The following is a 56,804-nucleotide window of genomic DNA, read 5'->3' as shown; positions in this document are numbered from 1 at the left end:
GGCTACTGGCCGTTCTCGCTATGGACTTCAGGTGCTTATGGAATGGGACAGTTCTGAAAATGCAGACATCGCTTATACAGATAATTATAGAATTCACTGTAACGCCGCAAACTCGATAACCCAAAGCTTTCCTTCCCGATTTCTGCGGTCACAAAGCCTGACTGGTCTAACTGGACATGAAATCGGACATCTGCGTTACTCTGATTTTGCATCACTACAGCTTTATCTGACCAATATGGAAAATGGTTCCTTCTATCCAGAAGCACCAGACAATCTGCCTTCTGGATACAAGGCAAATCTGCAGGACATCTTAGATGCCATGGAAGAAAAAGATAACGCAACGTGTCTGACGCTATCCCGCTGTGCTGCACAGTATAATAATATACTGGAGGACATCTACATTGAAGCCCGGATGTGTGAAGAATATCCCGGAACTTTTAAGCAGGGAATACAGATCAATAATCTGCGGATGTCTGAATTGATTCCTTCTATACAGGAACAAATTGACTGTGGCTATCAGCCGTTTTCCATTATGAGCAATTTAATTTTGTCTTATTGCCGGACTGGTAATATAAATAACCGCACGAATTATTCTGGAGAATACACAGACACCCTTTCAGACTGCATGGATTATATTGACGATGCTTTAATTGCCACACAGGGGAAAGAACGCTTACGTGCTTCCAACTATCTTTTAGTACTTTGCTGGAACTATATTCAGCCTATGGTAGAGTTAACCAGAGAGTCTTTAAAAAAGCAGGATAGTACCCAAGTTGGCGATGCTCTGGAGGATCTGCTGCGGAAAGAATCAGGTAGCGGATCTCCTCTTCCAACTGGTAAAAACGGAGGAATCCCTAAAAACATTCCAGGTCCTACAGTAAAATCAAAAACTCCTATAACCTGTGACTTATCTGGTCTTGATCCAAATTACAGGCAAGATGCAATCAACCAGGCAGAAAAGGTACTGCAGGAAGAAGGAGGAAGAATTGAACTTGCTAAAACTACAGCAGTATTAGATGGAAATAATCCAGGAATCACATACGCATCACAGTATGCCGGTTCCGGTTATGAAAATGCAGCGAATGATCTTGCACGCATCCTAAATGATGTTGCTACGGAAAAAGCCCAAAATGATTATGAACAGGAATTAACAGAAGACTTGCAAAAATCGGCGGATGAAATACATTACGGAAATGCCCATGCAGGCATCCATGTAACAATCCACCGCATCAATCCAGTTTCCGACTTTTTTATCAAATCTTATCAAACAGTTGCTTCCCCTCTTTTGCGGACCTCCAAAAGGCTGCAAAGTTCCATTCTTCCTTTATTAAAAGAAGAGGCAGAAGGCGGGAAACAAAAAAACCTGTTATTTGGTAAAAGGCTGGATATGCGGGCTTTACACCGAAAGGACGGCGGTATCTTTACCAGAACCAGGCTTCCGGATGAAGAACAAAAACTTTCCGTGGGACTTTTGGTTGATGAAAGTGGTTCTATGGGCTGGGGAGATCGTATTACCCATGCCCGGAAAACTGCAATCGTGCTGTATGATTTCTGTATGAGCCTGGGAATTCCTATTACCATTTATGGGCATTCTACAGATTCTAAGGGGGTTGCTTTGTATTCCTATGCTGAATTTGATTCTCTGGATGCCTCTGACCGTTACCGGCTGATGGATATGTCTGCCCGTAATGGCAACCGGGATGGAGCTGCACTTCGTTATGTTGCGGAACACCTGGCAAAGCGTCCGGAATCACAAAAACTCCTCATCATAATCTCTGACGGACAGCCCGCAGATTGTGGGTACAGTGGTACGGAAGCAGAAGCAGATCTTCGTGGTATCAAGAATGAATATCGTAAACGTGGCATTGTGATCTTTGCTGCAGCAATTGGTGATGACAAAGAAAACATCCGCAGAATCTATCAGGATGGTTTTTTAGATATTACCAAATTAGAAGATTTGCCCAAAAATATGACACAGCTTGTAAAACAATATTTGAAATAGAAAGAAGGAAAACATACATGAGTGAAAATTATCAAAACTCAATTACAGATCAGATATGCAAAGTACAGACCAGTAAAAAATTAATTGCACTGTATGACCGTCTCCGCTACACAAGTTATAACAGCTATGCACAGCTTCATGCAAAAGGAGAATTTGAAGAAAATGGTCATAAAGTTCACTCCCTTATTGGAATCTCCATACAGGATTACTCTAGTGGTACCGGTGATAAAAATATTATCACCCGTTTTCATCTGGCACCCGAACAAATTCAATTTCTGCTGTCCAGAGTTACCGCTGGCTTTCCTGAATTTGAATGGTCGCAAAGCAAAATATTTGGTGTGCCGGATGGCAATGGCTATTCTACTGCACAACAGTTTTTTATTTCCCGCCACGTATATAACAACCAGCAGGAAATACTGACCAGCCCATGGAGAATTCAAATTAATAACGGAAAAGGTATCAAGAAAAAGAATCATAACGGCGGCACTTATATGCAGGCTCAAAGTTTTATCTCTGAAAAAAGTGCTTTTATCCAATTGACAGATATGGATTTTTATATGCTGTTAAAACGTGCTGATTCCTATATCGTAAATTGGGAAAACTACGTTGCATCCTTCCTGATTCAAAACGGCAAACAACAATTTAAAAAACAACAGGACGCACGAATGGCACAAAATATACAGCCGCATGAAATGTCTTCCTATATGCAAGAACAACCACAAGAACAATATCTGAATGGTATGTATGTCGCTTAAAGAATTTCAACAAAGAAGCAGCCGAAAAGACTGCTTCTTTTTATAAAGGAAAGGAGATTTCTATGGATTATGCCACAACACTAAATATTGACCAACAAGGGCGGATCATTATTCCTGCCAAAGTAAGAAAAGCCCTACAGCTTCATACAGGCGATGTATTGATGCTGGAAGCTGACACACGCAACATCTGTCTTCGTAAATGCGACTCCCATATCCCTATGGATATCCGGTTAGACAGTTTTCTGGATATTTTACATAGTAATGTCCCTTGCCGGATCCTGTTATGTAATGATTCCAAAATCATTGCTTCCAAGAATTATCATACAGCACTTAATATGCCTGTAACAGAAAGTATTCAAAGGCTTCTGCAACAGGGAAAGATGAAATTATTCTCTGAAAAGGAACGCATATACCCTACTATGACAGGAAAATATCCCATATCAGTCTTTTTCCCTATTTCTAAAAAAGACGAATTTGGTGAAACGTTGGGTCTTTTACTATGTGCAAAAAACCAACAGCCTTTCAGCGAAATGGATTTAGGCTGTGCCAAAATGACTGCGGCGGCGATTTCCCGCTACATCCAACAAAATTATGAAAGGAAGGTGACATAAAATGAATGACTTAATGCTGCATCGGGCAGCACAATTATTAGAAGCTGAATTTGGTCCCCAATGGCGTACTGTCGCTGACATGCTTGGAACGGAAGGATTGCGAAAACGTGTAGGAAAGGAACTGACTTCTTTCATGGCATACCCAGAACGTGGAGCAGGCGGTAACAGCCAGTGGCGTGGTAACTGCTCCCCCGAAGTGGTTGCAGCACTTCTACGCTATTGCCTGGACGATAAGCGATATTACGGAAAAGATACCAGCACCTTTACCCTCTTAGATCCTATGAGTGGCTCTGGGACTTCAAAGGCGGCTGCTGACCGTTATCAGGTACGCTCCCTGCTCTATGATCTAAATCCGGCACCTGCGTATGGAAAAGGTAACTGGAATGCTCTAAAAGATGAAGTAGAGGATTCCGCTGATCTCATCTTTTTCCATCCACCCTACCATAATATGATCCAGTATTCCGGAAATATCTGGGGAACCCCTCACCCGGACGACCTATCCCGCTGTGAAAACTATTCGGATTTTCTTGAAAAACTAAATCACTGTATCCGGAAATTTTTCCTGGCACTTCGGAAAGGTGGGAGGCTTGCCATACTGGTAGGCGATATGCGGCTCCATGGTAAGTTCTATAGTATGCAGAATGATTTAATGCGGATGGGTGATTTTGAATCCTTTCTGGTAAAGGGCCAGTTTAATTGTGTTTCTGACAATCGGACGTACAAAAAGCCTTTCATTCCCATTGTGACAGAATATGCTCTGTTGCTGAAAAAAACAGATTCTTTCATTATCCCCTTCAGCATCCGGCAAGAAGGTGTGTTTTATGTACAAAATACAGATATTCTTGCACTGACTTGGCATCATCTAATCCGGATGACAATGGAGAGTATTGGAGGAAGAGGGGCTTTAAAAGACCTGTACGATTTATTAAAGGAACACCCAAAAGCGAAAAAGAATCCGCATTATCAGGAACGTATCCGTGCCACCTTATATGAACACCCAGACGAATATATACCTGTATCGAAAGGATATTTTCGTTTGAGTTACCCTGTTACATAAAAACGAGCCATGAAAAACAGATTTTCTATGACGCTACAAAAGGAGTGTGAACACTATGACAAATCGAAAGCACCATGTGAAAAATAGACAAATAACGACACTCTCAGGATGGTTTCATTCTTCGCTACGGGTTGGGGAACGTGCTATTATTTCTGGAGTCAATGGTTTCTCTATTCTGACATCTCCTATCCTAACGATTTTGGAAGTATCAAATGACAGTATCGTTTTCGAAACAGAAAATACCATTTACCATTTGGTTCATACACCAGAGACCGTATCGGAAGTGATGTGTGCTTGAATAACATATATGAATTGGGAAGCAGGCTTTGTGAATTGCTTTCAACTTTGAAGAAAAACCGAGAATACGTTCCACTTGAAATTTTACAAACACAGTATCGGATTCCTTATGAAAGCCTAAAAAAGCAAATTGGTGATACAGCAACAGCTTTTGTAAAAGAAATTACATTATCAAAGCTTATGATAAATCCAGATGTATCTCTGGAAGAGCAGATTTCTGTTATCCAACAGGCAATTACAACATCCGGGATGCTCAAAGAAATGAGCTATACCTTATCAAAACTGTATGATGTGGAACTACTGCACAGGCAGGCATTAAAATTAAGGACATATATTGAAGATGCTCTATATCCATATATTGCCCTTCAGGATTGCCTTGTCGTTGATATGGAACGTATAGAGGATACGCCAATTATCTACAATACAATTACCCAAAAGGTTTATGAGAATGGGCAATGGAGTAAACAGAATTTGGATCTGCATGGGAAACTATTAATCTATGTAAAATCTAGTCCTCCTATGCCTGCAGCAACAGAACAAATAAACAATGGATTCTAAATTCAAAAATTTTTATGTCAAGAAGGGAAACTTTTATGGGTTTCCCTTCTTATGAAAATAATTTCAGTTGTTCATATTCTGCTGTCCGATTCAACAGTATGGGCTTCTTAGCAAGAATAAATTCTACCGCTGCATCCTCCATAATCCAATCTTCCAGTTCTTGTCGTTCCAAAAGCAATGGCATCCGTTCATGCACTGGTGCTACGGAAGCATTTGCCTGCGTAGTCAGAATTACAAAACGATTTTGACCATTATAGATTTGATAACACCCTGCCATAAATAATGTGGCATCCTGCTTTGGACTTTGAAAAGTATATTTTTCTTTGTTTTTACTCCATTCGTAAAAGTGATGGGCAGGAATCACACATCTTCGATGCAGCACACTGTCCCGAAAGGTCTTCTTGTCCAGTATCGCCTCTGCCCTTGCATTGATAAGCAGTCCCTTTCCCTGGAACCCCGGAAAGCCCCACTGCATCTGCCTCGCAGCCACTTCCTTACACTCCTTTGTAAGAATGACTGCAGATTCAGACGGGTGGATGTCCTGTCCATGCTCTATCTTTAAACGCTGGTCCAGTTTCCTTACAATCTTTTCAATTTCCCGTGAAGTTTCATCATCCACATAATATCTTCCGCACATTTTCTGTCCTCCTTTTTCCTATTTTACTTCATCCCTGGTATCTTATACAACCAGTTTCCATGCACAATCCTCCGGACAAAAGAGAAGCACAAAATTGATTTGTTTTCCCAAAAGTACCGCCTGACATCTATACTTCCAGTTCAAAATTCCCGCATACCACTGCTTTTCTACAGTCAGAACCTGGATATGATTGATTTGAATAATCTCTTCATCCTCCCCTTTTACCTTCAGCATCAATGGCAGAGATTTTCCGGTAGCTGTGAACCAGCACTGGACTGCCACCTCATGATAGGTTCCGGATAAAGGCTCCTGCTCTGTATGCTCTGTATTTATTCCGATTCCAAATGCCACCTTTCCTTCCCCCTTCCCGCTATTCTGTCTTTAATTTCTCATAGTCCACAGAACGTTTTTCCCGTGAAATGCCACCACTCATGTGATCAATACACCCACCTAAAAAAGCCGCACGTATTACCGAATCATTCCCATACCGTTTTCTGATCTGATCTATCGTTTCATCCATTTTTTCCAGTTTCTCATAATCATTCGTATCAAACAGATTTAGTTGTCTCATATTCACCTGATCCTTGATGCGGCTGGTATGGATTCCCAGATGCCGGATGGGTGTCCCATCCCAGAGCTGGTCAAATAACTGGCAAGCACACTGATGAATCTCTATCGTAATATTGGTTGCATTCTGAAGCGTCATCTGGTGACTGGCATAACTGAGATCATAATTCTTGATCCCTACTGCAATCACTTCTGCCCTGACTCCTGCTCCACGAAGTCTGCTTCCTACTGTCTCTGCCAAAGCCAACAGCACCAATTTTGCTGTAGATGCATCTGTCACATCAAAAGGAATCGTTGTAGAATTGCCGTATCCCTTATTAGCAGGCGGGGCCGACTGGACTACAGACACATCAATCCCATTTGCAAACCCCCAGACAACTTCCCCATGTTTCTTCAAATGTTGTTTTAAGTAACTCGGATCACTCTTTGCCAAATCTCCTATGGTCCGAATTCCCAACTTGAAAAGTGTCTTTGTTGTTGCCCGTCCTACAAAAAACAAGTCGCTTACCGGCAATGGCCACATCTTTTTCTGTAACTCAGACTTCCATAGTGTGTGCACTCTGTCGGGCTTCTGAAAATCACTTGCCATCTTAGCTAACAGTTTATTCTCTGAAATACCGATATTCACTGTAAATCCAAGCCGTTCCTTAATCTGTCTCCGCATCTTCTCCGCCGCTTCCACTGGTGTCCCCCAAAGCAATTCCGTTCCAGTCATATCTACAAACGCCTCATCTATCGAGTATTGTTCCACTGTGGGAGAATACTCTTGCAAAATTCCCATAAAAGCTTTGGAACACCTCTCATACAATCCATAATTCGGAGGCACTAAGATAAGATTTGGACATTTCTGTTTTGCTTCCAAGATTGATTCACCTGTCTGTATCCGATATTTCTTTGCTGGAATGGATTTTGCCAAAATGATTCCATGACGCATCGCCATATCCCCACCTACCGCTGACACCTGTTCTCTTAAATCGCCTTTCCATCCCAAATGATGCAGCCGATATACCGCTTCCCAGGACAAAAAGGCAGAATTTACATCTATATGAAAAATCACTTTTTCCAAACTCACGTTCCCCTCCTTTATATCTCATTATATAGAACATACGTTCTGAAATCAAGAGATAATATTTTCCATATCCATGCTTCCTCTATATATAGTAATTTTCTTCTCAGAATAAACAATATATAGTGCTTTTATATTGACACATACTACATATAGTGTTACACTTACTATGTAATTATTATTTGTGTCATCCGGAAAGGATATACGCACGCAGTTTAGGTTTGTAAAAGTGTCAGAAGTATACCACGCTACCAGCAGGGACTTCTGGCTTTTTTATTTTGCAGGAAACTGCACGCATTAGAGAATGAACATCCGTGTCATTCTCTTTTTTTATGCCTGAACGCAAAGAAAGGAGGAAGAAAAACCGGAACAAATAAGAATTACAACTATACCATAGAAAAGGAGACAAGAATAAAATGAACCACTCTAATGAATTATCAAACGTGGAAAAAATCAAACAACTGGTGGACCATCTGAATTTACAGCGTAACGCTTATTATAATGAGAACAGTCCGAATATCAGTGATGCGGAATATGACCGAATCTTCGATGAATTAGTGGAATTAGAAAAGCAGACAGGCTTTGTCTTATCCAATTCACCGACACAAACCGTAGGCTATACTCCCATCAGTGAACTTCCCAAAGTAAAGCATCCGGTCCCTTTGCTCTCTTTAGATAAGACAAAGCAGGTACAGGACTTGATAAGTTTTGCCGGTAAGCAGCCAGTTCTGTTTATGCTGAAGTTGGACGGATTAACGACTAAATTAGTCTACGAAAATGGAACACTTGTAGAGGCTTCCACGCGTGGCGACGGAGAAATTGGGGAACTTATCACCCATAACATCCCTGCATACGTTGATGTCCCTCTCTCAATTCCATATAAAGGCCGGCTGGTGATTGTTGGAGAATCCTTCATCCCAACCCATGACTTTGAGCGTTTAAAAGAAACCCTCCGAGATGGAAAAGGAGAACCTTACAAAAATGGGCGAAATCTGGCTTCTGGCTCTGTGCGAAGTCTTGATCCGGCAAATTGTGCAGGACGCTGTCTGCACTTTATGCCTTTTAATGTTCTGGAAGGTCTGGACTCTCCATTTCTCTTTCCAGACAGCAGAGCTATGAAAATTTCCAGCCTGTTTGACTATGGTTTTCAGCCTTGTCCTTATATTGCTGCAAACCATCCCTTAACCTCGGAACTTGTAAATCAGTATATTGAAAGGCTGACTGATCTGGCAGGCAAAAAACATCTGCCTATTGACGGAATTGTAATGATTTTCGACAGTCTGGACTATTCCAAAAACTGCGGGCGTACCGGACATCATTATAAAGATGGACTGGCTTTTAAGTTTGAAGACGAAACTTACGAAACCACTCTTCGCAATATAGAATGGACACCCACCCGTTTCGGAGAAATTGCACCTGTGGGAGTTTTTGACCCTGTGGAAATTGACGGATGCTCTGTTTCCAGAGCAACCCTTCACAATCTGACCTTTATCAAAGAATTAGAATTGGTGCCAGGTTGTAGAATTTCTGTATCAAAACGTAATATGATCATTCCTCATATTGAAGAAAATCTGGAACGTGGTCATTACGTAGATGCAGTTCCTCCTGTATGTCCATGCTGTGGTTCTCAGACTCGTATCTATCAAAGAAAAGGAAATGATGGGCGTCTCATTGAAACGGTGCATTGTGACAATCCCAACTGTGATAGCCAGATCCGAAAACGCTTTACACATTTCGTTGGAAAAAAAGCAATGAACATCGAGGGACTCTCCGAAACTACCTTGGAAAAATTCCTGACTTTGGGTTATCTCCAGACATTTCCGGATATTTACCATCTAAATGAACATCAGGAAGAAATCTTACAGTTGGAAGGTTTCGGTAAAAAATCCTTTGAAAGATTATGGAATTCCATTACTTCCAGCCGGAATACTACCTTTGTCCGGTTCCTGGTTTCCATGGATATTCCTATGGTCGGAAGGACCAAAAGCAGGATTTTGGATACAGTATTCCACGGCAGTCTACAGGAATTTTTTGATGCTGCCTCTGATGACTATGATTTCACCCAGTTAGATGACTTTGGTGATACTCTGAATCAGAATATCCATGACTGGTTTTCTGATGAAAACAATTTAATTCTCTGGCACGAACTCCAAAAAGAACTTATATTTGAAGAAAGAAAGGAAATGAATACTATGATGAAAGAAAATGTATTTACAGGATGTACTATCGTTGCAACAGGAAAACTTGCTCATTTTACAAGAGATGAAATCAACTCGAAGATTTTAGAGCTTGGAGCAAAAGCCGGCAGTTCTGTCACAAAAAAGACAGATTATCTAATTTGTGGGGAAAAAGCCGGCAGTAAATTAGCAAAAGCCCAGTCTCTCGGCATTAAGATTTTATCTGAAGATGAGTTTCTTGAAATGATTGCGTAAGGAGAAATCTATGAGTATCATTACATCCGTTTTTCATATCTATGGATTTCTTATTACAGAAGAGGCTGCTAATCTTATCCTTCGATATACAGAGGAAGTTTTTCCTGATTTATACAAAGAGTTCTCTGATCCAGAATCACTCTTAGCCTTTCAGGAATATCTTTGTGAGAAACTTGATGGCTGTCGTTATGGCACTGCTGAGTCTATGACGGTATGGAGGATCAAAGATCAGGAAGAACTGGACTTAAATCCAGGAGAAGAATTTTATATCATTGAACTTAAAAATTCTTCCCACTTATTTTCACAGGCGTATTCTTCTTATACGGAAGTTATCCAAGAAATTCAAGAAACGTTTGGTGAATTACTTCCTCCCGATTTTCCATTAGATGATTTTCTTGTGGAAATCATGGGCGAAGTTTGGGGATAGTGAAATGGGGTGACGCCCCATTTCAAACATCTTTTGCAACTTTACATTTATAGTTATTTTACCGTTGGAAAGCACCTTCTTTTTTGATATAATGAAAGCAAATGGAGGGATAACGTATATGAGTATTCAATCAGATATAGAGATGCTATCAATTGAAGCACTGGAATATTATGCTAAAAAGCACCAAATATCAGAAGACGATGCCTTTAATATTTTCTACAAACATCAAGTATTTGAAAAAATACTGGTACAACACGAAACGTTGCACCAATTAGATATTCATGATACTTTTCAATACGTAGAAGATATTATAGAAGAAGATACGCCCACGCTTGTTCTTTTCCATGGCTCCAATATTGCATTTGATAAAATCGATTTGAACAAATCACATAACCGTCGTGATTTTGGTCGTGGATTTTATTGCACAGTTCTCGAACAGCAGGCAAATGAATGGGCGAACCGCCTGTACTTGCGTACTCATACTGGCGGCAAATATGTGTATCGGTATATCTTCCAGCAATCCGAGGAACTAAAAATCAAACATTTTGCCACCTTGGACAAGGAATGGTTGGAGTTTGTCAAACTCAACCGTACTGTCGGCGATATCCAGCATCACTATGATGTTGTAATTGGGCCTGTTGCGGATGATAATACCATGGAAACTGTACAACTTTATTTGTCCGGTATCTTGAGCGTGGATGAAGCGGTTACAAGGCTTCGGTATAATAAGGTTAATAATCAGGTTTCCTTTCACACCCCACTTGCTCTTGAACATCTGGTATTGGAATCTCGAAAGGATGTGTAAAACATGGAAGGTAAATATTTTTTTAACGGAAAAGATATTTCAATGAATCTGTATATTCAGATCCGGGATGTTATCGATATTATTATGGAAAAGAGTAATCTTTCCTTTCCGGATGCCATGGGCAAATTTTATCATTCAAAAACTTACAAGGCCCTACAAAATACAGAAAATACTCTTTGGGCGGAATCTGCCGGCTATATTGCAGACCGCTATTACGAAGAACAAGAAGAAGCACAAATAAACAAATAACAAACAAAAAAATATGTTTAAGAAGGAACTGCTTACCATAAGCGGTTCCTTTTTTGTATAAGAAAGAAGGGATTACATGTATATTAATACCTATTCGAATCATTACCAGCAAACAATTGACCACTTTCATGGAGCATACGCTTTTCTTAGTAACTTCTATCCTTCCCGGATATATTACCGGGGCTACTGGTATGCAAATAATGAGGCTGCTTTCCAGGCACAAAAGACCATTTCCCCTAAAGAACAGCTTCAATTTACCAAATTAAGGAATCCAAAAGATGCAAAAAAACTGGGAAGAGAAGTGCAGCTCCGTTCAGACTGGGAAAGTGTAAAGCTTATGTACATGTATGAAATTTGTATGTGCAAATTCATGCAGAATCCTACCCTATGTAAAGCATTACTTGCTACTGGGAATTGTCACCTTGTTGAAGGAAACAACTGGGGAGATTACTTTTGGGGTTCTGTAAATGGTCATGGCGAAAATCATCTGGGCAAAATTCTTATGGATATACGTGCAAAGCTTCAATTTGAATGTTAAAACATAATTTATCCAATTTTGCACTGTATGAACTGCAAATATTTTGCTATAATGAAAGATAGATTTTAAAGAAAGGATTTGTGCTTATGTATCTGAAGCGTTTTGTCTATGACCGTCTTCTGGATTGGAAAAATGAAGGAGGTCATAGTACCCTGGAAGTCGGTGGAGCCCGTCAGGTTGGAAAAACCTACCTGATACAGAAATTCGCTGACGAAAACTACAAACACAAAATTTATATTAACCTGTTTGAATTAAGCGGCAAACAGTTTATGGAATGTTATAAACAGGCAACCGACTGGACACCTGGAACAAAACGGCGGGAGCATCCTCTCCACGATGCCTTCCAGTTATATGAACCGGACTTTATTGATTCTGAAGATACCGTCATCATTATTGACGAAATCCAGGAGTCTTCCGAAATTTATAACCGTATCCGGGAGTTTACACGTCACTTTAAAGCCCATTTCATCATCACAGGAAGCTACCTTGGACGGATTTATGATCCAGAATTCCGTTATTCCAGCGGCGATGTCACCAAACTCACCATCTATACGCTTTCTTTTGAGGAGTTTTTGATGGCCTATGATCAGAATCTGTATGGCGATTACAAAAAAATATCTCTTGTTTCCTCTGAAGCAGAAGTCTATAATCGCTTAAAGGAAACCTATGAGCTGTACTGCCAGATTGGTGGCTATCCCAAAGTGGTCGAAAACTATCTGGAAAACCGGAACATCGTAAAAGCTCAAGGCGAACTCGTAAAAATCATTGATACCTTTACCAATGAATCCATTCGCTATTTTACGGATATTTTGTATACCAAAGTGTTTACCCATATTTTCTTTTCCATCTGCCGTATTTTAAATCGTGAAAAGAAAGGATTTTCAGAAGACAGCATCAGTGAAGAATTGCAAAAACTGGTAACCAAAGACTACTCCAGCAATATTTCAAAGGCTACCTGCAACCGTGCCATTAGCTGGCTGTACTTTTCTGGAATCATTGGATTCTGTGCAAAAATAACAGAAATGGACATTCTGGATTTTAAGTCTGCAAGCCGCTGCTACTTCATGGATATGGGGCTGGCAAATTATTATCTGACACGTACCGGTACCGATTCCCGTGTACTTGCAGGCACATTAAATGAAAATTATGTCTATATCAACCTGAAGAAACGCCAGGATTTTCCACCGGAAATTTCCTTTGAAACCCCAGCTTTTGCTACTTACCGAGGCGGAGAAATTGATTTTTTGGCACAAAGCCTATCTTCTTCCACCCGATATTTAATAGAAGTAAAAGCCGGAAAAGGGACTGCTTCCACTGCCCAGAAAGCTCTGGCTCAGGGAAAAGCAGATAAGCTTCTTTATTTAAAAGGGGCAACCAAAGGAGGAATAGACGGAAAAACAGAAACACTGCCTATTTATTTATTGGAACAATACAAGTTTAATTAAATTTATGTTTACGAAGAGACTACTTGCGAGTGGTCTCTTTTTATTTAGAAGGATCACGAAAAACACAGCACTGAATTAGTGAAAATTTATGAATTTATGAGAATTGGCATAGATGTGATGTTACGGAAAAGGGGTATGGATTTATTCTATTCCCTCTTTTGTCAATGCCAATTCCCATCAAGAAAGGAAGAATTACATGAACAATACAACAACTGAATTACAATGGGGAGATGTCATCTTCAAACCTGGACAACGTGTGCGGACAACCGATGCCAGCGATTATGCAGGATTGGATGGTGTTATTTTGGAAATTCATACCGGCGAAGATAAAGAAACCGACAATCTGACTCCTGATATTCACTGTTGCTTTGATTTTCCTGAGTCTGAAGCAGACATTCGGAAACTAGAGGAACGCTTTTCTTCTCTTTACAATATGCCAAAAAAACTGGATGATCTTGCTTTGGATGAAGTGATTATGTCCCCGGATGAACTGATTTCTATTCCAGAAGAACCCTCTCGTCTTCTTCATTATATTGGTACAGACGAATGGGCTCGCCCGGTATACCAGGATCAATATGGGAAGTTGTGGAAAGATGTAGAACTTGGTGACTTTGAAATTCCTCATCTGCACTCTGCAGTCGGAAATGAATTTGATGGAGAACCGGATATGCCTATCCGGAAACCATTTAGAATTTTAACAGATAAACCGAAAAATCCTTATGAATTTCAGTACATGATGCTTAGTCGTTTACAAAGCGACTGTGAGTATTACTTGAATTACGGAAACCGTTGTACTGGACATCTGTACTATCACAATGAAAGCAAACAAATTGCCGCCATGAAAAAACTCTGGAATGAATTTCCGGATGATGGGAAACCAGAATGGTTGACATGGAAACAAATCCTAGAATACGAAAAAGCAATGTGTTCAGACACAAAATAATAGAACCGCCATAAAAATATTTTTTTTAAGGAGAATGATTATGAATTCAATAAAAGAACTAAAAGAACAATTAGGATATGAAGAAATCGGTCTCGATGATACATTTACATTTCACTGTACCCAATGCGGAAAGTGCTGCATTCACCGGGAGGATATTCTCTTATCCCCGAAAGATCTGTTTAACATAGCAAAAAAATTTCAAATTACACCAGCGGAAGCCTTGGAACAATATTGTGAAACTTATATTGGATGTAACTCCCGTTTCCCGATAGTCCGCCTGAGACCACAAGGAAGTGTCAAACGCTGCCCTTTATTAAAGGATCAGAAATGTTTGGTTCATGATGTAAAACCGACTGTCTGTGCCATGTTTCCGATTGGTCGGTATCTTACCCTTTCTGCGGATGATAGTTTTCCGAAAAATCCAGAAGAACTGTCTGTTGGATATATCTTTAATAATCCTGAGTGCGGAGACGGAATCGAAACACATACCGTCCGGGAATGGTTTCGTAGTTTTAACATTCCACTAAAAGATGACTATTTCTTTACATGGACAAGAACACAGGCAACACTCTGCAAACATCTACAATTTCTGGAAGAACACATATCAGAAAAGACCATGATTTCAATATGGAATGCTACTTTGATAACTCTGTATCTGAACTATGATATTACAGAAGATTTTCAAACGCAATTTCAGCAAAATTCAGATGCAATCCTATCCTTAATTGAAACACTAGGAACTGTTGACATTCCTAAGAAATCATAAACAACTATAAATACTTTGAGCCGACCAGTTTTGGACGGCTCTTTTTCATATCACTTTACATTCTGGCAGCTCTTTTGTTTCCTGTTCTTATCACACGCAATCCATTCATCCAAAGTAAGCGGCTGATAATTTGAATACATACAAAAACAGTTAATCATATTACATGGAATATGCTGTGTTTCCCCCTGTGTATTCAGAAATGTTGTTTCAGATGTGATTCCTTGAAATCTTTCCAGCAATCTCTGATCCTGCGTATCGTGTACATGTCCATACAACATATAGGTTTTTGGGTTTCCTTCTGCATTCAATTTATACTGTCCGTTATAACACATAATAGGATAATGACAAAGTATCACTTTTCTCTTATTATCGCTAAGTTCCTCATACATTTTAATCCACTCAAAGCGTGAACTGTCGAAGTTTGGATCCTTGACATAGTGGTCATGGTTTCCCTGTATCAGATATAGACGTCCGTTCAATTTCTGAAGCAACTGGTTTGTTTCTTCAGATTTCCCCCATGATAAATCCCCTAAGATAACAACTTCATCCCTATTACGCACTTTACTATTCCACTGTTTCAGCATATAATCATTCATTGCATTTACATTTGCAAATCCACGTTTATCCATTTTTGTATTCAAATTTTCATGAAAGAAATGTAAATCTGCAATATAATATCTCATTTTATATCATTCCCTCAATCTTGTTTAAATTATCAATATTTACAACTGCCCAGAACACTCTTTTTAAATCTTTCCCTTTCAAAGTTGATGCCGGGATTACCGAATCTTTACCAAATTCCTGAATAAACTGATTTCTGAGTTTACGAATTTTTTGTCCTTTTTCTGGTCCCGATAAATGCTCCATACCTAATTTTTTTTCAATCTCTAATGCCTGTTTTACCTTATCCCAACCCATGCCTGAAATCATCAGTTCATACATCAAGCGAACCAGGGATGCTCCGCAGGCAACCGTTTTGGGATCATACTGCACTTTCCTGTTTAAATATAACGAATGAAAATCATTAATAAACTTTTTCAATTCTGCATCTTCACCGCTATCGGCTTGTTGATAACGCAAAAGCTGTTTCTCAACATCTTTTACGATATATTTAGGTTCATAATCTCTTCCCTCCAGCGTGCTCCCCAGTGTAATCTTCCTTGTATTCCATTCTTGTTCTGCCCGTTTTAAATACTTTTCTTTCACAACAGAGCATTGCATCTCGGATATACAGTTTCTGGACAACATCATAATATCATAGAACTGCTTCACCTGTTCATCCAGCCTTTCATTTTGTACGCCAATCGTATTACAACCTAATGTGGTGAGCTTATCCGCAAATAAATAATTCAATGGAAGGATCTGATAGTTCCATGAACTGTTTACCGCAAATATGTTTTCTCCCGTTCTTCTTTCATATTCCCATTTTTCTGGCTGGAGAATAAATTCTATTTTTAATTCCTGATAGGGAATACTCTCTCTCCATATTACGTTCTGCATTGGATAGTACAGAAGGAACTTTCGTGTAATATGTATGTAATGGAAGATTTGTTTTCGGATTCTTAGGGCTATGTTTATGAAAGTAAAACAATTCGTCTTCTGTCCCCAAATATTCTTCGATTTTCCTCAATGTTTTCTTTATTTCCTCTTCTGTTCCAAAAAATAACATATCAATGTCTACACTTGTTCTTTGAGCATCCCTTGGCAGATAAAACTGCGTGGCTGCACCACCTTTCAATATTATTTTATCTCCTAGTATTTTCTGAATATGCAAGAATAATTCAAGATCCCATAAAAACAGTTCCATTCTCGCCATATTTTTAAACCCAAATTCTTCCATTCTCTTCTGAAAGGTTTCTCTCTGAAATGCTTCCTCTTTATGAAATAACTTTTTGTAATCCAAATTTTATTCTTCCCTTCTAAGTATTTTTCCAAACTCTATTGCCGAATCTGTAATAAACCGATTTTCAACGATAAAGCGAATATCATATTGTATATTCCTTCTTGATGCTACTGTTATCAGCTTCTTTTTATCTATATTTCCCAATCTGCTGAGATTCTGATAAATTCTTACCAATTCTTGCAATGATAGTGGATATCCGTTTCTCGTTATTGCAAAATAAAGATCTGCAAAAGCCTTCTCTATACTTGCCAGACCTTCACTACTGTACTGAAAATCCTCCGTTGTGTATAAAATCACCTGCATATTATGGCTACCTGAAAACATAGCATCTTCATACATTTTTTTCGTGTATTGTGGTTCTATCACCTCAAATCCTTCTGCTAATAAATTGTTATATATTTCCTCTTTTGCTGCTTTTTCAATAAATGCAATGACAGGATATTGTTCTGGTATGTGTAACATATATTTTGCCAAAATATCCAAACCGGATATATAATAATAAAATCCCAGCTCATCCATGTAATTTTTCAATTTTTGGGCTGTTTCACATAAAATAATTCCCTGTCTGCCTTTCAAATCATTGAAGGAAAATACACCGTTTCGCACTCTCTTAATGTAACCCGCCTCTACTAATTTAGAAAGATTCCAATATAAAGTAGACTTTTTTAACTCCGGGAAAAGGGGAATTACTTCATCTGTATAAAAGGTAGTTTGATTCCCAAGATTTTGTTTGATTATCTCGTATTTTTTTTCTAATGCTGTTTTGCTATTCATACTACACCTACTTTCTTTTCGTAGTATATCACATAGCACCTATAAAAACAATAAAATAAACGCAAAGTTTATATTTGCGTTTATTTTATTGTTTTTATTTATAATTCAATCTATTTGCAAATATATTTGTAATTTCAATAAAAAATACGCAAATACTATATTTGCGTATTTTTATTGAAACTCACTAGAACTGCAACAGCAGCTCATATAGCATCCTATAACGTTTTCCAATCCAGCCTATTCTTTATAATGGAATGATCCTTGGAACTTGTACTCCTGCTGTAATTCCCATTTCTATCTTTCTCCTATAATCCCGAAAACTATGGATACGAAACCCAGGCATTCCCCAAGCACAAGAAATTTTGCGAACATAGTACTCGTTTGATTTTGTGAATATTTTCCCTTGCTTCCTGTGCAATAACTTCATAATCCGTAACGACTGAGTTGAAATCTTAGGAAACGTTCCATTAACTTTTTTATACAAATCTCCTCTTTTGGTTTCTTCCAAAATAATAGTTTTTCCATGCATACAGGACCATTCTATACATGGAATATCTGCACTTCTTATCCCTGTTTCCATTGCAATTCTCAAAAATAAGGAAGTTTCAAAATCCTTTTTATATAGGAATTGATCTGCTATCATCTTGTAATGATCAACAAAATAAATTTCTCCTATCTTTCTTTGTAGTTCTGCCAAAGATATGCTATTCAGCCATTCCAGTTTTCCTCTGTATTTTTCAACAAATATCATCCCCTGCTCAGCTTCAAAAGATTGCCTCAAATCACGGATAGCCTCTGACCAACATTTTCTTTGTCCAGGTAACAATAAACATACCATTTTCTGTAAAAATTTTTCTTCACTATCCGGATTCCACTGTATTAAACGCTTTAGTTCTTCATAGGCTTGATTTACTTTATATTCCATTGTACTATTTCTCATCTTCAGATTCTCCTTCGTATGGCTCTAAAATCTTTGAAGCCCTCTCCACAAACATCCTGTCTGCCCCTGAAATCTCATATTCTTTCCAAAGTGTCTTATGTATCTGTTCCTCTGTTAAATCTCTACACTTTTCCTGCAGCATACGGACAAATGGATATATCATAGTCGCATGAATATTTTTCCCGGATCGTACCATATCTCCTTCCATTTGATATGCTTCCTGTAAGCATTCCAGTATAATGCGAACATCCGTAACACTTTCTCTCATTGTGCTTCCCCTCATCAGGCTTATCCTCCTATTTACATACGTACTCTCAATCCATCTAATCTCGACACGTTCAGTCCAACCAGATACCAGTCATCTCCCATTTCAATTCGGACCGGAACCCAAACATTTTTCACCTTTACATCAAAACATTCCCCGCAATGTAGTCCTCCATAAAAAGATTCCAAATCAAAACGTATATCATACCTCCCTGTTTCAGTATCATAAAACAATGTACCTTCTCTGTGTTCACTCATAATATCTGCCTCCTTAAATTTTTCTTTTACTTAGTAATTACCTCATCTCTATACAGATTGAAGAAATTCCGGAAAAATTTCATAAAAGTTTTTCCGATACCGATAATAGGTAGAAGAAGTTAACCCCAACTCCCGCTGCAGTTGTGTCGGTGTTACCTTCTTTTGTACCACCCTCATAAATTCCTGGTTAAACTTTTCCTGTTCTATAGCCCGTGGTCTTCCTACTTCATCCCATTCACCCCGAAGCCTTTTTGCCTCCATACCTTCCTTTTGTCGCTTCTCCTTTTTCTCCATCTCTGCCTGTGCCATGGATGCATAGAGTTCAATCATCATATTATTGATTGTTTCTATCATCATCTTTGCCAGATTATTTTCCATCTGAGACAGGTCAAACAACGTGGTAGGAAGTTCCAATACCATTACCCGAACCCCTTTTTCTTCTAAAAAACGTAGCTGCTTTAAAATCTCCTGCTTGTTCCTGCCAAGTCTGTCCAGCTCTGTAATAATCAGGGTATCCCCTACCCGTAAAACATCTTCCACAAGAACGGTATAACGTGGTCTGTCAAAATTTTTACCGGTTATCTTATCTGTAAAAATACTTTCCAGTTTAATTTTCTGATTTTCACAGAACCTCTTTATTTCTATAATACCTCGGTCCAAGTGTTGTTCCTTAGTACTGATTCTGTGATACCCATAATATGCCATACGTATCCCCCTTTATACATTCCCAAAAAGTCTTAAAATATTTTGGCATATCTCAAAACTTTCTTATATACTTTTTGGAAATAAAAAAATAGCCTATTACATCTCCCATCAAAAAGCATACTTTTTGGGAGGTGACTTTCACTACTTCTGTACGCAAGATGGCATAAAAAAGCAACAAAAAAAGACAGAGGTTTTTAAAAATTTCCTCTGTCTTCAGATCAACTATTCTGGAAAGATGTCCATCTTTTTTCCTTCAAACTTATATCCTACACCTCTCACTGTTTTAATATAGCGGCACTGCTTTAGCTCCGGTTCAATTTTCTTTCTCATACTGGATACCAGACAGTACACAATATTATCAATGCTTTCCGGCAATTCCTCGTTATAAAGAATCTCAAAAATTTTTTCTTTGGTAAATATCACACCTGGTCTCCCTGACAAAAGCATAAACAATTCATACTCTGCTTTCGTTAAGACGATCTCCGTCTGTCCTCTATAAATCTTATGATAATCCGGATAAATCCTAAAATCGGAATTTTCTTCATCCTCTCCCCGGATGTTTTTTATATTTTCCACTACATATTCTTTGTATCCCAATACAGTTGAAATAGTTACTTTCCCCAAGCTACACTTCCCTTCTGTTTTCTCTTATTTAGAAATCTCATCACACAGATTCCTTTTAAAAATGATTCTCTATTCTCCATTCATCGATAAGCTGGACAACCTGCGTTAAATTGGTATACCAGATATAATGTCCTCCATTTACAATATATAACTGGTGATTACCAGATTCTAAATCCAATTGATTTCTATGAGCAGTCTCCCATGCCGGAACATTTTGTACATTCTCTGAAGAAATCATGGTTAATACAGGAAGTGCCGATGGGAATTTTTTATTCTTTATAGAGAGTAATGATTGATCCATCCCGTTCACTTCATTTCTAATCGTATCGTTGCTGCTTAAAGAATATGCCTGAATGTATTCCTCCCTATCACTCTCCGTATAAGTGTACCCGGAAACCTGTGGTAATGCTGCCCCATATTTATCTGGATCTGTTTTCAGTGCCATCTGGAATTCTTCCAAAGAAGAAAAAGAATTCTTGATTTTCTGAAATTCATCAATTCCCTGCAGCATATATTTCTTTTCCATTTCCATAGCCTCTGCCAGTTCTTCATCATATACCGTATTATCAACAGCAATGAAACCTTTTACTTTTTCGGGATAATTCTGTACAAAGTTGAGTCCATATACTCCAGAAATCGAATGTACCAGCAATACACACTGCTTAATTCCCATGGTGTCCAGTGCAGCATTCAATTCACTATTGATATTATCTACAGTTCGATCCGTTGCTGCAACATCACTAAGCCCATATCCAAACGGCTCTACAATCACTATGTTAAAACTCTCATCTAAAGATTGTGCCAGAGGTTTGAAGTAGATATGCGGTGATGGAACTCCCAGAGCCGGCATCATCACCAATGTGGTTTTTCCTTCATCTGCAAATGTTTCTCCACTTGCATCCAATTTTCCATACAAAGCAAGATGCATATTATTCCCTTTCACCGTGATATATTTACTCGCATATCCAACTTGTGTTGCTCCCATAGCATATACCATATTAGAATTCCCTACCAAAAATGCAAACAGCATCGCAACCGTCACAATTCTTGAGATTTGCTTTTTGTATCTTCTCATACGCTCCCTCCTAAGTAAATTATTTCAAATATTTTTTCAGTTCTTCTACCTTGTCTAATCTTTCCCATGGAAGGTTGAGATCATTTCTTCCAAAATGTCCATAGGCTGCCGTCTGTTTATAGATTGGACGGCGGAGATTCAACGTCTGAATGATTCCTGCTGGTCGCAGATCAAATTCTTTTCTTATCATATCTACCAGACTCTCATCTGAAATTTTCCCGGTTCCAAAGGTGTCTACCATAATAGAGGTCGGATGAGCCACCCCAATTGCGTAAGACAACTGAATTTCACATTTTTTTGCTAGACCTGCAGCCACAATATTCTTCGCAACATAACGAGCAGCATAAGATGCAGAACGATCTACTTTCGTACAGTCTTTTCCAGAAAAAGCTCCGCCGCCATGCCGTGCCATACCACCATAGGTATCTACAATAATCTTGCGTCCTGTTACACCACTATCTCCGTGAGGACCACCGATGACAAAACGCCCTGTTGGATTGATGAAAAATTTTGTATTCTCATCTACCAGTTCTGTTGGAATAATCGGTTCCAATACATATTTTTTTATATCTTCGTGGATCTGCTCCTGTGTCACATCTGGATCATGCTGTGTTGACAGAACCACTGCATCCAACCGGTGCGGAATACCTGCTTCGTCATATTCTACAGTAACCTGACTCTTACCGTCCGGTCTTAAATAATTCAACAAACCATCTTTACGGACCTGCGTAAGCTGCCGAGTCAATTTGTGTGCCAGTGAAATTGGATATGGCATAAATTCATTCGTTTCGTCACATGCGTAACCAAACATCATACCCTGATCCCCAGCACCAATTGCATCAAGCTCTTCTTCTGACATTTTGTGTTCTTTTGCTTCCAATGCCTTATTCACACCCAAAGCAATATCTGCTGACTGCTCATCAATTGCCGTTAAGACGGCACAGGTATGTGCATCAAATCCATAATCTCCGTTGTCATAACCAATTTCTTTAATCGTTTCTCTTATCACCTGCTGCATATCTATATACGCATTGGTCGTGATTTCTCCTATCACTAATACCATACCCGTTGTAATTGCAGTCTCACAGGCCACTCTGCTCATCGGATCCTTCTCCATAAGAGCATCCAATATGGCGTCTGATATGGCATCACAAATTTTGTCCGGATGCCCTTCTGTTACTGATTCTGAGGTAAATATTCTTTTTTCCATAGTAAATTCTCCTTTGTATCAATATTTCATATTTGTCAATAACATAAAATATCTTTACTATTATTACTATATTTTTTGTCTACATTGTACTTTTTTCTGTCCGGTTGGTTTTATCTTTAAACCAAATAACTTTTCTATTCTTCTACGAAATAACATATCCGTCTGATTAATTCTGGAATATTAACAGGACTGGTTATATAGTCGCTTACACCCTCATGGCGATATTGATATTCTAAAGATAAATCTTTATTATCAGTGAATATAAAAAACGGCAACTCTCTGAATATTGGCTCCTTCGTGTTTTGATATATTCCAGCAAGCTTTTTCATAGAATGAAAAAAATCCATAGCAATTCCATCTTGTAAAAACAAATCACACAGAATCAATTCAATATCTTGACATTCTAATAGTTTATTCTCTGCTTCCCATATAGTTTCTACCATAATCATATATATCCCCTTTTTAAGAAGCTCTGTTTGTATAATAGACGTGATTTCCGAATTCTTTTTTACAAGAAGTATCTTATGAAAAGTAGCTCCCTCTCCATTGGATTCTTTATAAGCATATTCCAATAATGTTTCCTTCACTAAATCGAATTGTAATTTATTCATGCATATCTTAGCTCCCTTTTCCAATGCTTCTTTCTCATAATATTTTTTGTCATAGCATGTAAAGAAAAGGAATGGAATTTTGTATGTTTTCTCCCGCAAGTATTCTAGCAGCTCCATTCCACTCCCATCTGACAATTTCAAATCCGAGCCTATAATGAGTATTTGTTCCTTTTCTATAAGCTCTTTTCCTTGTGATACTGTAAATGCAACTAATACATGATATCCTTTTCGCTGTAGAAAGTTTTTTATATGCCAAATGTAATTACTATCGTCCTCTATTAACAATATCTTTTTCATTTCTTATCTCCATTAAAAAATAATAGCAATGAGAAGTTACCTCTATTTTATTTGTATCTAAGGCACCATACCAATTTCATCATAAACCACTTTAAGCAAGTCTGGTATATCTATTGTATATTTTGATTTTTTCTTTGCCTATTTTAATCTTATATATTTTTAGCATACATCATTCTCCCCATAAAAAAAGCAGTGTCGTCCACTGCCTTTTCTCCATCACTTAATCTGTTATTTCCACAAATGAGTATCTTTCCTCTTTCTTTTGCACAATTGCAGAACCCGTTTGTTCTTGTATCGTTTTTAACAATTCTTCTACATATATTTGAGCTTCATGCACTTCAATATTCATGGCGTATGCAATTTCTCTAATTGAAAAACTCAACTCTGAATCGCTCATCAACAGTTGTAAAATCTCCCATTGCATATCAGTAATTACAATTTCTGTACCATTATAAATCATCCTTTTCTTGTCAAATTCAATATCCCATTTTCCGAAATGAATTCTTTCTTCTTCTAATATATTTTGCATATCTAATCGCATAACTACAAAAGATACTTCCGGCCAACATTTCTTTAATAATTCCTCTGCTTTTTTTCTTTCCTCACAATTCTTAAAGTATAATAATTCTCCCATCCTCTATCTCCTCATATCATTTATCATTATACTTTAAGTTTACATCCGAATTATTGCAGAAATCTTATTAAATTATTCCTTTAGCCTTTTTTCTACGATACTATCTTCATTGTATTTGTGTAACTGACCGCCCAATAAACGCTTTCCTATAATAATCCAAGTATCTCTATTGTACTGATCCATATCCCTATACAATTCCATAATTTCTCTTTTATTATCCTGCTCTCTCTGCTGTTCCTCTTCATCTTTCCTCAATATATAATCAACAGGGACCTTAAAGAATTTGGATAATGCAAGCAACATATCACCAGAAATATTCTCGTCTACCTTTTCATACTTACTAATTGTCTGCTGACTGACTCCTATTTCTTCCCCTAATCTCGTCTGAGTCAGGCCTAATTTTTTTCTTAATTCAGATATTCGATTCACAAGCGTACACCTCCCGATACACTCATTTTACACTTAAATACGCCTGTATTTTACTTCGTTTAAGAGTATTACTACTATGTATCATAGTATATCGTAGTATTACTATCATCATTTCCACACATCTATACCGAAAAAAAGTCAATCTATACAAACAATATTACAATTTCTTTTCTTTTAAATATACTAGTGCTTATAGGGGAGGAGAAATGCTTATGAAAAAACTATTATTGATTAGCAACCCGTCCGTCTTGGGGAAAAATCTGGAGAATATCTTAAAGCAAAATTATCATACCGATTTTATTTCCACCGTACCAAAACAAATCGGCAGCATACCATTTAACTCTTATAATGCTTTGCTCTTGGATTTCACACTGTTACATGAATATAGTCTTATCATATGTAAGACTGCAAAAAAGCACTTCCCAAATATTATTGTTCTGTTTTTATGCGCTACCAATATTCCAGAACAAATTATTTTGGATTTCTATGAAGCAGGTGCCGATGACCATTTATATTCGACCCTCTCATCACCAGCACTTTTACAGAAAAAATTGGATATCTTATTTAGTAACCATCATCCAACCACAAAGTATGAAGACAGCCACATAACTTTAAATTTTGACTCCTTGACCGCAGTGATTGAAGGTACTGCTACTTCTTTTACTCCATTGGAATTTAAGCTACTCAAACTGCTTTCTTTAAATCCAAACACCGTTTTAACCAGACAACATCTTTTATATTCTCTATGGGATCGAAATGGGAATTATGTAGAAGAAACTTCTCTCAATAGTATGATCTGCCGCATACGGCAAAGAATTGATACCGAAAATCATCATTATATTAAGACAATATATGGAATTGGATATATGTGGAGTACCTATTAAAGGAGCAACGTAATCTATTACGAATAACGTTGCTCCTTTCTTATCTTATGATCTAGTAATCACAGGTAATGAAACAATTACCCATAAGGCAATCTGCTATACACTTATATCTTGTTTCTCCACAGGCTGGAGTGTATATATTGACTTCTTCTTCCTGTAATTCAACATTCTCTAATTTTACATCGTTCATAAAAATCCTCCTTGTTTCATTCCGTACTTTTAATTATGCACATATCTAAAACGTAGCTGACAATATTGGCATTTAGTTAATGTACAATCGTCTATATAGAATTTCTCCTACTCAATATTACTCCATAGGGGTTATAAGAGCACTTCCACCAATACAATCTGTTACACACGCTTTTCTTGTTGTGCCACAATCGTCTGTATATACATTCACTTCTTCTATCTCTATTTCATTATTTTTTACTATTCTCTCACTTTCCATGTCTTTTTTCCTTTCTGTATAAATTTATTCAGTTATTATTAGTATTCAATATTGAGCCAAGCACCTCCGCCCAAGCAATCATTTAAACAATGAAACTGAATCTCTCCACAATCATCCGTATAAATGCTTACTTCTGCCATAAGGAGTTCTCTTGCCTCTTGTTCATCTCTTCGCTCTTTCATCCGACTTTCCTCCTTCCTATTAATATTTTTGATAACATCAGTATACTATTTTAAAATTTCATCTCCATATTTTATGTACAGATTACATTTTTTTCTTTCTATTTGGATAACTATTCCATTCTTAGTTGATCAATAATTGATTTTTTCTTCTGTTCTCTTATTTGATAAATAGATAATATAACCTGTATTAACAGAAGCACCAATACGTATATACCCATATAAAAAAACGGAAATGAATATTCTACCACTTTCCCATAACAGCTTATACTCATTTGACGACAAATTAACATTGCAATAGGAGTTCCAATTAGCAAAGTCATACAAATGCTTAAGATAGAATAGCACATACCTTCACCGATAATAACTTTATAAAGCTGCTTTTCTGTCAATCCTATAGACCGTAAAACACTATATTCACGTCTTCTAAATAATTGATTTGACAATGTTGTGTTAATCAAATTTATCACACCAAAAAGAAAAATTAGGATTGAAATTACCTGCAAAACGAAATATATTGTATTGTCTTTCTCATATCCCTTCACTCTTTCGCTAAAGCTTTCGATTGCAATATCTTCGTTTTTTGAAATCGTATTTCGAAGATTTTCATCAACACTGCTCTGTTCCTTTGGATCAATGTTTATTCCCCATGTGAAATCAAAATTTTTTATTCCAGGCAATAATTCTTTAAAAGCATCTTCCGTCATACACATCATCGCAGCATTAAATCCCCCACGCCCACTTCCTAGTGCAGATGCAAATTTAGTTGATTGGAAAATTCCTGATACTGTTACTGGGATTTTCTCTTTCCCAAAGGATATCTCAAATTGCATTCCTACCTTTACTTCTTCCCCAAAATCTTCGTAACCAGTCTTTACTAATATTTCATGGGAATTTTCAGGCATTCGCCCTGCAACTAATGAATCTTCAATTTCTTTCTTATTTTGCGTGGTAATCATATCACACATTCCTCTTCCTCCATATCCCTTATATTCGAAGGTAAAGGTTGCTGATTTTCTTAATGTTTGCATCTCATTTATGCCTGGAATACTACCAATTTCTTCTTTCAAATTATCATTAAGGGGATTCCCGGAATATAATAGTTCCGTAGGTTCTTTATCTGACTTTATATATATTTTATAATCAGCATCACCAAAATAGTGTTGTGTCATCTTTACCGGAGACTGTAAAAGTAAAGCTGAAGATACCGTTAACAGAATAATTCCTCCGAGGCTTAATGATATAACAATGCTCCATACTTTTTTGGGTTCTCTCTTAAAATTCATTATTCCCAAAGATATTGGCGTAAGCTTTCTATTTTTTTCTTGTGCTGATATTTTTATATTACTAATTGCTGTCATCCTCACAGATTCCATCGGTGAGGCCTTCATTGCTATTTTAACTGGTTTATTTATAGAGATGCTGACAATAATGCTACAGATAGCTGCGGTTATCATTGCACATACGATATAATTCCTAATATTAATCCCTTTTGCTAGTATTATCGCTGAACAAAGAACTGCTAATGTAATACCTATCAGTATTCCTCTAACACCTAAATACCTTCCTTCCTTTTTTACAATCTTTTTTATCTGCTTTTGTGTCATTCCTATCGTCCTAAGTTGTCCGTAATTTTGTATTTTATTAATTATAGAAATTTGGAAAATGCTTTTTATAACAGTATAGCTTCCTATCAAAACGAGTCCAATTAATATTCCTAAGATACCTAATTGATCTGCAGAAATCATTTGATTAACGTACCGAAAATATCGATTATTAAATGCTACAGGTAGATTATTTATTTCACCAATTTCGCTGCAATATTTCTTTATTTCTTCAGCATTTTTTTCCTTCACATGCACATAAACCATGCTGGAGTCTTCATTATAGTCTTCATAATTTTTCAGTTTTTCCCAAGATATTAAAAATGGAAATGTTTCTCCACTAGTTGCCATATCAAGAATCCCTGAAATCGTGTATTTTCCTGATAGCTGTTCCGTGTTTAATGTAATCTTATCTCCTACCTTTTTATCTTTATCATATTTATCCAACCATTTTTTACATACGACAATTTGAGCTTCTTCCTCTGGAAGTTCTCCACTAAATAAACTCATCTGGTTTCTCATCATATAGAGCATTGGCTGATCCATGTAAAAAAAAGCAGCAGTATATGTTTTATCAGACGGTATATCCCCAACAATGTAGTATTGTCCTACTCTTTCAAATCCCGTTTCTTCTCTTAGCTTTAACAGTTTTTCTTCTGAAACATTCATGTATACTGCTTCGTATGTATCCTGAATCTGTTTTTTTTGTACTTCCAGCAGTGAAGTCGCAATTAGTCCTGAAAAGCATATCAAAAATGATGCTAGAGCTATAGAAATCACTAACATAATATTTCTTCGCTTTTCAGACCGAAGATTCCTCTGTACAATATTTTTTATTGCTTTTTTATCCCCTTGTTTTCTCATCTTCACCAACTCCAATTTTCAAAAATTTTCCGTCTTCAATCCTCACTATTCGTTCTGCTAAATCTGCAATGTGCTCGTTATGAGTAATCATCACAACACTTTGCTCAAATTTTCTACTCGTGCTTTGAATCAATTCCAGTACATCCTGGCTCGTCTTGCTGTCAAGATTTCCTGTAGGTTCATCTGCAAGTATAATTGCCGGCTTCGTAATCAAGGCTCTTGCAATGGCAACACGCTGCTGTTGTCCACCAGATAACATATTCGGCATACTTTTCAGTTTCTCCTTTAAACCGAGCATATTAATAATTTCGTTCAAAAATACCTGATCAACTTCCTGCCCATCTAATTCAATTGGCAAAACTATATTCTCATAAACATTTAACATGGGGAGTAAGTTATAGTTTTGAAAAATAAAGCCTATATTCCTTCTTCGAAAGATTGTAAGCTGCTCATCATTTAAGTCTGACAATTTTTTTCCTTGGATTTTAATTTCCCCAGAGGTAGGTATATCCAATCCTCCCAACATATTCAATAAGGTAGATTTACCACTTCCGGATGTACCAACAATAGCTACAAATTCTCCCTTTTCAACACTAAAATCTACTCCATCTAATGCCTTTGTTATATTAGGCTCCTTTCCATAATATTTTTTTATATTTCTTGCTTCCAATACTTTCATAATTTATTTCTCCTTTCAATTCATTCTTTAATTCGTATCTATATATCAATGAAAGGCTACTCGATTTTATTTTCTCGAATAGCCTTCCATGTTTTTGTATGTATTACTTAGTTGTATTTAAAAACGCTCCGCCACCGATGCAATCATTTTCACATTTCTTACGAACGATATCGCAGTCTGGCAATTCATAAATATCAACTTCTTCCTTTAATAACTCTTCGTTTTCAGTTACTTCTATTCTCTTTTCTTCCATGACACTGATCCTCCTCTTTAATAATCCGGATTCAGAAAAGATCCGCCACCAAAGCAGTCATTTTTACAATGATTCTGAATTTCTCCACAGCCTGCTGCATAAACATTGATTTCTTCTTTTGATAATTCCTGAGCTTCTTTTTCTTTTAATTCGTTCATAGTCTACTGTCTCCTTTCCGAATTTACTCCGCTGCTGTAACTAAAGCTAATACCCAAAAACAATCTGTTACACAATTATACCTTGTCACACCGCAGTCATCCGTATAAACATTTACTTCCTCTTTGTTAAGTTCTGAGGATTTTCTTTCTGTATTGAATTCTTCCATAGAACTCACCTCCTTATGCCTATATTTATACGCTTTCACATACCTTTTATCTATATTTCTTGTCTAAATTGCTCTTTTTTCTTCCTAGTTGGGTTCTTCCTCCCATCTTCTCTTTACCTCCTCCATATACTCAATATAAATTTCTAAATTTTTCCTTCTATTTGCTTTAGAATCATAGTAAAACAGCACATAATTTAATACTGCTTTTAAGAAAATACACCGATAATCATAAGGTTCTTCTGATGCTAGACAATGCCCACCGCATATATAGCGATAATCACATTCTTTACATATTTCTTTATATTCAGCACAGAACAACCTCTTAATTTCATCTTTTTTCAATAAATTTTCTAATTCCTGTAAAATTTTCTGTGGCTCATCGGACAGTATATTTCCCATTCGAACCTGGTTCTGCTCCATACACTGGCACATGTAAATATCGCCTTCCGGGAAAATTGCCATAACTTTTCCATAGCCCCCACAAGAATTTCTTACCTGAACTCTTTGATAAAAAGCTCCCCCAATTTTTTTATCCTCGTATCCCTGGTTCAATATATATTTTACTATCTTCAGGTTCATATCAAGATGCTCCATATCTGTTAAAATTTCAGAGTTTTCTTTCGCCCTACCCACGGATGAAACTATATTAAAAAGAACATCTATGTCATATTTCGCAGCTATATCAATCAATCGATACAAATCCATCTCATTGGTTTTCTCATAAATGAAAGTAAGGACTACCTTTATTCCGGCTTGCTGACACATCTCTATATGCTTAATTAGCTGCTGCTCCTTTTCAGGTGTTCCGAACATGTGCATGGTACTGAAATCAATTTCATCTATATATCCTTTGAGTTGTTCTGTTAATTCCTCGGTAATCGCAAGACCATTGCTCTGTAGTGTAATTGGGCAAGTCAAACCATTTCTTAATGCTTTTGCAATTTCCACAATTTGATCTTTAATCAGTGGCTCTCCACCTGTAAGAATCATTTTATGTGGTTTATTTTTCTGAAAGAACGGAATCACCTTATTCTGTATATCCTCCAGCTTAAATTCTTTTTCTGGACGAAGCTTGTCGTTTGCACTGATCGCACAAAAATCACAATTCATATTACATTTCCTGGTTACCATCAAATATACCGTATTGATTTTCTCATGATTCTTCTCTATTTCTTTTACAAATTCAGTTTGCTGCTCCCATACAGGGAATAACTTTTCCTGAAACTCTGGTTTATCTAAATTGTCTGCAAATCTTTTACTTACCCCCAGGCAGACTTTTCCTACCGGATCAATTAAAGCCACTTTTTCTCCCTCAGTTATCTTAATAAACTCATTCATCTTACTTTCCATGACGTAAATATCTCCTTTCATATTCTTGTTTCAGCTTTTCAAGCTGTTTTTCAGTTAAGTTTGTTTGAATCAGATGGTACATCCACTTCGTCACTTCACAATTCACTTTTATAGGTTGATATACATTTTGGTGAATTTCATAATTTGCCACCTGACAGCCTCTTGTTTTACAATGTCTAATGTATTGACATTTTTTACACATTGTATCCTCTTGATCCTCTAGGTAAATAATCTCTCGAATCCTCGGAACATCCAACCCGGCTTCTACAGAACCGATTTTAAATTCTGGAAGTTCCGCACAAGTATAAATCCCACCATCCGTTGTTACATAGCAAGTTGTCAAACCTGCCTTACATGCGTAAAATGGACATGGAATCAGGAAAGATTTCAGATATTGTTCCCAAAGATTCCAAAAGATTACTTCTTGATTTTTTTGTATATGTGCTTTATATAAACCAAATACCTTCTCTATCTGTTCTCGTAATCCCTGTATCTGCTCATCACTCCAGGAGCAATAATAATCAATTCCCGACTCTAATTTTTTAATTCCTAAATCAAGCAAAAACTGGAAACTTTCTGCATAATATTGATAGTTATTACTTGTCACAACACTGGCTACCGAAATCTGATTTCCTGTTTCCTGCTCATATTTTCTCAATAACGGAAGGTTCTTCATAATTTTTTCAAAGCTTCCGGTTCCTGCATAATCTCTCCTGTTCAAATTCTGAACATACTCAGGACCATCTAAACTCACCTTCACCTCAAATGTATTTTCCACAAAAAAATCAATTACTTCATCTGTAACTAACGTTCCATTTATCGTAGTACTGAACTTGCATATTAAGTTTGTTTCCTGGCATTTTTTCTTCGCATAATCTACCACATCTTTCATCAGATTAAATGCCATAAGGGGTTCCCCTCCAATAAAGTAAACCATAAGTGTCCGATCATGCTGTTTATTTGCTTCATGCACAGCAATATCGATTGCCTTTTGAGCCGTTTCTAAACTCATGTATGTATTTTTCTTCTCGCCCAGATAGCAGTAAGTACAATTCAAATTGCACTTATTTATGATCTCTAATGACAATGTATACATTTTCCTGCCTCCTAAACTGTAAATTGGTTCAAATTTCTATTTGTTTTCTTCTGGAAATCCAATCTTTCCACCATATTAAATAAGGGATATCGCAAAATAATTTCTGTCTTCGGATTTTCCATGGCATATACCCTGATTCTCTCTTTATACTCACATATTTCCTGATAATTGTTGTGATCAATAAATAGCACCGGATACTGTTCTGCTGTTTTTATATTTCTCAATTTTTCCATTCCACTTTCAAAAGTATCACATCTCTCTGTTCTCGTTACTTCCCGTATGAAACGCTGCTCTAAAGGTTCTTCTATACGGTTCGTTAGAAAATAACACTGTTTCTGCTTCAATGTTTGATATGGATAATAGTGATTCAAAGTGTTGAGAGTAAACTGTAAAATTGCCTGTTCATGTTCATCCTCATAATTGCTTAAATACCCTGTTATTACAGCACACCCAAAGCTATTGCCCTGATAAAACTTAGGAATGCCTAAATGATAAAGAGAAAAAAATTTAGAGGAAAAAATCACATCCTTTCCTATCCCATCATATTGGAAAACCTGTAAAGGATTCTCTATGTCCAGGCATCTTATTCCCATTACAAAAGGGAAGGAAGCCGGATAGGTTGCTTCTACTTGCTGATTAGAGTATGCTGCCACAATCAAAATCCCCTTTTCTGTAGCTGCTCTACATACCTCCTCTATTTCTTTGTGATATTTGTACTCATCTCCCATACTCATATTAATTATGTCTACCTGTTCCTCTATCAGTAATTCAATACCTTCTATCATATCCAGAACCGTACTCTTTTTGTTCTTCCTCACAATGGGTACCAGAACAATTTCAGCTTCTGGGTTTTCCTTTAAAATAAAAGAACAGACATATTCCGCATGGGTAAATCCAAAGGCATCTTTACTGTATTCCTGACCTTTCCACTTGCAGTCTATTTTTACAATTTTCTTATCCTGAAAAAAAGGATTATCAAAAGATCCATTGGAATCCAACACACCTATCCTCACTTTTCACTCACCTGCCTTATATGTAGCTTCTCCAAATCCACAATAATATCTGCTTCTCGCAATTCTTCCAGATTGTGCGTAGAAAAAATAATAATTTTCTCCCTTGATAACGCATGCAATAATTGATAAAAACGCCCTCTTCGTTTTTCATCAATATTTGCTGTCGCTTCATCAAAAATCAGAATTTGTGAATTTTTCAAAATATTCCTCATAATATCTAAACGCCGCATTTGTCCTTCTGAGAAATTGCATGGATCTATCTTTATCTCGGTATCCCATACCATTTCTAAAGTATGGATTTCATCATACAAATCCAAGCACTTTGCCACTGTATCCATTTCTTCTTCCGAAACAATATGTAGTAATCCCATATTCCGTCTTACCGTATCATTGAAGAACTGTGTACGCTGCATAACATATCCTGTATTTTCCCAATAGCTGTTAATATCTAATTCCTGCAAATCTGTGTTATTCACAACTACTTTTCCTTCTGTCGGTTGATACACACCTGTTATAATTTTGAACAGAGTGCTTTTGCCTTGTCCACTTTTTCCATGAACTCCGTAAAGAGTGCCTTTTTCGAACTTCAAATTGAGCCGGTCAAATACCTTCTTATTCGACTCTGTATAAGAAAAGCTCATCTCTTCTAAGGAAATGTTGTTAACTGTTGTTACTTTCTCTCCATCTCCTTGTTTCTGATCCGGATACTGAAGCAAACCATTGATATCCTTTAAGGAAACTACGGCTGTATGATACTCGTTAGCAAACTGTGCGATTCCAATAATAGGATTCATAATAATTGTCTGGTAATTCATCAAGGCCATAATGGTACCTATGGTCATATTTCCTTTAAATACTTCTTGTGCACCGACTACCCAAATTATGACTGTTCCTATAAACTGAATCACGAGTATCGTAGATGTATTCAATATGTACAACAAATTCTGGCGATTCGTCTCTTTTTTGTATTTCTGATTTTTCTCAAAGTACATATCATGCACATATTGCCCACATTGAAAGAGTCTTGTAATAAACCAATTATCATAGGTGTTTGTCAGAACATTGGTTATGCTGTTATATCCTTCCAAAACTTGACCACTGGTTTCCTGTATCAATTTCCCCAGGATTCTACTAATAAAAGGAACACTGACAAGTAAGATAATATTGGATACGGCAATCCCCTTATGGATAGAAAACATATATGGAGGAACAACCACCAGGATAACAATATTGGAAACCAATGTGATAATACTTGTGATTCCACATTGTTTCACTGCTGAAACATCTTTATCTACTTTCAGCAAAATGTCACTTAGCTTTATCTTCTCAAAAAAATTCACGCTTACTGTTGATAATTTATCTTCTACCTTTTGTCGCATATCTGCTGCTATCTCTTCCGAAATAACAGCCACGATATAACGCTGTACATAATTCATAAGGTAGTTCAGCAGTAACATGCCCAGGAACACCACCAGAAGGAGCATAAACGCAGATAAACTGGTACTATGTGGATTCCCCAAATCATCTATCACTTTTCCCTGCAGCTCCGGACGCACCAAAGAAACTCCCGCCGTTAACACAATCGTTGCTATTGTTAAAATATAGGAAGGTAGTAACTTTTTCTTAAAAGCATACTCTTTTAAAAATCCAAGATATGGACGGCTTTCTTTACTTTTCATCGCTTAACCTCTTGGCAATCTTCTCTCCGAACTCACTGAATTTTAAATCTTCCTCCTGGATATAGTCTATATACACTCCTAATTTTTCTCTAACTATTTCAATCGGCTGCTGTAAATAATATTCAAGAATCTGCACCATTGCCTTATAAAAGATATGTTCAAAAATACACTCTGCATCCGATGGTACATTAATCTTCCCTGTATTGATAAAATTCATATATCCGCATTTCATACCATGACAAAAATCTCGGATTGTGCATCCCTTGCACTTCGGATCGGTTTTATCAAAGTTCGACATTGCTATTAATTTTGCCTTTCTTATATCAACGCCTTCCTTGATATTACCTATACAATATTTTTCATTACTTGTAAGAAATCCACATGGATATATCTGACCATTCGGAAAGATCTTGAAATTTCCAATTCCGGCATCGCACATGCCAAAGCAGTTCCCAAAATCACACAACATATTAAACATTTTTCCATCAAATTGATCTATAGTAAAAACTCTGCCCGCTGCTGCCTCAGCCAAATAGTACCGCAAAATTTGTCCCACCTGCTTTTCAAATTCTGCCTTCAGCTCATCACATATTTTTAAATATACATCCATAATCATACAGATGTTATCCAATCCATGCTCATGCAGGTAACAGATATTTTCGAACATATACGGAATGGTATTTTCTGTGACCGTCATTCTTACAGAAAAATTCAATCCACTATCCTTTACCTTCATGATATTCTCAAAAATTTTTTCATAGCAAGAAACTCCATCTTTCGCAACTCTGTTCAAATCATGGGTTTCCTTATTCCCATCAAAACTAAGGCGTACTGTAAAATGATTTTCTTTCATAAATGCAATGAACCGATCATCCATCATGGAACAGTTGGTAGTAATATAATACTTTACTTCCCTTTCCGGATAATTATCTTTGATATAGGCTACTGCCTTGTAAATTAAATCTTTCTTCAGCAAAGGCTCACCGCCCAAAAAATCAATCAAGACTTTCCCTCTATCCCCATAATTCATCATAAACTCCAAAGAGTCCACAAGTGTTTTTTCATTCAACTGATAATGGTTATGGTAGTCTTCATAACAATACTGACATTTAAAATTACAATCTGTTGTCATATATAATGTGAAATTATACATATCTGTCTACTCCTTTCTTGAATATACTAAAAACAATTTTAATCAAATTCTCCTATCTCGCCATATATTTTGATTATTTTGCGTATTTTAGTGTCTAAATGGCATAAAAAACAGGCCTCGATATTCTTAATACCAAGACCTGAAAAACTCTTATTAATAGATTCCAACTTCTTTTCCAAATTTATACATATATTGAGTTACCGTCTGTATAGCATGCTGCACAGATTGTCTGCCTGCACTATCATAGGAACTTTCCTTTTGAGCATCCGCCGCAAGCCCTTTCGCATGTTTTGCTGCGGAATACATCAAATCTCCTGTTGATGTATTTAATGCGGTTGTATATACGGATGAGCCAAACGAATTTCCTGCTATTGTGTAAGATTTACGGTTTTTATCAACATATTTTTCAAAAGCGGAATGATTGCTGTTTACTGCTGTCAAGTTCGATGCATGATGCGGTTCATTTAAGTCTGATACATAATGGGTGCCTTTTCCTAAGTTTGACATAGCCAATTGTACATCTCCTGCACGATACGCATTTACTGCTGCCTGAAAATATGACTCTGCTCTTGTCCTAGCTGTCGGAGATTTTTGACCAAGCCAGTTTTTTCCAGTATCAGGATCATAAAAGTGTCCTGCAAAAGTTCCTGCATCTGTTTCATTTCCAAGTTTATCCGGCCAGTCGGTTGCCTCCATAAGAATAGATGAGTTCAGCTCACCATTGAATGCACTATTTCCTTTATCATTGCTCAGAATTTTAAGTGCGTTTGCAACAATATACTGATGTGTATGATCTACCCCACCAGACGAAAATCTTTCATCTGGATTTGTGCCATGCTCAATCGGAACTCCTTCCCCGTAAAGTTCATCAGAACCATTCGCAATATCCTGCACTTTCGTTGGAAGTTCTGGTTGTTCCGCTGCCATAACTGGCATCGTTCCCAATAAAGCCCCCACTGATACCATGGCAATAAATAGTTTCATTTTTTTCGCATACCCATGCCTCCTCTTCTTTTTTCTTTATTTTACATCCTGCTTCAAGAAAAAACATATAATTTGTTTAGTTTGCATTTTTTATGCCCTGCCTGGACCAATAAAAATGGCACTTATTTTCCATAAGCACCATCTTGTCACACTATATTTCTATCGGAATAATCACAGAAACAGAAAACATATCATCTAAAACACTAAATGATACTTCTCCTCCATAATCTTTCACCACACTTTTAATATTTTTGACACCAAACCCATGATTTTTCTTATCTTCCTTTGATGTTTCCAGTGTTGCATTTTCTCGCAGATAACGTACTTGTGAATCTCTTAGGCTATTTTCACATAAAATTGACAAGAACCCCTTTACTTTTTTAGCCTTTAACTGTACTAAACACTCTACCATAGGATTTTCTTCTTTCATTAACCGGCATTCTCTTAATGCGTTATCTATTGTATTCGAAATTATGACACATAAATCCTCATTTCTTATCTGTCGAAACTCTGTAAAATCGGCAAACACCTTAAATTCAATTCCCTTTTCGATAGCCTCCAATCGTTTCGTATGAAGCAAATTATCAATAAAAGTATTCCCTGATTTATAGTAACTTTGATACTTATTTAATTTACGTTCAATACCATTAATATACTCTATTTTTTGTTCTGGCTCTATATTTTCTTTCAATGCCTCCAAATGATTTTTTATATCATGGGAAAGCCTGCGGATATTTTCCATATCTTTCGATTGTTTCATATAATAATCATACTGCAAGCTCATCTCACTTATTTGAAGCTTTTTTTCATTTTCGATTTTTTTTACATTTAAGTAGTTCTCCAAAATCACTATGTTACAGACAGTTCCTAAAAACATAACAATAGGAACTATTGATATTGTAATAACTGACCATATGTTTCCAATAATTACCTTTTTATCATTATATAGGTTATCGGTACATACTGCCATAACTATAATATTAAGCAATAACGGGATGAAAATTGTCATCACATTAATGCTTGATAAATGCGGTGGAATTCTTTCTATAATTTTCTTTAATGTCAAACATCCGGCAATAATAACACTTTCTGCAATTACCATCATCACCACTTGGTATATTCCTGGTAATTCAGCTAATACTCTATTTCCACTATATGGATATAGGAAAATACTGCTTAGTAATTGCCCTAATAACGAAATAGATAAGAAAATACTGCCTATCAAAATACAATATTTCATATTCCGTTGAAATAAAAAATGTCCTATAAACATGACAATAATCACAATCGTAATATAATTATAAACGATATGTATGGATACCCCATTCTCCATTACCCGCACCAGAAAAATACTTCCAATGCACAAAACATAGGAATACCAATTTTTCTTTCGATACTCTTGATTGTTTTTTCTATCAATCAACAAATATGTAATCAGAAAAATATTAATTATTGAAAAAAGATTCTTTATAATACTCTGTGCATACACACTATACACTTCCTCCCCGTTCTGCCATTTTTTTCATTAGGTTTTGTTTTCTAGACCGTGTAATATAAATTTTAGCTCCGGAATAAAGTGTAGTGGTAAGATCATGTAATGATTCAATACAATCGACATTTACAATAATACCATTATGACAACGTACAAAATAGTATTTTTCCAAGCGTTCTTCTAAATCTCTCATTTTAAAATATCCATCTTCCTGATTTCCATTTCGTAGATGAAATAAAACCTTTCGTTTCACGGTTTCAATGTATTCTATATCGGAAAGAAATAGTTTAAAGTATCCTTTCTCATTCTTTACTGCTATGTATTTTTGCTCATATGACTCTAGTTTTCTTAATGCTCTATTCATTTCACAATTAATCTGTACTTGTGTAATTGGTTTTGTAATAAAATTTTGGACATCATACTTATATCCAACCCCTAAAAATTCATTATGAGATGATACATAAAGAATAATTGATTTTTCATCATGTCTGCGGATAATATCCACCAACTCCATGCCATCCATCGCAGGCATCTCTATATCCAAAAAGAAAATTTGGAATTCTTCTTTTAAAGATTCCATTAACTGCAACGGCTTTGTATATTTTTTTATACAAAAGTCCTTACCATTTTTCTCTGCATAAATTTTTAGCATTTTTTCAACTGTATCTACAAAATATTTTTCATCATCACATATCGCTATTTTTATCACTCATATCACCTATCTGCTTCTTCAGCATATTTTCCATCTGTGCTTCATTTAGCCTTCTTCCCATCAACAATAACGTAGCTTTATTTATCTCATCTAACTTTTGAAAAACATCCCATAATTCTTCAATTTGACTTTTACACAAATCACTATTATCTCCATATACCAAAACATCTATTGGTATGTCAAATATATTTGCCAGTTTCACCAATAAGCTACAGGGAATATTTTCAATATCTGCCTTTTCAATCCTGCTGATTGTCTGTTGACTCGTACCTAACTTTTCGCTTAATTCTTTTTGAGAAATCCCCAATTCCTTTCTCTTTCGCCTAATTATATTCATTTTCACCACCACATCAATATAATAAAACACTTACTACCAGTCACTTCATAAGTTGGTATTTATAATAAAAATAGCGTATTTTTACCCATATTTCAAGTTTTATTTTCAAAAAATTATAATTGAGGAGCATATATCTCCCATAGATTCCTCTTTTTCCTTTCAAAATAACACATATCAGGATTATGTTCACCTACTGTTCCACTATATGCCAAACTGTTCATGATGCAATTTTTGCTTTGGCACTTCACAGCAAAGCTGCATTTTGAACACATATTACCTTCTTTTCCTATTTTCCTCAATCTTTTGATACATTCCTTAGACAATCCATTTTCAACATCTCCAATGCACCCACTATCTTCTAAATTTGCCGCACAACCAAAGATTCTCCCATCCACCTTTATATATATTTGAATAAGACCTACACCACAAAATCCTGATTCTCCATTATTTTCTCCGTATTTCTTCAAATCTAAAATTGGTCCCCAAAGAAATGCTTTTCCTGCTTTTTTCCTTTTTAAATAGTAACGTAATACTTTTTCCCATTCATCAGCCAAACCATCCAACTGATCGGTTGTCCATCTATTCATAACATCAATAGAAGAATCCACTATGCTAAAATTTAGATTTTCAACTAAATGGCAAACAGATTCAAATGTTTCCCCATAATTATTCTGTGTAACAACATGTGCTGCCTGAATATATTGCTTGGTTCTCTTCTCGTATTCTTTGAAATACATACAGTTTTCAATAATATTAGAATAACTTCCAACACCATCAATCCTCTTTCTGTTTTTATTATGGGTTTCCTCATCTCCATCAATACTTACTTTTAAATGAATTCTATATTTAATCAGCCATGCTAAAATCTCATCATTTAAAATAGTTCCATTTGTCGTGATAGAATATGTCACTAAAATATTTCTTTTTAATGCCTGCCCCTCTATATAATCCACCAAATGCTTTAAAAATGAAAGACTTAAGAGTGCCTCTCCACCTACAAAATCCACCCATAATCTTCGATCTCTATGATTTTCCGCATTTAAAAATGCAATTTCCAATCCTTTGTATGCTATCTGTTCGGACATCTTTTGGTTTGTCTTTCTTCCAAGATAACAATATGTACAACGTAAATTACATATTTGGTTTACTTCTAAAGTAATTGTATACATATACTTTCCTCCAAAAAAGAAACCGCACAGACTATCATATCCGATAGGCTACACGGTTCTTTGTTTTAACTAGCTTCATTAATGTATGCCCCTGGAAATGGCCATGGGCAATCAGTTAAACATCTCTGCGTTCTTTCAGAACATCCGGTATAACTTTCTATTTCTTCCTCTGTTAAATCCAGTTCTTTTACGAACTCTTCTGTTGTTTCAGTATTAACCATGTTTTTTCTCCTTTCTGTTTAGTATATGAGGACTATAATCCATTTTTTTCCATACAACAATATTCTTTGTATAAATCAACATATTTTTGACATAGATTTTCAGTTTTCCCATTTTCCCACATATCTAGCTAATGCTCTCATGAACTCTTCTTTCTTATATTTACTTATTGGAATAGTCTTTAACTTCTGAACTTTATCTTTGATTAACACACTATCTTTCTTAACCCCTTCAACATAATCAAAATTGACCATATAACTATTATGACAGCGAAAAAATTGCTTTTTGCTTAAACGCTTCTCCAGTTCACTCATTCTTTGGCTACTTTGCACATCTCCATGAATTGTATGTAAGATCAACAGCTTGTTTTCTGTTTGTATATAGATTATATCGGAAAGTTGCAGCGTAATCAATCCATCGTGACATTTCAAAAATAATTTTTCCTCTGCATTCAACAATTTCTTTTTATATATTTTGTTTAAGATATTCTCAACTTTTCTATACAGTAAAGGTTTTGATAAAAAATCTTCTGCCGCAACTTCAAAGCCTTTCCCTGCATTAGTGATTGTATAATAAGAAGTACAAAAAACGATTGAAACATCAGTATCACTCTTCCGAATCTCCTCTGCTGTTTCAAATCCATCCATTTCAGGCATAGACACATCCAAAAATATAACATCAAACTTTCGTTTCTGATAATTCAATAATAACTGACTGCCACTTCCATACGAAGTAATTTTGACTTCTACATGATTTTCATTTCCATATTTTTCGATATAACTCTCCATTTTTTTATTATAGTCAATAATATCATCACATAATGCCACTTTAATCAACTTATTCCCTGCCTTTCTCGTGTGCTAATAATCGCTGGATCAAAATGTTGATGGTTAATTTATTTTCTTCACACAAATTTCTATATTGTTTTAATAATTTCCATTCTTCCTCTGTTACTTTTTCTATTTGCTCCGTACCATTTTCTTTGCACACTATTCCACATTCTTTTTGGTTCATCTCCATCGAAATTTCCTCCTACTATTTTTTACTATATTAGGGGATTTTAGTTTATCCCGTCTAGTATTCTTGTTTCAATTGCGTTTTTTATTGCCTAATTGGCAATTATAATTATGTAATCCATTTACTAAAAATGGCAGAATATGCTCTAGGGAGGTGTATGGATTATACCGCTACACCTCCTATAATTCTATTCTACATCCCTAAAATACCGTATGCACTTCAACAATTCTGCTGTCAATTCCTGGTACAGATCTTCATCAAAGATTCCATCTACCAAGGCATTTTTAATCAAGAGTGGTCGGTACATTTCAAATATTTCCAGAATAGCATCTTCATCCCCTTGTCTTGCCCGATATAACAATTCTTTAAAATTCATGATTTCTTTCCTCCCATTCTCTTTCGTATTTTGCGGATAGCCCAATAATACGCACCTTTACAGCGTTCTTCCGTCATCTGATTTAAGATGCTCATCTCCTTAAAAGTACGCTCCTCAAAGACATGCTGATAAATAAGCTTCCGTTCTTCTTCCTGCAAAGAAAACATGGCTTCTATAAGGCTTATATCCGTCATTTCGTTCCACTCTGGATATATCCCCTGTGCTTCTTCCATAAGCAGTTGTTCTTTCTGTTCCAATTCCAGCCTTTCCTCTGGAGAAATATCCGCATCTGTATATTCTTTATCTTCCAGATTTTCCTCTGCAAATAATATTTTCTGCTGCTTTTCCAGATACCGAAGTCTTTTTCCCCTTATAGATGCCAGCAAGTAAGCAGTGAAATAATTTCTTGTTTTAGATCCATTATATTTTTGTTCTTCTTTCATTTTCTACCTCCGAAATTTGAAATCAATAAGTTTCCAAATTTCAGAGGTGGAGATCTGCATCTGTGAAGGATATTTTTATTTTGGTAAAAGAAAACGCCGAACCACATTTCTTCTGGCTCGACATCTTTCTTATCCCATGCATCATCCTGCACGGTGACTTCATATATTAACGCATATACTGCATATAAATAACCCTTTTGGCACCCCTGCAAAAGCAAGATTTTTTTGACGAATCATTACACAAGTGCCTTGTCTTTCCTTGCAACATAGATGCTCCTCCCTTGTAGGTTCTCCTGCCCCGCAATTCACATTATATTGCGTATCTTCATGCACTATAATGCGTTTCTCTTACTATCAATCTACGATAAAATAAAACAATAAGTGAGGTGATGCGGATGCTGATGGATACCGTCAAGAAAAAATTAGGCTATATGGTAAGAAGTGAAAGAGAAAGGCGTGGTCTGTCACAATCAAGACTTGCAGAACAAGCCGGTGTGTCCACCCGGACCATTTCTGATATTGAAACCTGTAATGGCAATCCGGAACTTGCAACTTTAATCCCAATCGCTCAATTTCTGAATATTTCAATTGATGCAGCTGTTCAGGATGAACGAAAGGAACCGGACACTACTACTTATCAGATTATGAAAGAACTGCAAAACTGCTCTGAAGACGAGCGGCAAATTGCCCTACGCACCTTGCGTGGGCTTCTTTCTGCATTGAAAGAAAAGGATCCACTCAATTAAGCCTTTTTCTGACAATATCTGACTTTTGATTATACGGATGAAATCTGTGAGAAACCTGTGCGAAATCTGTGGGGTTCCTGTGAATTGGCATAAATGTGCAACAAAAAAGAAGCACTCAAAATCCGATGCTTCTTTTTTCTTTTCTATCTATTTCTAAATGCACTCATTGCATCTCTAACGCTTTTGGCAACTTCAGGTGCAAGGACAAATTCAGATATCTTCTGTTTCTCTATTACATCTTCCTCTGTTTCTTCTTCCACTTGAACATTCTCCTGTTTTGAAAAATAATTCTGCATTGCTTTTTCCACTTCTTGCTTTACCAATTCCAACATCATAATCTGCAAAGCTTCTTGGTTCAATACAGCCCCTTTTTCTGTACTGCCGCCATCTATATGAGCAACCACTGCTGATGCGATTAAGTCGGCTTTATCCCTTACGGAATTTAAAATCTCTGCCGCACATACATGTGTCGGCTTTGTTTTATCAAATCCAAGTGTGAATTTATAGGGATTCTTTTTCTCCACATTTATCACACTCCTCTACATAATCTGAAACAGTCTGTCATATCCTTTGGCATTGGCAGAAATATCCTCAATAAAGGTATATTTCCCCAGACGGTCCGATTGTTCCAGAAAATGGCTCAATAGCTTTGCCCCGCCTCCAATAAATACCGTATATGCTGCTTTGGTATCTATGCCTCTTTCTCGAATACTGTTCAGCAGATCCTTTACAAAATCCTGCACCATACCTTCTGTCATACGGACTACAGCCTCTTCATAAAACTCTGTGTTTCCCTGAAGGATACTGTCAATATCACTTTCCTCTAACAAAATATCATATTCACTGTTAATCCCGGAAATAATCTTGTTATACATGGTAATCACACCTTTTTCCATAGAATCACAGGCTTCCATATCCGGATTACCTTTCCGCATCAGCAGATAGTCTGTAGTAAATCCTCCTATATCAATTCCTACTACTTTGGGAATCTGCTGCAGCTTTTCAATCATAGTCATCATAGCCGCATAGTCCTGTGGAAATGCCATTACCTCTCCAATGGTGATATGATATGTCCTACCACAGTAATTGATATCATGGATTTTCCCTTGTCTTTTAAAATATGCTTCATACCGTTCACAAAGTTCTGCATAATGCTTGGGTGGCAGCCCAATCGGAAGATCCACCTGAATGACATCCTCCGGCTGAATTTGAGGGTTTTCCTCCAGCTCTTTTACGATTGCAAATAGAGTAAGGATAAAAAATCGATCATCCTGCGTTTTATCTCTTTGATAAGGAATCCTATTTTCACTCAGCACATAATACTTTCCCTCATAGAACAGGAACTTTTCCCCTCTGGCAGGCTTTTTATCCTGAATGGTAAGCCCTGTCGTAAATACCTGGGAACAGGTTTTCATATTTCTATTGCCATGGTCTACCGCAATCCGAACTTTTTTTATCATAAAATCATCTCTCCTTTTTTTCTTTATACTTCTCTTGTACGCAGAGCTTCCGTACAAAGCAACTTTTTTTCAAAAAAATATCCTGTCTGCAGCATTTTGCTACAGACAGATGCTTTCTTCCTATATAATAATTTTTAACATTTATCTTTAAACCACCATATATTTCCAGTCCTCATTCGAATTATTTCTCTTTATAAAAAATTAATCTGTTCTGCCTTTTGAGGCAAAATCTTTTTAAACAGTTCCATATAGCGTTCGTATCCGGCTGTAATCAATGGACCACGAAGTGATGTTTCTGACCAAAGTAGCAGTTCTTCTTCCTCTGAATAATACGGAATATTACTAACTGTAAATTTCCCGCCAAAATAATGGGGTGTACTGACTTTCAAAAAATCCTGCATATCCTGCTTTGTCGATACCAGTGGCAAACCTTTCATTTTTCGCACAAAAAAAGCCTCTACCACATCGGGTAAGAAGCCTTTCTTTAAATAAGCATTTGCTCTGCCAAATATTTGGGTTGAACACTCCAGCCGTACTTCTCTTTCTTTTTCGCTGCAAGTTGTATCCAGCACAACCTCTGCCAATGCCTTTGCATATTCAAAATCTAACATCTGTTATTCCTCCATTTTTATTTCCTGTTTCAGTTTTCCATGTACTAAATAGCGATAATCCTTTCGGGTATTTACACAAGTTGATAAGGTCACTACCTGATCCTCCTCGGTAACTGTCATCCCTGTGTTATACTCAGCACTTCTTTGTAGTGTTTCCAGAAAAACTTCATAGTCCTCAGAAGTAGGAAAATCATAAGTATATGCTGGATGATCCGTCGGTGCTGCATAACAGGAAAAAATCTGATACTCATAAATATATCCTGGCACATACATATAAAAACAGGGATAGTTTCGATAAAGTGCCTGTGACTGATACTGATCCAGGGTTCCAAACATGCTCCCATCCTTCATATTATGCCCATAGATAATGGAATTTCTGTCTGATAAATTCTCCTGGTTGTGAAAGTCCATAAAAATACTGCCACTTTTATGATTTTCTCCCGTAATCAGGTGATGCAGATAATAGTCATTATCCCTCCCCTGGACTACCGGATAACTAATTTCCAAACCAGGAATCTCAATCCATGCAATGACATCTGGATTGATTTCTTCCAGCTTGTTAAAATCCACCTGTAGGACTCCCTGCTCTGCGACCTCCTCTGGTGTTTCCCCTGGAACCGCTTCTGGTGACAGGTCTTGATCCTCTATCTTTTGTGTAAACCCTTCCATCTGCTCATAGACTTTTTGACTTTCCTGATAATTCAAATAAATTTGCAGTATCCTTCCTCCTGCAAATAAAAAAACAGCAATGGCTACAAGCATAAATATACCGTAAATTTTCTTTCGTTTCATCGAATCCTCCTCTTCCATAAGACCGGACAACTTGCCCGGTCCATATTCACCCTGTATTTTTCAATACATAGTAATAATCATCAATTCCTTTGATCTGTCCATTCCACTCACCATAAGGATCCATGTCCCAAACCATACGGCTCATGGAAATAGACAATCCACTACAGATTTCATACACCTTTCTACAAGCGTTCTGTAGAATCTGCCGTTTCTGCATCTTATGCGGACAATAAAAAGTGGCTGATTTACGTTGACAGGCATCACATTTTTCGGAATCCCCGTCACAATATACCTTCATTTTTTTATCCATATCATACGCTTCATATAGGTGCTGCAGATGCCTGCTTTTCAACATTTCCAAAACTGGCTTTAAATTTCTGTATTGATTCACACCTGCAACACAAATGAACGTATCCCCTGATAAATAGTGAGCTATCGTGCCTTTTAATGCGCCTTCTGTTAAATAGATCTGTTCTGCGTCCAGGTTTCCTATGACATGTACCGGACTTCCTGATGATACTCCATTTTTAAATTTCACACTGGAAAGCCAGATATACTTCCGTCCCTCCATTACCTGATCCAACCGAATCTGAAATCCTTGTATTTTTCCTTCCGGGGATTGAATTGGTATTAAAATCCCGGAATTTTTAGAACTAAAATTAATTGTCCATTTCCCATCTTGATCTTCATAAAATCCAGGCACACCTTTTACTGTCTGTCCGGATTCCAACAGTTTCTGTACCATATTTTTAATTCCAAACAACGGTACACTACGATACCTCTGTATCTCGATCTGTTCTTCCGTCAGCCCTCTTTTTTTAAGATCCTCCTGGTGTTTATCATTTAATGTCAATAAGGACAACATCTCCTGATATGTTCGGTCAATGACATCTGCATCTGCCAACTCGGCATTGAAAATTACTACAGGCTCTTTTTTAGGAGCTACCTGATAATTTGTTCTGTACTCTCCCTTTCCCAGAGCTTCCCGGATTTGCCGATTTGCCTCTGCGCTGGAAACACCATGCAGTCTTCCGTATAATTCCAGCATTCCGCCGGAAGCATCACACCGATTACACCGAAACACATTTTTCTGAAGATTAACATTCATTTTTCCTTTTGTTTCTCCACAAAATGGACAATTCACATCCATCGATGAAGAATTCTTATGCCGTACTCTAAGCTGCAGTAAATGTACAACATCTGTGATATCGTAGTTAAAGCCTGACATATCATACACTCTATGGCTCCTCCTTTCTTCCACAGCCAATAAAGGCTGTGGAAAGAATGATGATCACCGGCTATTTGTTATGCTTTTGCAAGAATTACTCTGGCTGCTGCCGGTATAAAATGGTTCTGTCCATGATACTGCTCTGCGAACCATTGCAAGCTGGAAGGACTTTCCATCGCAACCTGCCCCATAGTTTTTCCGCTAAATTTTCCTTTTCCTGTTATGGCAACTTGGATTGCCTGCTCATAACTCATCCATTTCACCAGTTCTTCCACCGGCATATTGGGAGCCAGAGATTGCGGCTTAGATGGCATCTGCTGCTGGTGAGGTATCTGCTGCATAGTTGGTGCAACACCACCACTTGCCGAACTCATTACCGGATTAGTCATCTGTCCACTCCCCGTTGCCCTGCTAATTGTATTTCCATTCGCTTGTGCTTCCTGGTAAAACTGCTCCATCATCTGCTGTCCTGGCATTGCTTGCGTCTGAAATGCTGGCATCGCCCCTGCCGGCTGATTCGGTGTCTGTTGCATTGCAGGTGCCGGATTTTGTGCCGGCATCGCAGCCTGCATCGAAGTTCCCTGGTTTACAGGAATTCCTGCATCTACCTGCATGGGATCATTACCTTCCCCTACATCAGCAAATTGCAGACCATATCCCGCATCTGCCAAAGCTCGCCCAATCGCTGCGGTTTCTGCCATTTCAAGAAATTTATCTCCAAACTGTGTATCTGTTGTACGAAATTTCTGCGAAAAGGAATTGGCAATATAATTATTCTCCTGATCACACTTATCCAGATAAATCCTGGCTTCTACAACTGCCATATTTTCTGTAAAATGAACAATCCGGCTGATAATCTTGCCTGTAGGATTTACCAGACGGAACCACAGCTTCCGATATTTCACATCCAGATACCGTTGTTCCTCCTGCCCTTCATTAGAAATAACTCTGGCAAGTTCCAGAGGATAAAATCCTTCCACTTTATTCAGTTCTTCTACTGCTTTTGACTTGTTATATAATAATTCGCTCATTGCCTGCTCCTTTCTTTGGAACCGGCAGGACATCCCTTTATAAAGTAATAACCTGCCAATTCTCAACATTGAACTATTTTGCTATTTTTTTACACAGCCCGGTTGCAAATTGTTGTCGGGATCTGTCTATTACTCTGTGGCTGATACCGTTCACAATACTGTTGTATTTTTGCCGCCAGCATCGTCTTTCTGGTACCTGTATCATCTGTATGAATTGCCTGACAAACAGCTTTCCATTCCCCAACAATATAAACGCGCAGCTTCGCCCTGGTAATCCCTGTATAAAAAATATTCCGCTTCAGCATGGGATAAAAAGCTTTTAGCCACGGAATGATAACCACGTGGCACTCACTTCCCTGGCTTTTGTGTATGGTTATGGCATTTGCATGTTCCATCATCTCCACCTGCTCTGCCTCATACTTCACCCTGCGTCCGTCTGTAAATACGATTTGAACTATTGGGTTGTTATCCTCATCCTCAGAAATCTGTACCAAAGTACCTAAATCTCCATTACTGGCAACTTCTGTATTTTTGTTTTGAAGGATTCGGTCACCTTCTCGGAATATCTCACCGCCAAGATGAAGCTCTTGTTTCCCGGATACAGGAGGATTTACATCATCCTGCAGACTGCGGTTCAGTTCCAAGACACCGGCTGCACTTCGCACTTTGTATGGAGAAAGTATCTGTACCTGCTCCATACCATACACCTGAATTTCCTTGAGATAAATATTCTTAACAATTTGTGCTGCTGCATCTGCTCCTGAACATTCAATCATCTGGAAATCATCTCCCCATTGCAGATTTGTTTTTCCTTCGTTGATAAGCTGGGCATTTATGGGGATATTGCTGTCCTTCCCCTGACGATAGACCAGATTTAAAACAGTAACCGGTATTTTCCCACACAAAATAAGCTGACGGAACACATCTCCTGCTCCTACAGAAGGAAGCTGGTGGACATCTCCGACCAAAAGCACTCTGGCTCCTGCTTTTACCTTGTAAAAAAATTCATAGGCAAGGTGCATATCTACCATAGATACCTCATCCACATTAATAAAATCTGCGGACAATTCATCTATAAGTGCTTCATAATCTCCGTCACCAAAAAGCCCCAGTGCCATGTGCATCGTAGTTGCATCCCCACTTCCGGTACTCTCTGCCATTCGCCTTGCGGCACGACCAGTTGGTGCCATCAGTTGGACTTTATTCCCGCATTTTTTCTGATAGATATACAAAATGACCTTTAAAACCGTTGTTTTACCGGTTCCAGGTCCTCCAGTAATAATGCTGATCGGGTTTGCAAAAACCATACGTACTGCTTCTTTCTGCTGTTCGGATAATGTTATGTTTAAATCTTTCTGTGCTTCCTCCAGTTCCTTTTCAATCGTAAGAACTGGAATTCGCTCATACAATTTTCTTGCAATCATAGAAGCAGTGTCATCTTCTTCCTGATACTGTTTGGTAATGTAAATCCTATTTTCTTCTACCACGATACTGTCTTGCATAACCAGACGATAGATCACTTTTAAAATTTCTGTTTCTGTCACCGGCTGAAGATCCGGTTCTTTATTTAGAACTTTCAAGGCATCTTTTACCAGAATTTCCTGCTCCAGATACAAATGTCCGTTTTGCTTCATGGCTTCCCGCAACACATAACTGACACAGCCGGAAATGCGCATAGGATCATTCGTTGCAGCACAACACTGCCTTGCAATGGCATCCACAGTGAGAAAACCAAACCCCTTAACAGCACAAAGGATATAAGGCTGCTTCCGAATGATTTCTACGGATTGATCCCGAAACTTCTGAAGAATCATATTTGCTTTTTTAGGAGTAACATGAAATGGTGATAAAAAGGTCATCAATTCCCGGAATACTTTATTTTTTCCAAAGGAATCCACAATACGGTCCAGTTTTTGCTGAGATATCCCCTGAATTTTTAATAATTCCTGTGGATATTTTTCCATCACCTCTAAGGTATCCAGACCAAAACGATTGACAATCCTTTCTGCCGTTTTGGGACCAATTCCTTTTAAAGAACCACAAGAAAGGTATCCTAAGATACCTTCCCTTGTTCTAGGTACAACCTCTAAAAAAGTTTCCACCTTGTATTGTGTCCCATAGGAACTTGTTTCCCACTCGCCTTCCATCTCAATTTCGATCTCATCCGTAAGCGGAAGGTCATATCCTTTGGCAGTAAACGCAATGATTTTTTTCTCTGCCCAAAACTTATCCCTGGCAGAAAGAGGAACTTCCTGATTCAGTGTGGAAAATAATGCAACCGTATATCCGTTTTCCTCATTTTGAAAAATCTTACGTATATATTTGCACCTCATCGTCTATGTCCCTCCAGTTCTCTACTTTCATCAATTCCCCTGGTTTCATCTTGGAGTCATACCAATAAATATCCTTTCCTTTTACAAATGCTGTCTGAATCTCGCTTCTCATTCCCTCGCTGATATGTGAACCACAAATGATCAATACTTCACATAAATCCAACATCAAAACTGCAATCTGCATTGCAGTTTCCCGTTCTTCCGGGATACGGTCATCTAACATTAATGGAAGATGAGCATGTGAAGCAAAAGTACGGCAATGATACAGCCTTTTCATCTGCATGAGATAGTATTTTGCCAGTTCCATATTATGCTGCACTCCCTCTGGATTCGGGGCAGACAGCGGAGAACAGATATATGCCTTTTTTCCTTGTAACATTATGCAACCTCCTTTTTAATCCGGAAAATCCTGCTTTCTGTAGTACTTGTGTATTCTTCGTAGATATCCGGATGCTGATTTTTCAGTTTCTCCATATTTTCTTTTCCAATCTGGGTGCGTATCGTAGGATTATAAGTAATCCGGTAACGGAAACTCCCATCCTCGATCACTGCCTTACACCCTTGTCCAAGAAGCTCGACAAACGGTACGCTCAATGCACGTTGTTCCGCTTCAATCTCCTTTTTTCTTTTTTCCAATTGGGATTTTTCTTCAGATAATTTAAGATATTTTTCAAGACTGCGTGATTCCAAGCTAGATATGCTGATTTCAGGAATTGATTTGTCTGCGTAACCCTTATATTTCCGGATACTAGCCAAAATGAGATCTGGCTTCCCGGAATACGGTGGTTCTATTTTCTTCTCCACATATTCTTCCCAGAAGTATTTCTCCTGTTCAATAAGTTCTTCTTCCTCCATTCTATCCCGTTCCAGACACCGATAAACAAATTCATTTTCATTGTTTCCATAAAGGCAGGCAATATATGCTTTATTCATATTCATGACTGCAAGATAATGACGAACCTGCAAAACATAGTTTTCAGGAATCCCATCATCTGCCCATTTGTCTTTTGCATTGTAATTGCAGGTCTTACATTCCAAAATTCCAATGCTTCCATCTGGGAAACGGATAAAGTAATCCACATCCGCCAACATAAACGGATATAGCGGATGCCGGAACATTTTTCGTACAGGGAAAACTTCAAGCCCCGTCTTCTTTGCAAAAATCATGGCAACCAAATCTTCCAGGCGGTGTCCCACTTCTTTCGCTACCCAGTTTTCTTCCTCTTCTTCGATTACTGGCGTAACACCAATTTTATCGAAATACAAATCCCTGATTGTCGCAAATGGGGATAAGCCCATGATTGCCGCTGCATCGCTTCCTCCAATGCCAAGGCGCCGGTAATCCAACCACTCTTCTCGGCTCAAATCTGCTGTATCAACAAGAACTTCCGGCTGATAATTTAATGCTGTATTCATCTCATTTCCTCCTTATAATTTAATCGTTCCATATACATCAAACCCTTTCCAGTCAAAGACCAGTGTTTTTGCAATGTCTTCTTCCAATTTTAAAATCCGTGGTGCAGAAAACCCTTCACAAGCAGCAAAGAAAGCAGCTTCGTGCATGGCAAAATAAAGGTCATGAGCGGTACATGGTTCTTCTCCATATTGTCCCACAAAAAGATCTACTACTTCATTTCGGATTTTCTGATTGATTTTAAGTTCCTTCATAATCAGATGCAGGCAGTTTACAGGGTTTTGGATATCTATATCCATCAAACCAACAATTCCTTTAACTGCTTCCTGATAACGGGAAAAAATTTTGTCCAGATTATTCCGGAAATCCTGTAAGGTCGCCCCTCTATCATGGGACAGTTTGATAGGACTTCCCAGGTTAATGACACGGTTACTGGTTTGCGAGAGCATCATGGGATACAGATTCACACCACTTACTGCTACATCAGAAGTAGTCAGGCGCAGTGCAGGAGCTAGGCTCTTATCCTCAATTCCATGATCTTCCAAAGCCTGGTGATAAGTATCCAAAAGTTCCTGATTTCCTCCTAAAGTCCACATAGCAGACACAATGGAATGGTCAAAACTTCCAGAACCCTCCAGATAAGTACTTCCCTTAAAATGTGCTTTCAGATAATCACTTGTCATATTGAAGATTGTCTGCATATCCAGTACACAGTAATCATGATCATCACCGCCATGTACTGCAGATACTTTTCCATCTGCCACCTTGATTAAGGCATCTCCTTTCGCTACCTGAAGACAGTAGTTTACTACCTTTGCATAAGTAGCTTTCTCCAGTTTCTTTAATCCTGTTCCATTAATGCCGGCTCTTTTCAGAATTGTATGGATAGCACAGTCACGAACCGGATAAAAATCCTTGTTCACTTTTAATACCAACTGGGTATTCTTTTCTGTATCCTCTACTATTCCTTCCAGTTCTTTTTCACAGGCTTCTTCAATGGTTTCTGCCTCCTTTTCCAATGGAACCAGTTTTAGCATCCTGGTAGGCTTACGAATCCACTTGGACTGCTTTGCCCTCTCAGCCAGAAATTCCAGCATCTCCGTTGTACTTGCAAATGTAGTGCAAAACTCATCTGCATAAATCTTTGTTTCTTTCATGTGTGTACCACCTTTCTTAAATTTATTTATCCATAAACAGCCAAAGCTGATTGTGGCAATCCTGCCTTTCATTAGGGCATAAAAAAAGAATGAAAAGTGAAGTATTCCTTCGCTATCCATTCTCATATCCCTGATAATATTACCGAAAAAACAAAAGTGCCGCTATTGCCCCATAAGGACAGATAGTGACACTTTATACAATCATAAACAACTTATGCGGAATAAGCAGCCTTACTGCTCTCCTTGAGTCTTCGGATTTATACAAATCCAAAACTCCCCCTATGGGTACGCATAAAATTAACTATAGCAGTATAGTAGCACATGATATAGTATATGTCAATCTTCATGCACAATATATTGTATGTTTTTAAATACTATGCTTTGCATATATGACTTCAATTAGAATATTGAAATATCACGTATCCCATCTCTCTTTTTTCAAGTTTATAGAAAAATTTTTAATAAAAAGTACATAATCTGTTCAATCTGAAAAAATCTCAGTTAATTACTTAATGAAATTGTTAAGACAAAACCAAGTCTTACGCTATTGTACCTTGATAATTTTATACCTTATCAGGAAATGTATATAGGTGCTGCAGATAGTGTCGCATAAATGCACGCCTGCAGCTTGATGATTACATAGTAACACCTCATACGTGCATGAAACATGGCATAGGAAACGGTTTCCTGATATGTCTACTCTTTCATTAATCTAATTTATAGAGGTGATTATATTGAGTGAAACAGACAATCTCTTTAAAGCATACTCCGTTCAGGAGATAGCATCCATGCTCGGCATTGGAAAAACAAAAACCAGGGAACTTCTTGACAGTGGAATTCTTCCCGTTACAAAAGTTGGGCGGCAATATTTTACTTCACCAGCTTCTATTCAGGAGTTTCTCAAGAAAAACATAGGAAAGCAAATATTCTTTTAGGCCCTTTAGAAAGTTATTGTCAATCAGGCTTGGCTATATTAAAATAGACCTTATACCTGATTTGGCATGAATATCTCATTAAAGAAAGGGAACTATTCATGGCGAGAACAACGAAAGGTACACAACAAAAAAGAAGATCCAAAGGGGATGGATCACTATTTCCAAATAAGAGAGGAGGATGGACTGCCCGATATAGAAAAAAAGGGCTACCGGACAAGGAGTTTAATGCTCCTACCAAAGGAGAAGCGAAAGCATTATTAGATGACTGGAAGATAAAAGTGGCAATACAAGACGCAATTACTTCAAACATCAAAGTACAGGACTATGCGAACAAATACTTATTCCGCAAAAGTCTCATGGTTGAAGCTGGCAAATTCAAACAAACCAGCCTAGATCGATTAGAAAAAACATACGAAAATCATTTAAAAGATACGGATGCTTTTAGCAAAACATTTTCTAATCTGACTGCTGATGATATTACAGCAACGATTAATGCCAAAAAGGAAATCCTGAGTTATTCATCATTAAAGAAAATTTACTTATTTTGGTCTGCAATGATTAAAACAGCAATTTCTCTCGGCGAACTGCCAAAAAACTTTTCTGATATTTTAAATCGGGTGATAATGCCGGAAGAATCCGTTCTTCCTGTAGAAACAAAGGAAATCTCAATCATCCCACCAGAACATGAGCAGATCATAAAAGAAATTGCAATGGAACCCAGTCCAAATAAAAATGAACGCTATTTGTATAGATATGGTCCTGCCATTGTATTCCTTTTAAACACAGGTTTACGTGGTGGTGAATTGCTTGCATTAGGTCAATCTTCTATCGTGCCCTTTTTAGGACGGCGTGGCATTAAAATCACACATACGCTTAGCAGGGTTAAAAACAGAGAGGCCGGTTCCAAAAAAAAGACTAAAATGATTTTGACTCCTCCAAAATACCCAAATAGTTTACGGACTATTCCATTAAACAAGGAAGCTGAATTTTCACTATCATGTATGATGGAGCTATACGATAAAAATCGGGTTTTTCCAGATTTGATATTATCTACGCAAAATGGTGTCAGCCCTACAATCCAAAATTTAGCCAATACGCTAAAGAAAATTTGTAAGCGTGCTGAGATTCCAGAATATAATCTTCATGCACTACGGCACACTTTTGCAACAAATCTGATCCGGCAGACTCACAATATGGGAGAAATAAAGGAAGCTGCTGAAATCATTGGCGATAACTATGAGGTGATCATGCGTACTTATGTTCATACAGACAGTGAACGTAAGGTAAGTTTAATTGATGCTATGATTGCATAAATCATCCGCTTAACAGAGGTAATGGTTGTCTACAGTATGATGGCACAGGCTGTAACAACCAAAATTCTGCCACCTTATCGTCCACCTTACGAAACGATTTTACTTGATTTTATAAGGTTTTTAACGGTTTTTGGCGGACATATCTATAAATATTAAAGCATGAAAACTTATATTTTAGAATTAATTTTTTAAAAAAGGGAATTGGATTATGGAAAAATGGACTTGTAGAAAAAATTGTGAACTTTTTCTTTCCTATAATTTTGCCACCTTATTTTTTTAGACAGAATTATAGGATTTTGAAAAAAGAAAAAGCCTCGAAAACCTTGATTTTCTGGGCTTTTTAAGAGGCGCAGACCGGATTTGAACCGGTGAATACTGGTGTTGCAGACCATTGCCTTACCACTTGGCTACTGCGCCGTATTTAGTTATTTTGCACAATTATTGGGTTTGTAGCTCCCCCTGTTGGACTCGAACCAACGACACTGCGGTTAACAGCCGCATGCTCTACCGACTGAGCTAAGGAGGAATATTTAATTTAAGGATTATACCTTAAAAACTACATACATGCTTGTTGATCGTTAATCAAACTCTTTGAATCAATTCTTAACCTGCGTTTCTTGGTCAAGCCC

Annotated in this window: 67 protein-coding genes and 2 tRNA genes (1 of these 69 running past the window's edge); 17 read left to right on the top strand and 52 right to left on the bottom strand. The window is 37.2% G+C overall.

The annotated features are described in order from the left end of the window. From LKD46_RS00340 to LKD46_RS00320, 5 genes are all read left to right on the top strand, one after another. Positions 1–2,002: the 3' portion of a vWA domain-containing protein gene (locus LKD46_RS00340; RefSeq protein ID WP_117843966.1), read on the top strand. Its footprint begins 128 nt before the window's first position; 2,002 of the gene's 2,130 nt are visible here — the last part of the coding sequence; its start codon lies off the left edge, out of view; it ends in the stop codon at positions 2,000–2,002. A 17-nt stretch (positions 2,003–2,019) separates the two neighbouring features. Next, complete coding sequence (locus LKD46_RS00335) at positions 2,020–2,757, top strand: hypothetical protein (RefSeq protein WP_054337547.1); 738 nt, start codon at positions 2,020–2,022, stop codon at positions 2,755–2,757. A 62-nt stretch (positions 2,758–2,819) separates the two neighbouring features. Further along, the gene (locus LKD46_RS00330; protein ID WP_055151554.1) at positions 2,820–3,368 is read left to right on the top strand and encodes an AbrB/MazE/SpoVT family DNA-binding domain-containing protein; all 549 of its coding nucleotides are present in this window, start codon (positions 2,820–2,822) and stop codon (positions 3,366–3,368) included. A 1-nt stretch (position 3,369) separates the two neighbouring features. Then, complete coding sequence (locus LKD46_RS00325; protein ID WP_117843965.1) at positions 3,370–4,425, top strand: TRM11 family methyltransferase; 1,056 nt, start codon at positions 3,370–3,372, stop codon at positions 4,423–4,425. Positions 4,426–4,719: 294 nt separating this feature from the next. Next, on the top strand, positions 4,720–5,280 hold the full coding sequence (locus LKD46_RS00320) for a hypothetical protein (RefSeq protein ID WP_117843963.1): 561 nt from the start codon (positions 4,720–4,722) through the stop codon (positions 5,278–5,280). Between the two features lie 49 nt (positions 5,281–5,329). Here LKD46_RS00320 and LKD46_RS00315 read toward each other — a convergent pair whose 3' ends face one another. From LKD46_RS00315 to LKD46_RS00305, 3 genes are read right to left on the bottom strand one after another with little or no spacing between them, the layout of a single operon-like run. Then, entirely contained in the window at positions 5,330–5,917 is a 588-nt protein-coding gene (locus LKD46_RS00315; RefSeq protein ID WP_054337544.1) for an SOS response-associated peptidase, read from the bottom strand. A gap of 42 nt (positions 5,918–5,959) precedes the next feature. Further along, positions 5,960–6,268 (bottom strand): hypothetical protein, encoded by a 309-nt coding sequence (locus LKD46_RS00310; RefSeq protein WP_054337543.1) that lies wholly within the window; start codon positions 6,266–6,268, stop codon positions 5,960–5,962. Positions 6,269–6,287: 19 nt separating this feature from the next. Continuing rightward, positions 6,288–7,556, bottom strand: coding sequence for a Y-family DNA polymerase (locus tag LKD46_RS00305; protein ID WP_054337542.1), 1,269 nt, complete (start codon positions 7,554–7,556; stop codon positions 6,288–6,290). Positions 7,557–7,966: 410 nt separating this feature from the next. Here LKD46_RS00305 and ligA point away from each other — a divergent pair, with 410 nt between their 5' ends. The 8 genes from ligA (at position 7,967) to LKD46_RS00265 (ending at position 15,155) form a co-directional block, all read left to right on the top strand. Further along, a complete protein-coding gene (gene ligA / locus LKD46_RS00300; protein ID WP_117843962.1) occupies positions 7,967–9,982 on the top strand; it encodes an NAD-dependent DNA ligase LigA in 2,016 nt (671 codons plus the stop codon). Positions 9,983–9,992: 10 nt separating this feature from the next. Continuing rightward, positions 9,993–10,409 carry a hypothetical protein gene (locus tag LKD46_RS00295; protein WP_004223763.1) on the top strand — a complete coding sequence of 139 codons (417 nt, stop codon included), beginning with the start codon at positions 9,993–9,995 and terminating at the stop codon, positions 10,407–10,409. 118 nt (positions 10,410–10,527) lie between these two features. Beyond that, entirely contained in the window at positions 10,528–11,214 is a 687-nt protein-coding gene (locus tag LKD46_RS00290) for a DUF3990 domain-containing protein (RefSeq protein WP_015526830.1), read from the top strand. Between the two features lie 3 nt (positions 11,215–11,217). After that, positions 11,218–11,463 carry a hypothetical protein gene (locus tag LKD46_RS00285; RefSeq protein WP_004223767.1) on the top strand — a complete coding sequence of 82 codons (246 nt, stop codon included), beginning with the start codon at positions 11,218–11,220 and terminating at the stop codon, positions 11,461–11,463. A 76-nt stretch (positions 11,464–11,539) separates the two neighbouring features. After that, complete coding sequence (locus tag LKD46_RS00280) at positions 11,540–12,001, top strand: riboflavin biosynthesis intermediates N-glycosidase (protein ID WP_004223769.1); 462 nt, start codon at positions 11,540–11,542, stop codon at positions 11,999–12,001. Between the two features lie 86 nt (positions 12,002–12,087). Beyond that, positions 12,088–13,446 carry an ATP-binding protein gene (locus LKD46_RS00275; RefSeq protein ID WP_015526829.1) on the top strand — a complete coding sequence of 453 codons (1,359 nt, stop codon included), beginning with the start codon at positions 12,088–12,090 and terminating at the stop codon, positions 13,444–13,446. A gap of 196 nt (positions 13,447–13,642) precedes the next feature. Then, the gene (locus LKD46_RS00270; RefSeq protein WP_015526828.1) at positions 13,643–14,389 is read left to right on the top strand and encodes an LPD11 domain-containing protein; all 747 of its coding nucleotides are present in this window, start codon (positions 13,643–13,645) and stop codon (positions 14,387–14,389) included. Between the two features lie 40 nt (positions 14,390–14,429). Then, positions 14,430–15,155 (top strand): YkgJ family cysteine cluster protein, encoded by a 726-nt coding sequence (locus tag LKD46_RS00265; protein WP_015526827.1) that lies wholly within the window; start codon positions 14,430–14,432, stop codon positions 15,153–15,155. A gap of 50 nt (positions 15,156–15,205) precedes the next feature. Here the strand turns inward: LKD46_RS00265 and LKD46_RS00260 are convergent, their stop codons facing one another. The 14 genes from LKD46_RS00260 to LKD46_RS00200 all read right to left on the bottom strand — a co-directional run bounded on the left by LKD46_RS00260 (position 15,206) and on the right by LKD46_RS00200 (position 24,879). Further along, positions 15,206–15,838: a metallophosphoesterase gene (locus LKD46_RS00260; protein WP_015526826.1), complete on the bottom strand. Its 633-nt coding sequence runs from the start codon at positions 15,836–15,838 to the stop codon at positions 15,206–15,208. Position 15,839: 1 nt separating this feature from the next. Then, on the bottom strand, positions 15,840–16,655 hold the full coding sequence (locus tag LKD46_RS00255; protein ID WP_255620619.1) for a nucleotidyl transferase AbiEii/AbiGii toxin family protein: 816 nt from the start codon (positions 16,653–16,655) through the stop codon (positions 15,840–15,842). After that, on the bottom strand, positions 16,570–17,058 hold the full coding sequence (locus LKD46_RS16500) for a nucleotidyl transferase AbiEii/AbiGii toxin family protein (RefSeq protein WP_255620618.1): 489 nt from the start codon (positions 17,056–17,058) through the stop codon (positions 16,570–16,572). The genes LKD46_RS00255 and LKD46_RS16500 overlap by 86 nt, the downstream gene beginning before the upstream one ends. Positions 17,059–17,061: 3 nt before the next feature. Then, positions 17,062–17,832 (bottom strand): DUF6577 family protein, encoded by a 771-nt coding sequence (locus tag LKD46_RS00250; RefSeq protein ID WP_117457421.1) that lies wholly within the window; start codon positions 17,830–17,832, stop codon positions 17,062–17,064. A 244-nt stretch (positions 17,833–18,076) separates the two neighbouring features. Further along, the gene (locus LKD46_RS00245; protein WP_015526825.1) at positions 18,077–18,772 is read right to left on the bottom strand and encodes a hypothetical protein; all 696 of its coding nucleotides are present in this window, start codon (positions 18,770–18,772) and stop codon (positions 18,077–18,079) included. Beyond that, positions 18,762–19,055, bottom strand: a complete 294-nt coding sequence (locus tag LKD46_RS00240) for a hypothetical protein (protein WP_015526824.1) — start codon at positions 19,053–19,055, stop codon at positions 18,762–18,764. Before LKD46_RS00240 ends, LKD46_RS00245 begins: the two co-directional genes overlap by 11 nt. A gap of 17 nt (positions 19,056–19,072) precedes the next feature. Continuing rightward, positions 19,073–19,294, bottom strand: a complete 222-nt coding sequence (locus LKD46_RS00235) for a DUF5348 domain-containing protein (RefSeq protein ID WP_015526823.1) — start codon at positions 19,292–19,294, stop codon at positions 19,073–19,075. Positions 19,295–19,342: 48 nt separating this feature from the next. Further along, positions 19,343–19,999 carry a recombinase family protein gene (locus LKD46_RS00230; protein ID WP_005340281.1) on the bottom strand — a complete coding sequence of 219 codons (657 nt, stop codon included), beginning with the start codon at positions 19,997–19,999 and terminating at the stop codon, positions 19,343–19,345. 222 nt (positions 20,000–20,221) lie between these two features. Next, positions 20,222–20,623, bottom strand: coding sequence for a winged helix-turn-helix domain-containing protein (locus LKD46_RS00225; RefSeq protein ID WP_025579072.1), 402 nt, complete (start codon positions 20,621–20,623; stop codon positions 20,222–20,224). 55 nt (positions 20,624–20,678) lie between these two features. After that, entirely contained in the window at positions 20,679–21,698 is a 1,020-nt protein-coding gene (locus tag LKD46_RS00220) for an alpha/beta fold hydrolase (protein ID WP_015526822.1), read from the bottom strand. 19 nt (positions 21,699–21,717) lie between these two features. Continuing rightward, positions 21,718–22,908, bottom strand: a complete 1,191-nt coding sequence (metK, locus tag LKD46_RS00215; RefSeq protein WP_015526821.1) for a methionine adenosyltransferase — start codon at positions 22,906–22,908, stop codon at positions 21,718–21,720. Positions 22,909–23,042: 134 nt separating this feature from the next. Next, positions 23,043–23,816: a response regulator gene (locus tag LKD46_RS00210; RefSeq protein ID WP_117843961.1), complete on the bottom strand. Its 774-nt coding sequence runs from the start codon at positions 23,814–23,816 to the stop codon at positions 23,043–23,045. Between the two features lie 220 nt (positions 23,817–24,036). Beyond that, positions 24,037–24,450, bottom strand: a complete 414-nt coding sequence (locus LKD46_RS00205; protein WP_054337531.1) for a hypothetical protein — start codon at positions 24,448–24,450, stop codon at positions 24,037–24,039. Positions 24,451–24,522: 72 nt separating this feature from the next. Beyond that, positions 24,523–24,879, bottom strand: a complete 357-nt coding sequence (locus LKD46_RS00200) for a helix-turn-helix domain-containing protein (RefSeq protein ID WP_054337530.1) — start codon at positions 24,877–24,879, stop codon at positions 24,523–24,525. 212 nt (positions 24,880–25,091) lie between these two features. Here LKD46_RS00200 and LKD46_RS00195 point away from each other — a divergent pair, with 212 nt between their 5' ends. After that, complete coding sequence (locus LKD46_RS00195) at positions 25,092–25,763, top strand: winged helix-turn-helix transcriptional regulator (protein WP_054337529.1); 672 nt, start codon at positions 25,092–25,094, stop codon at positions 25,761–25,763. 52 nt (positions 25,764–25,815) lie between these two features. Here LKD46_RS00195 and LKD46_RS00190 read toward each other — a convergent pair whose 3' ends face one another. From LKD46_RS00190 to LKD46_RS00080, 23 genes are all read right to left on the bottom strand, one after another. Beyond that, positions 25,816–25,953: a hypothetical protein gene (locus LKD46_RS00190; RefSeq protein ID WP_173684409.1), complete on the bottom strand. Its 138-nt coding sequence runs from the start codon at positions 25,951–25,953 to the stop codon at positions 25,816–25,818. A gap of 117 nt (positions 25,954–26,070) precedes the next feature. After that, on the bottom strand, positions 26,071–26,211 hold the full coding sequence (locus tag LKD46_RS00185; RefSeq protein WP_173684408.1) for a hypothetical protein: 141 nt from the start codon (positions 26,209–26,211) through the stop codon (positions 26,071–26,073). Between the two features lie 38 nt (positions 26,212–26,249). Next, positions 26,250–26,393 carry a hypothetical protein gene (locus LKD46_RS00180; RefSeq protein ID WP_173684404.1) on the bottom strand — a complete coding sequence of 48 codons (144 nt, stop codon included), beginning with the start codon at positions 26,391–26,393 and terminating at the stop codon, positions 26,250–26,252. Between the two features lie 110 nt (positions 26,394–26,503). Next, positions 26,504–28,858, bottom strand: a complete 2,355-nt coding sequence (locus LKD46_RS00175) for an ABC transporter permease (protein ID WP_118045835.1) — start codon at positions 28,856–28,858, stop codon at positions 26,504–26,506. Then, positions 28,839–29,537, bottom strand: a complete 699-nt coding sequence (locus LKD46_RS00170; protein WP_117843958.1) for an ABC transporter ATP-binding protein — start codon at positions 29,535–29,537, stop codon at positions 28,839–28,841. The genes LKD46_RS00175 and LKD46_RS00170 overlap by 20 nt, the downstream gene beginning before the upstream one ends. Before the next feature lie 103 nt (positions 29,538–29,640). Beyond that, a complete protein-coding gene (locus LKD46_RS00165) occupies positions 29,641–29,790 on the bottom strand; it encodes a hypothetical protein (protein WP_172538635.1) in 150 nt (49 codons plus the stop codon). A gap of 17 nt (positions 29,791–29,807) precedes the next feature. Next, a complete protein-coding gene (locus LKD46_RS00160; protein WP_165852526.1) occupies positions 29,808–29,948 on the bottom strand; it encodes a hypothetical protein in 141 nt (46 codons plus the stop codon). Between the two features lie 23 nt (positions 29,949–29,971). Continuing rightward, complete coding sequence (locus LKD46_RS00155; protein ID WP_173684407.1) at positions 29,972–30,115, bottom strand: hypothetical protein; 144 nt, start codon at positions 30,113–30,115, stop codon at positions 29,972–29,974. A gap of 84 nt (positions 30,116–30,199) precedes the next feature. Beyond that, a complete protein-coding gene (locus tag LKD46_RS00150) occupies positions 30,200–31,465 on the bottom strand; it encodes a radical SAM/SPASM domain-containing protein (protein WP_225084405.1) in 1,266 nt (421 codons plus the stop codon). After that, complete coding sequence (locus LKD46_RS00145) at positions 31,455–32,561, bottom strand: radical SAM/SPASM domain-containing protein (protein WP_117843956.1); 1,107 nt, start codon at positions 32,559–32,561, stop codon at positions 31,455–31,457. Before LKD46_RS00145 ends, LKD46_RS00150 begins: the two co-directional genes overlap by 11 nt. An 11-nt stretch (positions 32,562–32,572) precedes the next feature. After that, entirely contained in the window at positions 32,573–33,562 is a 990-nt protein-coding gene (locus LKD46_RS00140; protein ID WP_227573727.1) for a S8 family serine peptidase, read from the bottom strand. A gap of 8 nt (positions 33,563–33,570) precedes the next feature. Then, positions 33,571–35,253, bottom strand: coding sequence for an ABC transporter ATP-binding protein (locus LKD46_RS00135; protein WP_117843954.1), 1,683 nt, complete (start codon positions 35,251–35,253; stop codon positions 33,571–33,573). Continuing rightward, positions 35,243–36,406 (bottom strand): radical SAM/SPASM domain-containing protein, encoded by a 1,164-nt coding sequence (locus LKD46_RS00130; protein ID WP_054350812.1) that lies wholly within the window; start codon positions 36,404–36,406, stop codon positions 35,243–35,245. Before LKD46_RS00130 ends, LKD46_RS00135 begins: the two co-directional genes overlap by 11 nt. A gap of 153 nt (positions 36,407–36,559) precedes the next feature. Beyond that, the gene (locus LKD46_RS00125) at positions 36,560–37,390 is read right to left on the bottom strand and encodes a zinc dependent phospholipase C family protein (protein ID WP_152331245.1); all 831 of its coding nucleotides are present in this window, start codon (positions 37,388–37,390) and stop codon (positions 36,560–36,562) included. Positions 37,391–37,541: 151 nt separating this feature from the next. Beyond that, a complete protein-coding gene (locus tag LKD46_RS00120) occupies positions 37,542–38,879 on the bottom strand; it encodes a sensor histidine kinase (protein ID WP_114002298.1) in 1,338 nt (445 codons plus the stop codon). A 1-nt stretch (position 38,880) separates the two neighbouring features. Beyond that, positions 38,881–39,591: a LytR/AlgR family response regulator transcription factor gene (locus LKD46_RS00115; RefSeq protein WP_054337522.1), complete on the bottom strand. Its 711-nt coding sequence runs from the start codon at positions 39,589–39,591 to the stop codon at positions 38,881–38,883. Continuing rightward, positions 39,569–39,931: a helix-turn-helix domain-containing protein gene (locus LKD46_RS00110; protein WP_054337521.1), complete on the bottom strand. Its 363-nt coding sequence runs from the start codon at positions 39,929–39,931 to the stop codon at positions 39,569–39,571. Before LKD46_RS00110 ends, LKD46_RS00115 begins: the two co-directional genes overlap by 23 nt. Positions 39,932–40,044: 113 nt before the next feature. Further along, positions 40,045–41,100 carry a radical SAM protein gene (locus LKD46_RS00105; RefSeq protein ID WP_054337520.1) on the bottom strand — a complete coding sequence of 352 codons (1,056 nt, stop codon included), beginning with the start codon at positions 41,098–41,100 and terminating at the stop codon, positions 40,045–40,047. 65 nt (positions 41,101–41,165) lie between these two features. Continuing rightward, complete coding sequence (locus tag LKD46_RS00100; RefSeq protein ID WP_054337519.1) at positions 41,166–41,321, bottom strand: hypothetical protein; 156 nt, start codon at positions 41,319–41,321, stop codon at positions 41,166–41,168. Between the two features lie 99 nt (positions 41,322–41,420). After that, the gene (locus tag LKD46_RS00095; RefSeq protein WP_226824573.1) at positions 41,421–42,146 is read right to left on the bottom strand and encodes a LytR/AlgR family response regulator transcription factor; all 726 of its coding nucleotides are present in this window, start codon (positions 42,144–42,146) and stop codon (positions 41,421–41,423) included. A 10-nt stretch (positions 42,147–42,156) separates the two neighbouring features. Beyond that, positions 42,157–42,339 (bottom strand): hypothetical protein, encoded by a 183-nt coding sequence (locus LKD46_RS00090; protein WP_005342250.1) that lies wholly within the window; start codon positions 42,337–42,339, stop codon positions 42,157–42,159. A 184-nt stretch (positions 42,340–42,523) separates the two neighbouring features. Then, positions 42,524–42,712 (bottom strand): helix-turn-helix domain-containing protein, encoded by a 189-nt coding sequence (locus tag LKD46_RS00085; RefSeq protein ID WP_054337518.1) that lies wholly within the window; start codon positions 42,710–42,712, stop codon positions 42,524–42,526. Beyond that, the gene (locus tag LKD46_RS00080; RefSeq protein WP_117843953.1) at positions 42,709–43,155 is read right to left on the bottom strand and encodes a sigma-70 RNA polymerase sigma factor region 4 domain-containing protein; all 447 of its coding nucleotides are present in this window, start codon (positions 43,153–43,155) and stop codon (positions 42,709–42,711) included. Before LKD46_RS00080 ends, LKD46_RS00085 begins: the two co-directional genes overlap by 4 nt. 395 nt (positions 43,156–43,550) lie before the next feature. Here LKD46_RS00080 and LKD46_RS00075 point away from each other — a divergent pair, with 395 nt between their 5' ends. Next, on the top strand, positions 43,551–43,901 hold the full coding sequence (locus tag LKD46_RS00075; protein ID WP_004223831.1) for a helix-turn-helix domain-containing protein: 351 nt from the start codon (positions 43,551–43,553) through the stop codon (positions 43,899–43,901). A gap of 143 nt (positions 43,902–44,044) precedes the next feature. Here the strand turns inward: LKD46_RS00075 and LKD46_RS00070 are convergent, their stop codons facing one another. From LKD46_RS00070 to LKD46_RS00025, 10 genes are all read right to left on the bottom strand, one after another. Further along, positions 44,045–44,425 carry a stage III sporulation protein AF gene (locus LKD46_RS00070; protein WP_226824567.1) on the bottom strand — a complete coding sequence of 127 codons (381 nt, stop codon included), beginning with the start codon at positions 44,423–44,425 and terminating at the stop codon, positions 44,045–44,047. 15 nt (positions 44,426–44,440) lie between these two features. Beyond that, positions 44,441–45,361 (bottom strand): ParM/StbA family protein, encoded by a 921-nt coding sequence (locus LKD46_RS00065; protein ID WP_117843951.1) that lies wholly within the window; start codon positions 45,359–45,361, stop codon positions 44,441–44,443. Between the two features lie 191 nt (positions 45,362–45,552). Then, positions 45,553–45,972 (bottom strand): hypothetical protein, encoded by a 420-nt coding sequence (locus LKD46_RS00060; RefSeq protein ID WP_117843950.1) that lies wholly within the window; start codon positions 45,970–45,972, stop codon positions 45,553–45,555. A 3-nt stretch (positions 45,973–45,975) separates the two neighbouring features. Then, positions 45,976–46,764, bottom strand: coding sequence for a class B sortase (gene srtB / locus LKD46_RS00055; protein ID WP_227573662.1), 789 nt, complete (start codon positions 46,762–46,764; stop codon positions 45,976–45,978). Between the two features lie 46 nt (positions 46,765–46,810). Continuing rightward, positions 46,811–47,992, bottom strand: coding sequence for a CHC2 zinc finger domain-containing protein (locus tag LKD46_RS00050; protein WP_179976651.1), 1,182 nt, complete (start codon positions 47,990–47,992; stop codon positions 46,811–46,813). 77 nt (positions 47,993–48,069) lie between these two features. Then, positions 48,070–49,023: a hypothetical protein gene (locus LKD46_RS00045; protein ID WP_173684405.1), complete on the bottom strand. Its 954-nt coding sequence runs from the start codon at positions 49,021–49,023 to the stop codon at positions 48,070–48,072. 89 nt (positions 49,024–49,112) lie between these two features. Next, positions 49,113–51,356, bottom strand: a complete 2,244-nt coding sequence (gene recD2, locus LKD46_RS00040; RefSeq protein WP_025581132.1) for an SF1B family DNA helicase RecD2 — start codon at positions 51,354–51,356, stop codon at positions 49,113–49,115. Next, entirely contained in the window at positions 51,334–51,735 is a 402-nt protein-coding gene (locus LKD46_RS00035) for a DUF7768 domain-containing protein (protein WP_117843947.1), read from the bottom strand. The genes recD2 and LKD46_RS00035 overlap by 23 nt, the downstream gene beginning before the upstream one ends. Further along, a complete protein-coding gene (locus LKD46_RS00030; RefSeq protein ID WP_117843946.1) occupies positions 51,735–52,772 on the bottom strand; it encodes a YqaJ viral recombinase family nuclease in 1,038 nt (345 codons plus the stop codon). Before LKD46_RS00030 ends, LKD46_RS00035 begins: the two co-directional genes overlap by 1 nt. A gap of 12 nt (positions 52,773–52,784) precedes the next feature. Then, positions 52,785–53,927 carry a transposase gene (locus LKD46_RS00025; protein WP_117843944.1) on the bottom strand — a complete coding sequence of 381 codons (1,143 nt, stop codon included), beginning with the start codon at positions 53,925–53,927 and terminating at the stop codon, positions 52,785–52,787. 734 nt (positions 53,928–54,661) lie between these two features. On the opposite strand from LKD46_RS00025, the gene LKD46_RS00020 reads away from it, so the two are divergent. Together LKD46_RS00020 and LKD46_RS00015 are read left to right on the top strand one after the other, a co-directional pair. After that, positions 54,662–54,862, top strand: coding sequence for a helix-turn-helix domain-containing protein (locus LKD46_RS00020; RefSeq protein ID WP_243148421.1), 201 nt, complete (start codon positions 54,662–54,664; stop codon positions 54,860–54,862). A 98-nt stretch (positions 54,863–54,960) separates the two neighbouring features. Further along, complete coding sequence (locus LKD46_RS00015) at positions 54,961–56,175, top strand: site-specific integrase (RefSeq protein WP_059085258.1); 1,215 nt, start codon at positions 54,961–54,963, stop codon at positions 56,173–56,175. Positions 56,176–56,520: 345 nt separating this feature from the next. Here the strand turns inward: LKD46_RS00015 and LKD46_RS00010 are convergent. After that, positions 56,521–56,592: transfer RNA gene (locus LKD46_RS00010), tRNA-Cys, on the bottom strand. Positions 56,593–56,628: 36 nt separating this feature from the next. Further along, a tRNA-Asn gene (locus tag LKD46_RS00005) sits at positions 56,629–56,701 on the bottom strand. Positions 56,702–56,804 lie beyond the last annotated feature (103 nt).

This window comes from Blautia fusiformis (assembly GCF_020686995.1).
In the GTDB taxonomy this organism is placed as follows: domain Bacteria; phylum Bacillota; class Clostridia; order Lachnospirales; family Lachnospiraceae; genus Blautia_A; species Blautia_A fusiformis.
The sequence above is the reverse complement of the archived record's forward strand: the minus strand, read 5'-3'. Positions and strand labels throughout refer to the sequence as shown.

What these genes read in the sequence shown, in the direction of transcription:
- LKD46_RS00175 (WP_118045835.1), bottom strand. Translation starts at nt 28,858, where the DNA reads ATGAGAAAACAAGGGGATAAAAAAGCAATAAAAAATATTGTACAGAGG.
- LKD46_RS00195 (WP_054337529.1), top strand. Translation starts at nt 25,092, where the DNA reads ATGAAAAAACTATTATTGATTAGCAACCCGTCCGTCTTGGGGAAAAAT.
- recD2 (WP_025581132.1), bottom strand. Translation starts at nt 51,356, where the DNA reads ATGAGGTGCAAATATATACGTAAGATTTTTCAAAATGAGGAAAACGGA.
- metK (WP_015526821.1), bottom strand. Translation starts at nt 22,908, where the DNA reads ATGGAAAAAAGAATATTTACCTCAGAATCAGTAACAGAAGGGCATCCG.
- LKD46_RS00035 (WP_117843947.1), bottom strand. Translation starts at nt 51,735, where the DNA reads ATGTTACAAGGAAAAAAGGCATATATCTGTTCTCCGCTGTCTGCCCCG.
- LKD46_RS00130 (WP_054350812.1), bottom strand. Translation starts at nt 36,406, where the DNA reads ATGTATAATTTCACATTATATATGACAACAGATTGTAATTTTAAATGT.
- LKD46_RS00150 (WP_225084405.1), bottom strand. Translation starts at nt 31,465, where the DNA reads ATGGAAAGTAAGATGAATGAGTTTATTAAGATAACTGAGGGAGAAAAA.
- LKD46_RS00085 (WP_054337518.1), bottom strand. Translation starts at nt 42,712, where the DNA reads ATGAATTTTAAAGAATTGTTATATCGGGCAAGACAAGGGGATGAAGAT.
- LKD46_RS00285 (WP_004223767.1), top strand. Translation starts at nt 11,218, where the DNA reads ATGGAAGGTAAATATTTTTTTAACGGAAAAGATATTTCAATGAATCTG.
- LKD46_RS00290 (WP_015526830.1), top strand. Translation starts at nt 10,528, where the DNA reads ATGAGTATTCAATCAGATATAGAGATGCTATCAATTGAAGCACTGGAA.
- LKD46_RS00080 (WP_117843953.1), bottom strand. Translation starts at nt 43,155, where the DNA reads ATGAAAGAAGAACAAAAATATAATGGATCTAAAACAAGAAATTATTTC.
- LKD46_RS00280 (WP_004223769.1), top strand. Translation starts at nt 11,540, where the DNA reads ATGTATATTAATACCTATTCGAATCATTACCAGCAAACAATTGACCAC.
- LKD46_RS00090 (WP_005342250.1), bottom strand. Translation starts at nt 42,339, where the DNA reads ATGGAGATGAACCAAAAAGAATGTGGAATAGTGTGCAAAGAAAATGGT.
- LKD46_RS00325 (WP_117843965.1), top strand. Translation starts at nt 3,370, where the DNA reads ATGAATGACTTAATGCTGCATCGGGCAGCACAATTATTAGAAGCTGAA.
- LKD46_RS00015 (WP_059085258.1), top strand. Translation starts at nt 54,961, where the DNA reads ATGGCGAGAACAACGAAAGGTACACAACAAAAAAGAAGATCCAAAGGG.
- LKD46_RS00050 (WP_179976651.1), bottom strand. Translation starts at nt 47,992, where the DNA reads ATGTCAGGCTTTAACTACGATATCACAGATGTTGTACATTTACTGCAG.
- LKD46_RS00060 (WP_117843950.1), bottom strand. Translation starts at nt 45,972, where the DNA reads ATGTTAGATTTTGAATATGCAAAGGCATTGGCAGAGGTTGTGCTGGAT.
- LKD46_RS00180 (WP_173684404.1), bottom strand. Translation starts at nt 26,393, where the DNA reads ATGAAAGAGCGAAGAGATGAACAAGAGGCAAGAGAACTCCTTATGGCA.
- LKD46_RS00135 (WP_117843954.1), bottom strand. Translation starts at nt 35,253, where the DNA reads ATGAAAAGTAAAGAAAGCCGTCCATATCTTGGATTTTTAAAAGAGTAT.
- LKD46_RS00165 (WP_172538635.1), bottom strand. Translation starts at nt 29,790, where the DNA reads ATGGAAGAAAAGAGAATAGAAGTAACTGAAAACGAAGAGTTATTAAAG.
- LKD46_RS00220 (WP_015526822.1), bottom strand. Translation starts at nt 21,698, where the DNA reads ATGAGAAGATACAAAAAGCAAATCTCAAGAATTGTGACGGTTGCGATG.
- LKD46_RS00190 (WP_173684409.1), bottom strand. Translation starts at nt 25,953, where the DNA reads ATGAACGATGTAAAATTAGAGAATGTTGAATTACAGGAAGAAGAAGTC.
- LKD46_RS00160 (WP_165852526.1), bottom strand. Translation starts at nt 29,948, where the DNA reads ATGAACGAATTAAAAGAAAAAGAAGCTCAGGAATTATCAAAAGAAGAA.
- LKD46_RS00330 (WP_055151554.1), top strand. Translation starts at nt 2,820, where the DNA reads ATGGATTATGCCACAACACTAAATATTGACCAACAAGGGCGGATCATT.
- LKD46_RS00295 (WP_004223763.1), top strand. Translation starts at nt 9,993, where the DNA reads ATGAGTATCATTACATCCGTTTTTCATATCTATGGATTTCTTATTACA.
- LKD46_RS00100 (WP_054337519.1), bottom strand. Translation starts at nt 41,321, where the DNA reads ATGGTTAATACTGAAACAACAGAAGAGTTCGTAAAAGAACTGGATTTA.
- LKD46_RS00250 (WP_117457421.1), bottom strand. Translation starts at nt 17,832, where the DNA reads ATGAATAGCAAAACAGCATTAGAAAAAAAATACGAGATAATCAAACAA.
- LKD46_RS00075 (WP_004223831.1), top strand. Translation starts at nt 43,551, where the DNA reads ATGCTGATGGATACCGTCAAGAAAAAATTAGGCTATATGGTAAGAAGT.
- LKD46_RS00065 (WP_117843951.1), bottom strand. Translation starts at nt 45,361, where the DNA reads ATGATAAAAAAAGTTCGGATTGCGGTAGACCATGGCAATAGAAATATG.
- LKD46_RS00205 (WP_054337531.1), bottom strand. Translation starts at nt 24,450, where the DNA reads ATGGGAGAATTATTATACTTTAAGAATTGTGAGGAAAGAAAAAAAGCA.
- LKD46_RS00170 (WP_117843958.1), bottom strand. Translation starts at nt 29,537, where the DNA reads ATGAAAGTATTGGAAGCAAGAAATATAAAAAAATATTATGGAAAGGAG.
- LKD46_RS00260 (WP_015526826.1), bottom strand. Translation starts at nt 15,838, where the DNA reads ATGAGATATTATATTGCAGATTTACATTTCTTTCATGAAAATTTGAAT.
- LKD46_RS00265 (WP_015526827.1), top strand. Translation starts at nt 14,430, where the DNA reads ATGAATTCAATAAAAGAACTAAAAGAACAATTAGGATATGAAGAAATC.
- LKD46_RS00245 (WP_015526825.1), bottom strand. Translation starts at nt 18,772, where the DNA reads ATGAGAAATAGTACAATGGAATATAAAGTAAATCAAGCCTATGAAGAA.
- ligA (WP_117843962.1), top strand. Translation starts at nt 7,967, where the DNA reads ATGAACCACTCTAATGAATTATCAAACGTGGAAAAAATCAAACAACTG.
- LKD46_RS00270 (WP_015526828.1), top strand. Translation starts at nt 13,643, where the DNA reads ATGAACAATACAACAACTGAATTACAATGGGGAGATGTCATCTTCAAA.
- LKD46_RS00185 (WP_173684408.1), bottom strand. Translation starts at nt 26,211, where the DNA reads ATGGAAAGTGAGAGAATAGTAAAAAATAATGAAATAGAGATAGAAGAA.
- LKD46_RS00255 (WP_255620619.1), bottom strand. Translation starts at nt 16,655, where the DNA reads ATGCAGAACGTAATATGGAGAGAGAGTATTCCCTATCAGGAATTAAAA.
- LKD46_RS00030 (WP_117843946.1), bottom strand. Translation starts at nt 52,772, where the DNA reads ATGAATACAGCATTAAATTATCAGCCGGAAGTTCTTGTTGATACAGCA.
- LKD46_RS00240 (WP_015526824.1), bottom strand. Translation starts at nt 19,055, where the DNA reads ATGAGGGGAAGCACAATGAGAGAAAGTGTTACGGATGTTCGCATTATA.
- LKD46_RS00210 (WP_117843961.1), bottom strand. Translation starts at nt 23,816, where the DNA reads ATGAAAAAGATATTGTTAATAGAGGACGATAGTAATTACATTTGGCAT.
- LKD46_RS00045 (WP_173684405.1), bottom strand. Translation starts at nt 49,023, where the DNA reads ATGAGCGAATTATTATATAACAAGTCAAAAGCAGTAGAAGAACTGAAT.
- LKD46_RS00230 (WP_005340281.1), bottom strand. Translation starts at nt 19,999, where the DNA reads ATGGCATATTATGGGTATCACAGAATCAGTACTAAGGAACAACACTTG.
- LKD46_RS00025 (WP_117843944.1), bottom strand. Translation starts at nt 53,927, where the DNA reads ATGAAAGAAACAAAGATTTATGCAGATGAGTTTTGCACTACATTTGCA.
- LKD46_RS00105 (WP_054337520.1), bottom strand. Translation starts at nt 41,100, where the DNA reads ATGTATACAATTACTTTAGAAGTAAACCAAATATGTAATTTACGTTGT.
- LKD46_RS00315 (WP_054337544.1), bottom strand. Translation starts at nt 5,917, where the DNA reads ATGTGCGGAAGATATTATGTGGATGATGAAACTTCACGGGAAATTGAA.
- LKD46_RS00275 (WP_015526829.1), top strand. Translation starts at nt 12,088, where the DNA reads ATGTATCTGAAGCGTTTTGTCTATGACCGTCTTCTGGATTGGAAAAAT.
- LKD46_RS00110 (WP_054337521.1), bottom strand. Translation starts at nt 39,931, where the DNA reads ATGAATATAATTAGGCGAAAGAGAAAGGAATTGGGGATTTCTCAAAAA.
- LKD46_RS00145 (WP_117843956.1), bottom strand. Translation starts at nt 32,561, where the DNA reads ATGTATACATTGTCATTAGAGATCATAAATAAGTGCAATTTGAATTGT.
- LKD46_RS00125 (WP_152331245.1), bottom strand. Translation starts at nt 37,390, where the DNA reads ATGAAACTATTTATTGCCATGGTATCAGTGGGGGCTTTATTGGGAACG.
- LKD46_RS00235 (WP_015526823.1), bottom strand. Translation starts at nt 19,294, where the DNA reads ATGAGTGAACACAGAGAAGGTACATTGTTTTATGATACTGAAACAGGG.
- srtB (WP_227573662.1), bottom strand. Translation starts at nt 46,764, where the DNA reads ATGAAACGAAAGAAAATTTACGGTATATTTATGCTTGTAGCCATTGCT.
- LKD46_RS00335 (WP_054337547.1), top strand. Translation starts at nt 2,020, where the DNA reads ATGAGTGAAAATTATCAAAACTCAATTACAGATCAGATATGCAAAGTA.
- LKD46_RS00155 (WP_173684407.1), bottom strand. Translation starts at nt 30,115, where the DNA reads ATGGAAGAATTCAATACAGAAAGAAAATCCTCAGAACTTAACAAAGAG.